Here is a 47,021-nt window from a genome sequence, read left to right on the forward strand (position 1 = left end):
CGCGCTTGGCACAGTTGTCGCCGGGCTGGTGGAAAATCCGGTCATTGCGGTTCCGACCTCGGTCGGTTATGGTGCAAGTTTTCATGGACTATCGGCATTGATCACGATGATTAATTCCTGTGCGAACGGCATTTCGGTTGTAAATATAGATAACGGCTACGGCGCAGCATACCTGGCGGCGCAGATCAACCGCCTGGCGGTGCGGGAGCCGAAGAAGACGGCAGAGTGATAGTGGTTTGTGATAATTGCATAAAAGCGAAAAACGGAAATGTATCAATAAAATGAGAAAAGTAGAGGGAGAAGTAAAAATGGATGAGAAAATCTTATATCTGGATTGTGCGTCTGGAATCAGTGGAGATATGACGGTTGGCGCATTGTTAGATCTTGGAGCAAGCCGGGAAAAACTGGTACAGGCACTGGAAAGTTTGGGCGTGTCCGGGTATCATCTGCATTTTGGGCGGACGAAGAAATGTGGAATCGATGCGTATGATTTCGATGTACATTTAGAGGAAGAAGAGCATCATCACGACCACGAACATCATCACGATCACGAACATGGTCATGAGCACGAACATAGCCATGATGAGCACGACCATGAGCATCATCACAATCATGAACACACTCACGACCATGAGCACAGCCGTGATCACGCTCACACCCACGATCATATGCATCCCCACGTCCACCGCAACATCCATGACATTTTCGAGATCATCGATCGTCTGGATGCATCTGACCGTGTTAAAAACCTGGCGCGCCGGATGTTTGAGATTGTGGCGGAGGCAGAGTCCAAGGCACACGGAATCCCGGTCAGCGAGGTTCATTTCCATGAAGTCGGTGCAATTGACTCGATTGTGGATGTTATCAGTGCGGCATTCTGCCTGGAGGATCTGGGAATCCACCGCGTGGTGATATCGCCGCTTTCCGAAGGTCATGGATTCGCACGCTGCCAGCACGGGTTAATGCCGGTTCCGGTTCCGGCGACGGCAAATATCGCAGCGGCACAGGGCTTGGAACTGACGCTTCGGGATGTCGAAGGAGAGATGGTAACGCCGACCGGCGCGGCGATCGCGGCGGCATTCCGGACAGAAGCGGCGCTTCCGAAGAAGTACCAGATCGAAAAGATCGGTATCGGCGCCGGAAATAAGGATTTCGCGCATGCGAATATCCTGCGGGCGATGCTTCTGACGGATAAAACGGTGGAAGTAGAAACCGGAAAAGACGGTCACGACGAGAGCTCCATGTGGGTCATGGAGGCAAACCTGGACGACTGCACCGGCGAGGCGCTGGGATATGCGATGGAGGTGCTTCTGGAAGCGGGCGCCAGAGATGTGTGGTACACACCGGCATATATGAAGAAAAACCGTCCGGCGTATGTGCTTCATGTACTGACAACGGCAGAAAAACGAGAAGAATTAGAACAGCTTGTATTCTCCTGTACGACCACGATTGGTGTGCGCCGTTATCCAGTAGAGAGGACGATACTGCCACGGGAAGTAAAGGAGATCCAGACCCGTTACGGGGCAGCAAAGGTAAAAATCTGCAAGCGCGGCGGCGTGGATACGTGCTATCCGGAGTATGAGAGCGTGCGCGCGATCTGCCGGGAGACAGGGAAGCGCTTCATGGAAGTATTCCACGGAGTAATGGAAGACGGAAGTATTAGTTTACAGTAGGCACTTTTGAGATTGAAAAACGGCACAGTGCATTCTCGTTAGATAATTAAGAGGAGAATCAAGAACCATGGAAAATAAACCAATGATATCAGAGACAGAAAAAAGAGAAGCTTTAAAACAGTTCATGGCAGAAAAAGCGAAAGCACCGGTCTGTGTCGCCTTTTCGGGCGGTGTGGACAGCAGCCTGATTCTCAAGCTGGCGTGTGATACGGCGAAGAAGACGGGAATGCCGGTTTATGCCGTGACATTTCACACCATGCTGCACCCAGCCTGTGATCTGGAGATCGCGGAGCGGGTGGCAAAGGAGCTGGGCGCGATCCATAAAATTATCCAGGTCAATGAGATGGAGCTGGAAGCCATCCGGACGAATCCGGTCAACCGCTGTTATATCTGCAAACACCACCTGTTCGCGACACTTCTGGATTTTGCAAAAGAAGAGGGGATTCCGTGCGTGATGGACGGAACCAATGAGAGCGACCTGCATGTGTACCGCCCAGGTATCCAGGCACTCCGTGAGCTGGGTGTCGTCAGTCCACTTGCACAGTGCGGACTGGAGAAAAAGGATGTCAAGGCATTTGCAGCTGACTTAGGAATTTCCGTTGCATCCCGTCCGTCCATGCCATGTATGGCGACCCGCCTTCCATATGGAACTTCCTTTGACATGGAAGTTTTGAAGCGGATTGAGAAAGGCGAAGATTATCTTCGAAGCGTGTTTGGCGGAAATGTGCGCCTGCGCCTGCATGGCGATATTGTCCGGATCGAGGTGGATGCGGATAAATTTGAAAAAGCGATTGCCGAGCGGGAGACGATCTGCAGGACATTAAAAGAAATGGGTTTTCTGTACATTACACTCGATCTGGAAGGTTTCCGGTCGGGAAGTATGGATATAGTGCAGAAACTCAACGCGCTGGCCGGGAAATGAATGTGAAGGAGATGGAAATCCCATGCAAGAAGAATGTATTGTCTGTAAAGCACCTCTTATTTATCTGGAACAGGATGAATGGATGGAGTGCGAATTATGTCATAAAAAAGAATTGAGCAAGACCAGATGCCAGAACGGGCATTATGTTTGTAATGATTGTCATACGAAGGGACTGGACACCATTCTTTCCCTGTGTATAGACGAAACATCCAGAAATCCGATCGAGATTGTCCGGAAGATGATGGATGCACCGTTTTGCCATATGCATGGACCGGAGCATCATGTCATGGTGGGAGCGGCGCTGCTTACTGCATATAAAAATGCGGGAGGTGCTATTAATCTGCGGGAATCTGTGATGGAAATGCTGAACCGTGGAAAAGCCGTTCCAGGAGGAACCTGCGGATTCTGGGGTGCCTGCGGAGCGGGAATCAGCGCAGGTATGTTTGTATCTATCTTGTCTGGGGCGACGCCACTGACGGAGGAATCCTGGGGACTTTCGAATCAGATGACATCAAAAGCACTGGAAGCGATTTCGCACACCGGCGGTCCGAGGTGTTGTAAAAGAGATTCTTATCTGGCGATTCTGGCGGCGGTTGATTTTGTAAAAACGCATTTTGGAATCGAAATGGAATGCACAGAAGTCCATTGTACGCATTATGCTCAGAACAATCAGTGTATTGGCAAGCGCTGTCCATTTTGGCGATTTGATGATAGTATTTGACTATAAATGGATAAACGGAGATAATAAAGTTGCGATATAATTAGATTGTGCGGGATGAGATTGCAGTTTACATAATGTGTGAACTGTGATGAGAGAGCAATTTCTCGTGTAATAGGAAATTCCCTGGAATTCCCTATTACACAAAAAGGCACATCCTTTTTTACGTGGAAAAATCGGAATTTACAGGAAGTGTGACAAGAAAGCCAAAACGGTATACTGGGAAAAAAGATTAAGAAAAGAATAAAGAGCTGGTTTTAATTGTAAAATTTATGGGGAACTAACATCAGCTTATTGACATGAATTTAAAAATAAGTATAATAATAGTTGAGTAATTGTTCAACTATTATTATTTGGAGGTGAATATATGTCAAAATCGTCTTATATTTGTAATTGCGATGTAATTCATGAGGATATTGTGAATGATGTGAAATCCAAGATGCAGCCAAAAGATGATTATATCCAGTTGGCTTCTTTGTTTAAGCTATTTGGAGATGGAACTAGAGTACAAATCTTACACGCTCTAGAACAGAGTGAGATGTGTGTATGTGATCTTGCAGTGCTACTGGGGGTAACAAAATCTGCAATTTCGCATCAGTTAAAGGCATTACGCCTAGCGAATCTGGTAAAATTCCGTAAAGAAGCACAGATAGTTTACTACTCGCTGGCAGATGATCATGTGAAAGAGATTATTGACAAGGGATTTGAGCATCTTTGGCAGAAATAATATTTTTTAACATTATAGTTGAGTAATTGAACAATTAAACAAATTATAAGGAGATTATCATGAAACGCATATTTCTATTAAAAGGGTTGGACTGTCCAAATTGTTCCGCAAAAATTGAAAAAGAAGTCGGAGAGTTGGATGGAGTGCAATCCTCAGTGGTAAATCTGATGAAGCAGACGCTGACAATCAATGTTGCTCCAGCTGCCGCAAATACAATAGCCAGTCAGATTGAAACGATTGTCCACAGCCATGAGCCAGATGTGGAGGTTCAGGAAGAAACAATTATCCCCGTTACAAAGAGTTATTTGTTAAAGGGCTTGGACTGTCCGAACTGCTCCGCAAAAATTGAAAAAGAAGTCGGAGAATTGGATGGAGTACAATCCTCAGTTGTAAATTTGATGAAGCAGACGCTGACAATCAATGTTGCTCCAACTGCCGCAAATACAATAGCCAGTCAGATTGAAACGATTGTCCACAGCCATGAGCCAGATGTGGAGGTTCAGGAAGAAACAATTATCCCCGTTACAAAGAGTTATTTGTTAAAGGGCTTGGACTGTCCGAACTGCTCCGCAAAAATTGAAAAAGAAGTCGGAGAATTGGATGGAGTACAATCCTCAGTTGTAAATTTGATGAAGCAGACGCTGACAATCAATGTTGCTCCAGTTGCCGCAAATACAATAGCCAGTCAGATTGAAACGATTGTCCACAGCCATGAGCCAGATGTAGAAGTTTCCGAAATTGCACAGGAATACTATATACCTGCAAAAAAACAGGATACCAATACATCCTATAACAATGAGGATAAGAAGTTGACAGTTCGTTTAGCGACTGGTGCAGCAATCTATGCCATTGGTATGGCATTGACTGTTTTTGCGAAAGTGCCACTGCCTATCGAATTAGCTTTTCTCATTGTTTCTTATGTTATTCTTGGTGGAGATGTTGTATGGCAGGCTGTGAGGAACATTTCAAAGGGGCGTGTATTTGATGAACATTTTTTGATGAGTGTTTCTACGATTGGGGCTTTTGTCATTGGTGAATATCCAGAAGCAGTTGCTGTTATGCTATTCTATCAGGTAGGTGAATTTTTTCAGTCATTGGCTGTTAAGCGTTCCAGAAAATCTATATCAGACTTAATGGATATACGTCCGGATTGTGCTACAGTCAGAAGGAACGGAGAATTGATTACCATATCTCCTGAAAGTGTTGCCATTGGTGAGATTATTATTGTAAAGCCTGGTGAAAAAATCCCATTAGACGGTGTGGTATTGGATGGAGATTCTATGCTGGATACGAGTGCTTTAACTGGAGAATCGGTTCCGAGAAGCGTTCATAAAGGAGACGAAGCACTTTCCGGTTGTATGAATCAGACGGGTGTTTTAACGATTAAGACAACGAAAGCATTTGGTGAATCTACTGCTTCAAAGATTATTGATCTTGTGGAGAATGCGTCCAGTAGAAAAGCACCAACAGAAAATTTCATTACTACATTTGCACGTTATTACACTCCTGTTGTTGTAATCTTAGCAGCTATTCTGGCAATTCTGCCACCAATCCTTCTTGGTGGAGGTTGGACAGAGTGGATTCGCAGAGGATTTGTTTTCCTTGTGGTATCTTGCCCATGTGCATTGGTCATTTCAATCCCGCTGACTTTCTTCGGAGGTATTGGTGCGGCATCTAAACGAGGTGTTCTTGTAAAAGGAAGTAATTATTTAGAGGCGCTTAATAATGTCAGCATTATTGTGTTCGATAAAACCGGAACACTTACAAAGGGTGTTTTCAATGTGACTGATATTCTGCCTGCAAATGGATTTTCAAAAGAACAGGTTCTGGAGTATGCGGTCCAGGCAGAGAGCTTTTCTAACCATCCTATTGCAAAATCCATTCTCTCTGCTTATGGAAAAGAAATTGACCAATCAGTTATCTCTGATTACAAGGAAATTTCCGGATATGGAATCAGTGCCATGGCAGGAAAGAAGAAAGTTTATGCTGGCAATACGAAACTTATGGATTCAGAGCATGTGGAGTACACAGCCTGTGAAAAAGTTGGTACAAAGGTTTATGTAGCAGTAGATGGTCAATATGCCGGATGTATTTTGATAACAGATGAAGTAAAGCCGGACAGCAAAAAAGCAATTTCTGATTTGAAACATATCGGTGTGGAAAAAACAGTCATGCTTACTGGTGATGATGAAAAAATTGGAAAGGCTGTTGCGGAAGAATTGCAGTTGGATGAATATTATGCACAACTGTTTCCTGATCAAAAAGTGGAAAAGGTTGAGCTTTTAGACAGTAAAAAGAGACAGGGAAGCAAATTAGCTTTTGTTGGTGATGGTATCAATGATGCTCCTGTCCTTGCTCGTGCGGATGTTGGTATCGCAATGGGTGGTCTTGGTTCAGATGCGGCCATTGAAGCTGCGGATGTGGTTCTGATGACAGATGAACCATCTAAGCTGGTGGATGCGATTGATGTGGCAAAAGCGACAAAGCAAATTGTCATGCAGAATATAGTGATTGCCCTTGGAATTAAGAGTGTGTTCCTGATCCTTGGTGCTCTGGGTATAGCTGGAATGTGGGAAGCTGTATTTGGTGATGTAGGCGTTACCATAATTGCCGTCTTGAACGCAATGAGGATTTTGAAAAAATAAGAAACGAGGTGGCAATGTGAAACGGAAATTGATTCTGTTAGCAGTTACAATTGTTTTTCTTGCAGGTTTCGGTGCACTTTTGCACTCACCGCCCTCTATGATTGATGCAGTCACAGGAGCAACACCGAAGTCAAAAAAGGCGGCTCAAGCCTCCGCACAGTTGGAAGGCTCTTATGTCCTCGGTATTAATATGATGTCAGATGGTCTCGACAACGAGAACACCCGGAATAAATTAAAAGAATTGGCACTGGACGATTCGGAAACAAATGAAACAGATCTCATGAAAACGGACATTAGTTTTCGGTTATATGTATCTGAGACGGATTATCCGCTTGTCAGTTATGCTAAGAAACTCTGTGACAGGTTGAAACAGGCCGGTTTCTCCGTAGATCTGAAAGAGTACAGTAACACAATGATGCTATCAAGAGTGGTAAGTGGAAAGTATGATGTATTCCTGGCATCGGATGATTTTATTGACGTTACAACGCTAACACAGATGGACTATATGATCATGGACAGCGAAGAAATGAGGTGAGCGGGAATTTATGAGAAAATGGAATACGATTTTGTCTGTTTTAATGCTTCTCATTTTTATGATTCATGGAATCATGGGCAGCTTTATGCTGAACGGAGTTGGAAGTAGCGCAGGGAAACTTCTTGCATGGATTGGTGTTGGTATTCTTGTTGTGCATACGGTGATTGGTGTCATCCTGACAGTTCAGAGTTTACAGACAGCGAAGCAATCCGAAAAAATGTATCTGAAACAGAACGCCATATTCTGGGCGAGACGAGCCAGTGGGCTGGCAATACTGATCCTGCTGTTCTTCCATATTGGCTTGTTTGGAAAGGTGCAGAATGGGACATATATTTTGTTCCCTTTTACAACGGTAAAGATGGTAACTCAGCTTTTGTTCGTGGCGGCAATCTTTGTTCATATTTTTATCAATATCCGCCCATTGCTCGTATCGCTGGGAATCATCAGTTATAAAGAACGAAGGGGTGATATTTATTTGATTCTTTCGGTGCTCCTTCTGTTTATAGCGGGCGCAGTTATTTTCTATTATATTGGGTGGCAATATCTATGAGTAAGACAATTATTATTATAGGTGCTGGACTGGCAGGACTTTCAGCGGCTTTGCAGGCAGCGGAAAATGGATGCAATGTAAAACTGGTTTCCTCCCTTCCGTCAGAGCGGGCACAGTCTGTTATGGCGGAGGGCGGTATCAACGCAGCTTTGAATACAAAAGATGAAAACGATAGTCCCGAAGAACATTTTACAGATACAATAAAGGCAGCATGTGGTCTGGCAGATCCAAATGCAGTTTGGGGAATGACACAGGCAGCACCGGAGCTGGTGCACTGGCTGTTAAAACTTGGAGTTCAATTTAACATGAGCGGCTATGATGATGTGGATCTGCGGAATTTTGGCGGGCAGAAAAAGAAAAGGACTGCTTTTGCGCAGAGCGATACCGGGAAGCAGATCATGACAGCTATGATAGACGCTGTTCGCAGGAAAGAAGCATCTGGTATGGTAGAACGGTTCAGCCATCATTCTTTCCTAACACTTCGTCTGTGTGACAATATTTGTTGTGGCTGCGTAATCAGGGATGAATACAGTCAGGAGACTGTGGAATTACCGGGGGATGCGGTTATTGTTGCCACCGGTGGTATGCACGGATTGTTTGGAAATACAACGGGTTCGCTGAGCAATACAGGAGAAGTCACCGCAGAATTGTTCCGGCTTGGTGTTCCTCTGGCAAATGGTGAGATGATCCAGTATCATCCGACAACTGTGAAATGTGGTGGAAAACGCATGCTCATCAGCGAGGCGGCCAGAGGGGAAGGTGGTAGGTTGTTTGCCATGAAAGATGGAAAACAATGGTATTTCATGGAGGAAAAATACCCGGAGCTTGGAAATCTGATGCCACGAGATATTACCGCCAGAGAGATATGGAAGGTCAGCCATGAATCAGAGGTATTTCTTGACATGACGGAAATATCGGACGAGATTATTTCAAATAAGCTATCTGGTCTGGCAGACGATTGTATGACCTATCTGCATAAAGATATACGAAAGGAACCGGTGTCTGTTTTACCGGGAATTCACTATTTTATGGGAGGCATTCTGGTGGATGAGCAGCACAGAACGCCGATTCAGAATCTTTACGCTGCCGGAGAATGCTGTGCCCAATATCATGGTGCCAACCGTCTTGGTGGAAATTCTCTGTTAGGAGCGTTATACGGAGGACGTGTTGCGGCAAAATCAGCATGCGAACAGGCAGATGTAGTAGATCTATCTTGTGCGACACAGATAGATTTTCCACCAGCGTCCCAAATTTCAGAAATAAAGCAATTAAACAAAGTGATGCAGGAGACTATGGGCGTTGTCAGAAATGAGAATACGTTGTTAAATGGGATTCAAACGGTACAAGCGCTGACAGGAAATCTTCCATTGCTTGGCATGGCAGTTCTAAAGAGTGCTCTTGCAAGAAAAAAAAGCCGTGGTGCACACTGGCGGGAGGATTATCCGAAGAGCAATGACGATGATTACCTTAAAACAACGGTAGCCAGATTTGATGGAAAGCAGATACAGATTTCCTTTGTACCTGTTCCAGAAAGGCGGTGATTCACTTGGTATATAAAATAAGAATCAGGCGGCAGGAGAGTCAGAAATCAGACAGTTATTGGCAGGAATTTGAGTATGACGGAAGCAAAAACAGCTCTGTTGCCACTGTTCTAAAGGAATTGAACAGTAGAACCCCTTTGAAAGATAACTCAGGAAATATAGTTACCCCCATCAGCTGGGAATGTAGCTGTATGGTGCGAAAATGTGGGGCTTGCGCCATGCTGATTAACGAACGTCCGAGGTTGGCATGCTCTACATTTCTACATACGTTAAAAGGTTCTACAATCATCTTGGAACCTTTAAGCAAATTTCCGCTTGTAAGAGATTTGATCGTTGACCGGTCAATTCTGTTTGAAAATTTGAAAAAACTGAACCTTTGGCTTGAAAGTGAAGCTTATATGAATCCGTGGACACATGAACCGAGATACCAGTCGGCACGCTGTCTGATGTGTGGCTGCTGCCTTGAAGTGTGTCCTAACTTCTCTGCAAATGGGACTTTCGCAGGCGCTGTTGCTGCAGTCAACGCATTTCGGATTCTGAATGAAGAACAGGAAAGCACTCATTTGAATGAGATTTCTGCTGAATATAAGAAGAAATATTTTGAGGGATGCGGGAAGTCGTTATCTTGTCATGATATTTGTCCGATTGGTCTGCCTGTGGAAGAACTACTTGTAAGGTCGAATGCAGCGGCTGTTTGGGGCAAATAAAATGGATGATAAAAGCTATAATGAATGTATGAAGAGAATCAAAAACTTGATTCTCTTTTTTAAAATACATACATTGACAAATATCTATGTATATATTATATTGAACATAGACAATGATCAATGTGAGGTGTCAATATGAATGCAATGGATGTGGCTTTGATATGTAAGGCTTTGGGCGATGCGAACCGGCTGGAAATTGTACAGATGCTGTCGGATGGAGAAAAGTGCGGGTGTAAACTTTTGGAAAGATTTGAAATTACCCAGCCAACTTTATCCCATCATATGAAGATATTGGTAGGATGCGGCCTTGTGAATGATCGTAAGGAAGGAAAATGGCATCACTATTCTTTGAATTGTGAGACATTGATGAATTACAAACACTTTATAGAATCCCTTACTTGCCTTGGATGCGGTGACGGGGATTGTTGTAAATAATTAAAGGAGAGCAGATATCATGAAAAAAGAATTAAATTCAGGAATTAGTTTTTTCCAGCGTTACCTGACTGTAACCTGCCAAACATCAATCTGGGGCAGTTGCAGATAATTCTCGCAGCAGCGGGCTTACTTTCTGTATTAGCAACGGTTAACTATATGTTGTTCCTGTCTGCAAAATGTAAAGACACATTGACAGTTTTGCTGATCTCTATCGTAGTTCTTCTCATGCCGCTTTTTGCTTATGTGGCGATGGGAGCAACATGGCTCTCTACCATACTTCCATCTGCCGGAATTGGTATGCAGAACAATTTCCTTTCTCAGCTTGCAAATTTCAATTATCTGAATATCGGTGGAATGAGTTTCTGGACACCGCATGTTATTTTGATTTCGGCAGGAATTGAATTATTTGTGTTTACATTCTTGGCGATTCATTCCTATTGCAGACATCAGGTAGCATAAAAGAAGTTCAAAATAGAATGAATTGATTATCTGCCGCATGACGGCAAAAGAAAAACCAGACAATTTAGAACGGCGACTTTGATTTTCAGAGCCGCCGTTTCTTTGCGTTTATACAAACCTATGATGAATTTTCCGGAAATATTATAGCTAATAGTTATTTAAACTGTTGTATTTGTTTAAAAATTAAAAAATATCTAATGAGTCTTCCGCATCTACCCACATCTGCAAATTTCCATCAAGATATAATCTTGCATATTCAAGAGGATCATCAATGGCGAGTGCGTTTAATGCACAGTCTGATCCTGATGTGGTTTTTAAGTCCTTTTCAGCTTCCCAACAGTCAATGCGGAGCATATAGCCAACAGAGGTATAAACATCAATACTGTTGCGCTTGGGATTGTATTCTGCAAATATTGTTCTCATCGTATCAAATCTCCTTATCGTTAAATCAATCATTTGTTGCAAAAATCAGAAGCATTTCAATCAGTTCACCATGTCACTTTTATTTTGTGTTATACTGTTTTATAGGATTTTTTTGCCCTTGTATTTGCCCTTATCAGAGTTCGTAAACACTGGTGGGACAATATAACACAAGGGAAACAATAAGGGAAAGTTCACCAGTGATAAATTCAGTGTTTTCAAGGGTTTGCGGAGAATGTAATAACAAAATATAACAGTTATTAAATCTCTTAAAACAGGTGAAATCTCAATCGGAATTTGTGGAGGTGTTGAATGAAAAGTGTATTAATGATTGGACAGTCCAACATGGCTGGACGTGGATTCATAAATGAAGTACCGATGATTTGTAATGAGAGAATCCAGATGTTAAGAAATGGAAAATGGCAAATGATGACAGAACCAATTAACTACGATCGTCCTATATCAGGAGTAAGTCTTGCGGGTTCATTTGCTGCAATGTGGTGCATGGAAAACAAAGAAGAACAAATCGGCTTGATTCCATGTGCGGAAGGTGGCAGTTCCATTGATGACTGGTCTATAGAGAAAATATTATTTAAAAATGCAATTATTCAGGCAAAATTTGCAATGCAAAATAGTAATTTGATTGCTATTCTGTGGCATCAAGGAGAAAATGATAGCTATAATGGTAACTACAAAACGTATTATGAAAAATTACATACAATTTTTGAGGCTTTAAAAAATGAACTTAATTTAGACGATGTACCGTTTATTATTGGAGGACTTGGTGACTATTTAGGAAAGATAGGCTTTGGTTTTAATTGTACAGAGTATGACTTGGTGAATAAAGAATTATTACGATATGCCAATGATCATAATCATGTATATTTTGTAACTGCCCAGGGGTTGTCAGCAAATCCAGATGGCATACATTTAAATGCTGTCTCTCAAAGAAAATTTGGGGTTCGTTATTACTATGCCTACAAAAACAAAAAGAATGTGATAACACCTTTGAAAAACGAAGAAAAATTATTAGAGTCATGTATTAATATTCCATATACTCAGAATGAAATGAAATATTTAGCCATGATGGATTTGACAATGGGAAAATGTAGTTATGAAGAGTTCATAACAAAAATGAAAAATCTCTAACTTTCAATCTGACTAATGGAAATAAAATAAAGAAAAGAATTAGAATTTTACAAAGAAGTGTAATTGTATGAATAAAGCGATTGTTGTAATGAGGATTGCTATTCTTACTTCTTTGGAAAAAGATAAGTAATTGACTGGCAAATTCCAATTTGACGGAGTAATATATATGAAAATCCGAGAAGTAAATGAGAATAAAAAGCAGTTTATATCATTATTGTTATTAGCTGATGAACAGGAGAGCATGGTTGATCGCTATCTTGAAAAAGGAACTATGTATGTGCTTGAAGACAATGATGTAAAAGCTGAATGTGTTGTCACCGATGAAGGTAACGAAATACTTGAAATCAAGAATATCGCAGTCGATCCGGAAAATCAGGGAAAGGGCTATGGCAAAGCACTAATTGATTTTCTTGCCAGTAAATATGCAGATGAATATTCTGTTTTGCAAGTTGGAACAGGTGACAGTCCATTGACGATATCATTTTATGAAAAATGTGGGTTTGTTCGTTCTCACAAGATTCCCAATTTCTTTACTGACAATTATGACCACCCAATTTATGAGGGCGGTGTACAACTAATAGATATGGTATATTTGCAAAGACATATATAACTTCAAGCTTTTCGAATGTATGTTTGTGCCTGAGGAATTGGAGAGTGGATAATGAAAAAACCACCTTTATACACTGCGAAGACCACCTTTGTACACTTTTTTAAAATGTGGATAACTTCTTAAAAACCACCTTTATACATTCTTGTAAAATTGGGAAAAAGCTCAAAAAACCACCTTTATACAGTTCTATGAAATGTGAATAATCACCAAAAATAACTTTTATTATTAAAAGACCACCTTTGTACAGTTTCTTAGATAAAAGATAAAGGAATCCAGAAAAACCACCTTTGTACAGTTAAAAACCACCTTTGTACACCTTTCGTACAAGATAGGTAATTGGCTTAAAAACCACCTTTATACACTAAAAAATTACCATCTTGCAAAATGCCTGATTTACCTAAAGAACTTGCTCGCACGGGATATGCACATATCGCATTTAGTGTAGGAAGTAAAGAAAAGGTTGATGCCTTGACCGTAGAGTTGAAAACTGCTGGTTATGAAGTAATCAGCGGTCCCCGGACAACAGGAGATGGCTATTACGAAAGCTGTATTGTTGCAATTGAAGGGAATCAAATTGAGGTTACAGTTTGAACCCGACAATTTCAAGTTCGAAAAATTGAGAAATCGTAAAATTGAAGAAAAAAGGAATGCACAGTTCTTAGCATATCGGGAACTGTGCATTTCTGTAAATAAATACTTTTAATTAGCCGATTACGGCATCTTCTGCTGTAAAATGTTCCAGAGAATTTTCTTTTACCTGAATGCAGATATAAGTAATTCCGGAAATATCGGATGCAAAAAACTGACGCTTTGCAGCAGGAGCGATTTTTAGCCAGTCTCCAGTTGAAAGGCTAATTTCTTCTCCATCAATTATGGCTTTGCCGTTACCTGAAAGAATTCCATAGATTTCTTCATTTTCTTTATGAGAATGAACAAATGGGACATTTGCTCCTGCAGGTAGTTCGTTTAAACTGATTTCTGCACCTGTTAAAGACAACTTTTCATGCAGCTCAATTCGGTTTTCCTTTCCAATAGTTGTTTTTGTGTAATTTGCCATAATAATACCTCCATAGTTAATTTGTAGTTTCTGGTTGATTGGTATTAGTATAGTGTGAGACACATACAAAAACAAGTACGCACCTTTTTGTAACTGTACACTCAAAATTGAATGTGTTACAATAGACTCGGAGGTGAGAATTATGCGAGCAAAAGAAGAATTACCGGAATGCCCAGTTGCAACAGCAGTATCTCTCATCGGAGGAAAATGGAAACTGCTGATTTTGCGTAACTTGAAAGAGCGTCCATGGAGATTCAATGAGCTACAACGAAGTATAGATGGTATTTCACAAAAGGTTTTGACAGATAGTTTAAGACAAATGATGAGTGATGGGCTGGCATATCGCCACGATTACCATGAGCAGCCACCGAGAGTTGAATACGGCTTAACTGAACTCGGAACAAAAATGCTTCCAATTGTTAATTCACTTGCTGACTTTGGTAACTACTATAAATCAATTATTGAACAGAATTAAGGACGTTAGTATTTGAAAAGATCGAACAATTCCAGTTTGTATAACAGGAATTTATCAGAAAATGAGGAATAGTTGAAATGGAGGCGCTATAATAACATGAAGATTGAAGGGAACCAGAAAGAACTGGATGCAATGGTAGAATTTCATAAGGGAAACCGTGTCGAGGGACTGAGACTGCAAGAAGAATTTGCAGCGGAATTTCGTAAGGAGTATAAAGACAAAGATCACTGTCCTTGCCTGAAAGCCTGTCGTTATCACGGAAACTGTAAGGAATGTGTAGCAATCCACAGAGCGCATCAGGAACATGTTCCTAATTGTATGCGACCATTGATTAATAAAAAATTGAAATTGATGTCAGAATTAACAGAGCATACCTTGGCAAATGAAATAGAAGCTCCACATGAGATTTTAAGAAAATAGGCAAGTCAAATTCCCGTTTATTGGGAAGTCGCAGAGAACGAAAAATCGGAAGTTTACAGCGAGGTGAAAGATGTTGAATTATGTAGAATATGGAAAAGAAAACAAATATGATGATGATATATTTTTTCAAAAATACAGTCAAATGAGTCGCTCACAGCAGGGACTAGCCGGTGCAGGAGAATGGGAAACATTGAGAAAGCTGCTACCGGATTTTAAAGATAAGCGTGTGCTTGATTTAGGATGCGGCTATGGATGGCACTGTATTTATGCGATGGAACACGGAGCGTCTTCTGTTGTAGGTGTTGATATTTCTCATAAAATGCTCGAGGTAGCCAAAGAAAAAACACATTTTCCACAGGTTGAATATAAATGCTGTGCTATAGAAGATGTGGAATTCCCAGAGGAGAGTTTTGATGTAATATTAAGTTCACTTGCGTTTCACTATGTAGCAGATTATGAGATTTTAGTAAAAAAGATATATAGAATACTGAAGTCTGGTGGTAAGCTAGTTTTTACGGTTGAACATCCTGTTTTTACTGCCTATGGAACACAAGACTGGTATTATAACGAAAAAGGAGAAATACTGCATTTTCCGGTGGATAATTATTATTATGAGGGCAAACGAACAGCTGTGTTTTTAGGAGAAAAGGTTACAAAATTTCATAGAACACTGACCACATATCTAAATACACTGCTTTCAAATGGTTTTATAATAAATCATATTGTGGAGCCGCAGCCGCCGGAATACATGATGGATATTCCGGGGATGCAGGATGAAATGCGCCGTCCCATGATGCTGATTGTATCGGCGAACAAAAAAGTGGATAGATAGAACTAAAACACCTATAAGGTATAAATGGAGGTAATTTATGTTTAAAGAAAAAATTATTATAGAGATGAAAGAAGTATTCAAAGAAATTCCTTTTGGCATAGAGCATACTCTCAAAGTTTTGAAAAATGCAGAAGATATAATGAAAGGAGAAAATATCGGAGAGGAAGAAAAAGAATTCATCAGTATTATTGCTATACTACATGATATTGGTGCGGTTGAAGCACAAAAAAAATACGGTTCTATTGATGGTGTCTATCAAGAAAAGGAAGGACCAGAAGTAGCGAAAGAAATATTAAAAAAGGTAGGCTATAACAAAAATATTGATAGAATATGCTTTATAATAGGCAACCATCATACTCCATCTAAAATTGATGGACTTGATTTTCAAATACAATGGGAAGCTGATTTGCTTGAAAATTTAACGATTATGGATAAAGAAAAAGAACAGGAAAAGATAAAAAAGTGTATAGATGAAAACTTTAAAACAAACACAGGAAAAAGGATAGCTTATAATCGCTTTATTTTAGATTAGTAGTAGATTATTACAGTTATGTATTTTATATCGCAAAGAAAAAATAGTAGTTAAGTTTAACCCTAGGGTTAAATGATGAATATGTTGAGGGCATTTTTGTTTCTGGTGAAATGCAATCGCAGGGTATAGGTAAAATTCTGCTGAATTATGCAAAGGACAAAAGGAGTAAGTTGTACTTGAACGTATACCAAAAGAATGCACGGGCAATATCTTTTTATAAGAGAAAAGGATTTGAGATTCAGCATAGTGGCTTAGATGAGGCTACCGGAGAAAAAGATTATGTAATGACATGGCAACACAAATAGAAATTCCAGTTTACCTCTATTCAAACATACAAGCTCTTGACAATAAAGCTCCTATATAGTATGATTTTATAAACTACTATATAGGAGCTTTTGCATGAAAACAAATGGCGGATTTCTTGTCACCAAAATAAAACAGCTTGGTGACCGGATTTTTGAGAAGATTCTCAGCGAAAAAAATATCGATGCGTTTAATGGAGCCCAGGGACGTATTCTTTATGTGCTGTGGCAGGAGGATGGAATCTCGATCAGGTCACTCTCGGTCAAATGCGGATTAGCGATAACATCTCTTACGACGATGCTGGAAAGAATGGAAAATCAAGGACTGATAAGCCGTGTTCAGTCTGAAACGGACAAAAGGAAAACACTCCTGTTTCTGACTGAGAAAGCACATGCCTTAAAGGGCGAGTACGATTCTGTATCTGATGAGATGGGCAGCATTTACTACAAGGGTTTTTCAGAGGAAGAAATTACCCGGTTTGAGGAATGCCTCGACCGCATCAGAAAGAATCTTGAGGAGTGGCAGAAGTCATGAGTATTTGTATCAAAGATCAGATTCAGAACATGAATCTCGTCATCGGCTGCACAGTGGGGTGTACATATTGCTATGCCCGCAACAACGTGAAACGCTGGCATATGATTGATGACTTCGCTGACTCTGAATTCTTTCCGAGTAAGCTCAAGATGATGGAAAAGAAACGTCCGCAGAACTTTCTTCTTACCGGAATGAGCGATCTCTCCGGATGGAAGCCGGAATGGAGAGACGAGGTATTTGCAAAGATCCGTGAAAATCCACAGCATCAGTTCCTGTTCCTTACCAAGCGACCTGATTTGCTGGATTTTGATACCGATCTGGAAAACGCATGGTTTGGCGTTACGGTGACGAGGAAAGCAGAACTGTGGCGTATCGACGCCCTTCGGAAAAACGTCAGAGCAAAACATTACCATGTTACCTTTGAGCCGTTATTCGACGATCCCGGCACAGTTGACCTTTCCGGAATCAATTGGATCGTTGTCGGCACCATGACCGGAGCTCAGAGCAGGAAGATTCATACGGAGCCGGAATGGGCATGGTCTCTGGCGGACCAGGCACATAAGCTCGGCATTCCGGTGTTTATGAAGGAAGACCTTGTCCCTATCATAGGGGATGAAAATATGATTCAGGAAATGCCGGAAGAATTTAATAAAGTGTTAGAGGTACAGAAATCATGGAAGAAGTAATAAATGGAATCCTCATTCGTGAGGTGGAAACAAAGAACATCATGACTAAGTCTAGTCTGCCGGTAGGCGGTTACTCGGTCAATCCCTATGTGGGCTGTACACATGCCTGCAAGTATTGCTATGCTTCTTTTATGAAGCGCTTTACCGGGCATAAGGAGGAATGGGGCACTTTCCTTGATGTGAAGCATTGGCTGGAAATTAAAAATCCGAAGAAATATGCCGGACAGCGGGTGGTCATCGGTTCTGTGACAGATGGCTACAATCCACAGGAGGAGCAATTCGGGAATACCAGAAAACTTCTGGAGCAGCTGATCGGCAGTGACGCAGATATTCTGATCTGCACAAAGTCGGATCTTGTGGTACGGGATATTGATCTGCTGAAGAAGCTTGGACGTGTAACCGTTTCATGGTCGATCAACACACTAGATGAAAATTTCAAGAACGATATGGACTCTGCTTCGAGCATTGAGCGCCGTATCTCTGCTATGAAGCAGGTATATGAAGCCGGTATCCGTACAGTCTGTTTCGTATCCCCGGTATTCCCCGGTATCACGGATTTTGAAGCAATCTTTGAGCGGGTAAAGGATCAGTGCGATCTGTTCTGGCTCGAAAATCTCAATCTTCGAGGCGGTTTCAAAAAGACAATTATGGATTATATCGCCGGAAAATATCCTGATCTTGTACCACTTTACGACGAGATCTATAACAAGCATAACCGCAGCTACTTTGAAGCACTTGAAGTAAAAGCTGAGAAAATGGCTAAGAAGTATGATTGTGCCTTTTTGGATAATGAAATGCCTTATGGCAGAGTCCCGCAGGGACATCCGGTGATCGTAGATTATTTCTATCATGAGGAAATCCGTGGGACAGAGAATACCGGAAAAAGAAATCGCTAACTTCCAGCTTGGTTATAAGATCGGATTTATCAATGATGCTGAGATATGGTTACTCATGTTAAAATAACGCAATACCTCTGTTATATATATAATGAGGATGAAATAGACGAGTTGATTCTGCTGATACGCGATAGCTTTATTCTGGCTTTTACGGTTCTTAAAGATACACTTGTGAAGAAGCTGGAGGAAGCAGAAAGCGATTGGATGTAAAAAAGCAGTCGATAACCTTGGGGGGAGTCCGCGGTGAAGGATAAAACAGTATATACATGTACATATAAATCAAAGTTAGGCGATATTCTGCTGGCGGCAGACGCGATCGGACTCACGGGTCTGTGGTTTGAGGGGCAGAAGTATTTTGCAAATACACTTCCAGACGGAGTTATTTCACAGGAAACCCTAATTTTAACAGAGGCAAAGAGATGGCTGGATATTTATTTTTCTGGCAAAGAACCGGACTTTATTCCGCCGCTGCATCCGACTGGCTCCGCATTTCGACAGGCGGTGTGGCAGATTTTATTGCAAATTCCGTATGGACAGACGACTACCTATGGGGAGATTGCAAAAAAGCTGGCGAAGATGCAGAATGCGTCCCATATGTCCGCGCAGGCGGTAGGCGGTGCAGTGGGGCATAACGAGATTTCCATTATCATCCCATGCCACCGTGTGGTGGGAACGAATGGAAGCCTGACCGGGTATGCGGGTGGAATTGATAAGAAAGTGGAACTGCTTACGCTGGAACATACCGATATGAGTCGTTTTTTTGCGCCGAAGAAAGGAACGGCGCTTTAGTCATTTAGGTGTAATTTTGACTGTGATATTAATTTTCATTTAATTATATCCGTGTAGTTTCTCATCTTTCGTAAGTTTGTAAAGTATCTCCTGCTTTTTCATATACGTAACAAATAGATTTATAAGTACTGTGTTCATAATATTACCCCCTGCATTATGTTTCCATGGAAACAAGTATACCATCGCCTTGTTTCCTTGTTAACAAATTTGATAATAACGATATAGGATATTTTCATCAGAATATTTTTCTTATTTCAAAGATTGCGAAGTTTCACAGGCAGGCGGGGATGTTATTTACAGAAATCCAGATGGAATACAAATGCCAGGACCGCTCCTGGAAGACGATGATTGTGCGTGCCTATTAGTTAAAAAACCATGGAAATCACTATTCGTACATTGTAACATATCGGTTTGATATCGCGGAGCGAGTAAAGATTGACAATTTCAAAATCCTGTCGTATACTTCTTTCAGTCCCAAATGGGATTGAATGGGGAAGGTTATGGAATATAAAATACAAAAACTTTACGATCAGGTCAACCAGGCGATCATCCGCTGCCGTGGTGTATACTCGATGTGGGCAAAGAATAACAATGTGAGCTATAACCGGATGCTGGTGCTTTACACCATCCGCGAATTCGGATTCTGTACGCAAAAGCAGATCTGTGATTCGTATCTGCTTCCGCGGCAGACGGTGAACCATGTGATTTCAGAGATGAAAAAGGACGGGATTCTTGTAACGGATCCGGAAAAGAGCACCGGGAAGGAAAAGGCGCTTGTTTTGACGCCGGAGGGCGAACGGTATTCGGAAAAATTATTATATTCGTTAAGCCGGATGGAAGAGCGGGCGGCGAAACGTTTGGGAGAGGACAAGATCCGCAGAATGACGGAACTGTTTATGGAGTATGACCAGATTCTGGAAGAGGCACTGGAGGAGACGGACGATGAAGAGTAAGGCGGGAACGGATACAGAATTTTTCCGGACGGAGAAAATTCCGAAGATATTGCTGCAAATCGCACCTCCGGTTATGCTGGCGCAGCTGATTCAGGCGATGTATAACATTGTGGACAGCTTTTTTGTGGGAAAATATTCCGAATCGGCGCTGACGGCGCTTTCGGTCATTTATCCGTTGCAGCTCATCATCATTGCGCTGGCGGTGGGAACCGGCGTGGGCGTGAATACCTACATGGCGCGCCTGTATGCACAGAAAATGCCGGGACAGGCGGAAGAAACAGCGGGAACAGGCACGCTTATGGCGCTTGGAACCTGGTTTATATTTGCCATTTTCTCGATCTTCTGTATGCGTCCGTATGTCCTGACAAGTGCGAATACCCCGGAAGCGATCGAGAGTGCTGTTATCTACGGACAGATCGTCTGTATCGGCAGCATCGGGGCATTTCTGGAAGGAAACTGGACGAAGGTCCATCAGTCGCGGGGCAATATGCACCGTCCGATGGTCGCCCAGACCGTGGGGGCGCTGACGAATATCGTGCTTGACCCGATCCTGATTTTCGGACTCGGTCCGGTGCCGGAGCTGGGAGTCGCGGGTGCTGCCTATGCGACTGTCTGCGGACAGGTGGCAGCTGCGGTCATCACATCGTTTGGCGGGGTTGGCAGATTGCCAGAGCGCACAAAAATGCCGCTCTATATCAAGCAGATCTACTGGTTTGGCTACGCGTCGATTATTATGCAGGCATTATTTACAGTTTATATCGTGATCTTAAATGCGATCCTTGCCGGATTTTCAGATTCGGCAGTGACGGTGCTGGGGCTTTATTATAAAATGCAGACGTTTTTCTTTATCCCGCTGATGGGCTTGCAGACGTGTATCGTTCCGGTGCTCAGCTTTAACTATGCAACCAAGAGCTATGCGAGATGCCGGGAAATTATGCGGGACAGCTATGGATTTTCCTGTGTGTTTATGCTGGTCGGTGTGATCTGCTTCGTTTTCTTTCCGGTGCAGCTGCTCCAGGTTTTTTCAAAGAGCAGTGAGGTCATCGCGATCGGAAAAAATGCATTCCCTATCATCGGGGCAAGTTTTATTCCGGCGGTATTTTCACTGATGACCCCGGTCTTCTTCCAGGCGATCGGAAATGGAAAGATCAGCCTCTTTTTGTCCGTGATGCGCCAGATCTGCTGCCTGATTCCGATTTTCTGGCTGCTGTCGCTGATTGACCTGCGCTTTACCTGGTTTGCATTTCCGATCTCGGAAGTGCTGGTCGGTGTCACGGGAATCGTGCTTTATTACAAGGAAATCAAAAGAGACTTTGATAAAGGAGCAGCATGAGAAAGCACGTAAAAACACAGAAAATAGTTTCGTAGAAAATTTTTAAACGCTTTTAATGAATTGAAAAGGAACCGCCTGGGTCAGTCTATCAGCTGGCATCAGGACGGTTCCTTTTTTGAAAGGAGAATGAATGTGACATAAAAAATTGAATGTATGCATTTCGTGTACGTATGAGGCATAATGCCTGTCAGACGAAATGGGTATTTCACCCTTATGCTACAAATGCGTACATCATCACATAATGGCACAGGCTTCCGCCCATGACAAACAGATGGAAAATCTCATGCGAACCGAAATTTTTATGCGTTGCATTGAAAATCGGCAGTTTTAATGCGTAGATAATGCCTCCAGCCGTATAGATGAGTCCGCCGGTCAGCAGCCAGAGAAATGCGCTTTTCGGAAGTGCCAGTACGATCTGACGGAACGCCAGCACGCAGATCCAGCCCATTGCGATGTAAACTAGCGAGGAGAACCACTTCGGGCAGTTGATCCAGAGCGCGTTGACGAGAATCCCGGCAATCGCGATACCCCAGACGAGCGCCAGAAGCCGGTAACCGGCGTTATTTCCAAGGACGATCAGGCAAACCGGTGTGTAAGTTCCGGCAATCAGGATGAAAATCATCATGTGGTCGATCTTACGCAGGATTTTATTAACGTGCTCGGAAATATTAAAGGTGTGGTAGGTCGTGCTGGCGGCATAGAGCAGAATCATGCTGACGATAAACACAGCCAACGCCGCAAGATGGCGCGAATCTGCTTCTCCGGCCGCTTTGTGAAGCAGCGGAACTGCCGCGATCACCGCGCCGATCATCGCGATAAAATGCGTCAGCGCGCTTCCGGGATCCTTTACGTGGAATTTATGATGCTTTGTTTCAACGAGTTCCGTTGTGTCAGATGTATGTTTTTGACTAGAAATCATAGGATAACCTCCTTTGTCGTAATCTCAATAAAGTAATTGTGAATATGATATGTAGTATTTAAAACTACATAGAATGTTTTTATATACTATACATCTTTTCTGAAAAATATGCAAGAGGGGAATGGGATATGTTATAATATAATGTATGAATAGTAACGAAAGGTTTTCACGTTTCATGTGAGTTGGCAATAAATATATGCAATGGTTTGCATATGAAAATTTTAAAGTTAGAAGAGAAAGAAAAAAGGCTCATAGATGATTTGAGAAGTTAAAATGCTCGGGAATTCATGGATGAAGTAGAGAGGAAATCGGTTATGTTAGATATATTATACGAAGATAAAGATATTTTAGTTGTGGTCAAACCAGCCGGAGTTGAGTCGCAGACATCGAAACGCCTGGAGCCGGATATGGTCAGCGAGATAAAAAATTATCTCCACCGGAAGGTGCAGGAGACGAAAAAGTTATCCACAGGATTATCCCCAAAAGCGTCCACAGCCCCGGTGGATCCGTATGTTGGAGTTATCCACCGACTGGACAAGCCGGTGCGCGGTGTGATGGTATATGCCAAGAACCTGAAAGCGGCAGCGCACTTAAGCCGTCAGGTACAGGAGGGAAAATTGGAGAAAATCTATCAGGCGCTCGTATGTGGAAAACCTGTGGATAATGTGGGTAAGTACGTGGATTATCTGTTGAAAGACGGGAAAACGAATACCAGCCGGATTGTGGATAAGTCGGTCGCCGGTGCGAAACGGGCAGAGCTGGAATATCAGATATTAGAAAAAAAAGAACAGGAAGACGGTACCGTGCGTTCACTGGTGGAAATTCATCTTCACACAGGACGCCACCATCAGATACGCGTACAGTTTGCCGCGCATGGGGCACCGCTCATGGGAGATACCAAGTATGGCGCACCAGCGGCTGCTTCCGTGGGACGTGCCCGCCGGGAACCGCTGGCGCTGTGCGCGGTCCGTTTATCGTTCCTTCACCCGGTGACGGGAAAAAGAATGGAGTTTTCCACCAAACCGCAATTTGTTCTGTGAGCGAACTTTTCTATAAGTCAAGAAAATAAAAGATCAAGGGTGAATAGAAGGTAAGACGTGTATATTTTTATCCAGCCTGCCCATACTAGAGTGTGTACAAAGGAAGTACGAATCATAAATGGGCAAAGTCCATGGGTAAGCCCCGGAGCGACTAAAGAGGGCTTACAAAAGAGACCGCAGGAGCCGGGAGAAGCGGGAGCTGACACCGGTTTCCTGTGGTTTTTCGTTGCCATACATCCGGAAAAAAGGGCGTGTAGGTTTAAGGAAAAGACGTTTGTTTGAATGGATGGCTGTAGAAATCATAGAACCATAACGGTGTATGGCATAAAGAAAAAATCGGGAAGGTGGAGCAGACAGATGGCACTCAGCAGAAAACAGAAAAAAGCATTTCTCACAGCAGCAGTCACGGCGGGCGTGTATTTGAGTTTCCGTTACCTGCTGCCGCTTATATTCCCATTTCTGGCAGCGTATCTGATGGCGCTGCTTCTCCAGCCATCGGCAGCATTTCTCGAAAAACGGCTGCGAATCTCCTTCCGCGGGCGCATGATCGGCGTTCCCATCGGTATGATCGGGGGCGTGGAGCTGATTTTGCTGAGCATTTTTCTGGTCGGTCTGCTGGCAGCAGGGGGACGGCGTTTCACGGAGGAGCTGGAACACTTTTTAGAAGAGCTTCCAGGACGGATGGAGGAATTGTCACTGCTCGGACAGCAATTTGAACAGTCGATCGAGCGAGTCCTTCATCTGCCTGCCGGTAAAATCGGGCAGCTCTTTCGCGGAACAGGCTTGCAGGGCGGTGGACAGGTCAAGGAGATCCTGCTGCCGCAGCTCCTTCAGAAATCAGTTCCTGCTGCGGCGGGGATTGTGCGCGCGGTTATTGTGGTTGTTTTATTTTTCATTGCCTCGATTTTGAGTTTACAGGAGATGGACGAACTGCGCCGGAGGCGGTTTGATTCGATGTTTCACCGCGAATTTTTCCTGCTCGGCAGGCGCCTTGCGGTGACAGGAAGCGCATGGCTGAAAACCCAGTCGGTCATTTTCCTGATGACTTCGGCATTTTCGATGGCGGGGCTTTTGCTGATTGGAAATCCATATTATATTCTGGGTGGAATCGGAATCGGGGTTCTGGATGCCCTGCCGATCTTCGGCGCAGGGACGGCGCTGGTGCCGTGGAGTCTTTTTCTCCTGTTTAAGCGGGAGTGGGGACACGCGCTGATTCTCTTCGGGCTGTATCTGCTCTGTTATTTTTTGCGTGAGTTCACGGAGGCGCACCTGATGGGGAAGAAAATGGGGCTGTCGCCGCTTGAAACGCTGGCGGCGATCTATGTGGGCTTGCAGCTGTTTAGTCTGTTTGGATTTCTGCTGGGTCCGATTGGGCTGTTGATTATTAAGGATTTTGTGGAGGAGTATGGGGAAGCGGACGAAGGAGCGGATGCTCATTAAGTAGGCGCTTTTAGAGGAAAAAAGAGGAAAAAAGTGGAGTATTGGTGGATGGGCGATCTGAAATTGCTTTTGAATGTGGAAATTTAAGGAGATGAAAGGATTTTTTAGAATTGCCGCGAGACAAAAGGATCATATATAATAGATAAGGAATTAAAAACGCATAAAAGTTCTGGAAAACAGCAGAGAAAGAGTTGCTGGAAGATAGCTGGATGTTAAGCTGAAATAAATATGCATATCATTTAATATGGAGGAACAAACGTGAATTTATATACAAAAGAGTCAGGCTCCGGACAGCCGATGGTGCTGCTTCACGGAAATGGAGAGGACAGCTCCTACTTTGTGAACCAGATATCCTTTTTTGAATCAAAATATCTCGTGATTGCGGTGGACACCCGTGGACATGGCAGATCTCCGCGTGGTTGTGGGACATTTACCTTGGAACGGTTTGCTGATGATTTGAAAGGATTTCTTGACCGCCGGGGACTTAGGCGGATCATTTTGCTGGGGTTCAGCGACGGCGGCAATATTGCGCTGATTTTTGCACTGAAATATCCGGGATATGTCGATCGGCTGATTTTAAATGGAGCGAACTTAAACCCGTTTGGCATGAAGCCGTCCGTGCTGGCGGATGTGGCGCGGGAGTATGTGGGAGTTGTGGGGAAGCTCTGGCTGCAGAAAAGCGGCATCGGGCAGATACGGGGAAAAATGCAGATGGCAGCAGGAAAAATGCGGACAGAAAAGCAATTTTCAAAAGAAAACGAAAAACAGAATGGACAGGAAGGACTGAATAAACAACAGAGAAGAAGCTGTCAGAAAGAAAAAATTCCTGAAAATAAGGAAAATGATCGGAAGGTAAATATACACAAAAAAGAGCTTCTATCCTTAATGTTGTATGAACCCTGGATCCGCCCTGAACTTCTCCACCGCCTGAAAATGCCCGTCCTTGTGGTAGCAGGGAGCGACGACATGATCCGCGAATGCCACACGCGCCAAATCGCACGTTCTCTGCCAAACGCAAGGATTCGGCTTTTAGAGGGCACCCATTTTATTGCAGCAGAGAACCCGGACGCATTTAACCAATGTGTTGCATCATTCTTGGAACAGACACAGGGCGGCGAGCTGGCGCAGATGAGCCGAGTCTGGGGCAGCCGGAGAGCCGGAAGGCTGGAGAAGGAGAAGATCCGTCGGGCGGCGGTGCTGGTACCTTTGATTCAGAAAGGCGGGGAGTACCACGTGGTGTTTGAGGTGCGCGCGGGAAGCTTAAAAACTCAGCCGGGCGAAATCTGTTTTCCGGGCGGTGCCGTTGAGCGGGACGAGACACCGAAGCAGGCGGCGATCCGTGAGGCGATGGAAGAACTCTTAATCAGTCGCCGCCAGATTCGCGTTATCGCGCCGTTGGATGTGCTGGAAGCACCCGGAGCGATGGAGATTTCTCCATTTTTAGGTGCGCTGCAGGGCTACCGCTGGTCATATTCCGAGGCGGAGGTCGATCATACCTTTTCTGTCCCGCTCCGCTGGTTCGCGGAACATGAACCGGAGCGATATGAAACAGAACTTGTGACCGTGCCGGAAGAGACATTCCCGTTTGAAGATGTTCCGGGCGGACGCGATTACCGCTGGCGGCGCGGACATTACGATGTTTACTTCTACCGCCGCGAGGAAGGAATCATCTGGGGGATGACAGCGAAGATTCTGCGGTCGCTGGCGGAGATGTACCGAGAGGATATTTTATTAAAATAGGATTCGTAAGATAGGGATAAAAACATTATTTTTTGTTCGGACGCAACCGAGTCAGTGACGACCGAGTAAAAAATGCGAGGCATCGTCAAGACCTGTACAAGGGCGAGTTCCAGCCTTGACAAACCCGACTGATTGGCGTAAAATCATAATACTGTCAGGATTTGCGCGGCTGAGTTTGTGGATGCCGTGGAAGAAATCCGGCGTTTGATTTTAGAACATCAAACAATAAGAAATAAAACAGGCGAAGAGAGGAATCAGTAAACTTTGACACACGTCCAGAGAGAAAGCCGTATGGTGCGAGGCTTTTGTGTCCCTGAAAGTTGAACCGGCCCTGGAGCTGTGCATGAAAATGCAACGTATTTCCGGCGTTAACGGAAGTTAAGTGAGCCAGAATCGGAACGAAATTCTGGTTAAGCAGGGTGGTACCGCCGAAGTTAAGCCATTCGGTCCCTTTGATCGCAGCGATCAGCAGGGATCGGATGGCTTTTTTATTTCTATGAAATACAAAACAACAATAAAATGTTTTTAACAAGGAGAAATGACATGGCAAAGGAAAAGAAAATGGTAGAAGCCATCACATCGATGGATGAAGATTTCGCCCAGTGGTATACGGACATCGTAAAGAAAGCAGAGCTTTCTGATTACTCTAGTGTAAAGGGCTGCATGATTATCAAACCGGCCGGATATGCGATCTGGGAGAATATCCGCAATGAACTGGACAAGCGCTTTAAGGCAACCGGCGTAGAGAACGTATATCTGCCTATGTTTATTCCGGAAAGTCTTCTGGAAAAAGAGAAAGATCACGTAGAAGGTTTCGCACCGGAAGTAGCGTGGGTGACACAGGGCGGTTTAGAGCCGTTACAGGAGAGAATGTGTGTACGTCCGACTTCCGAGACTCTGTTCTGCGATTTTTATGCACATGACGTACATTCTTACCGCGATCTGCCGAGAAACTACAACCAGTGGGCTTCGGTTGTACGTTGGGAAAAGACCACCCGTCCGTTCCTGCGTTCCAGAGAGTTCTTATGGCAGGAAGGTCATACCGCTCATGCAACCGCTGAGGAAGCACAGGAGCGTACCGAGATGATGTTAAATGTATACGCGGATCTGTGCGAGGACTTCCTGGCAATTCCGGTTATCCGCGGACGCAAGACCGACAAGGAGAAATTTGCCGGTGCAGAGGCAACCTACACGATCGAGTCCCTGATGCACGATGGCAAGGCACTGCAGTCCGGCACCAGCCACAACTTCGGCGATGGATTTGCAAAGGCATTTAACATCCAGTATCTGGATAAGGATAATAAATTAAAATACGTTCATCAGACTTCCTGGGGTATGACAACCCGTATGGTAGGCGCGATCATCATGGTTCATGGTGACAATAATGGTCTGGTTCTGCCGCCGAAGGTAGCTCCGACCCAGGTTATGATCGTTCCGATTCAGCAGGCAAAAGAGGGTGTTCTGGACAAGGCATTTGAGGTAAAAGAGGTTCTGTCCAACTTCCGTGTCAAAGTGGATGATTCCGACAAATCTCCGGGATGGAAGTTCAGCGAGTCCGAGATGCGCGGTATTCCGGTACGTGTCGAGATCGGACCGAGAGATATTGCTGAAAATCAGGCAGTTCTGGTTCGCCGTGATACGCATGAGAAGATTACGGTATCTCTGGATGAGATCGCAGCAAAGGTTGGCGAGCTTCTGGAGACGATTCACCACGATATGTTTGAGCGTGCAAAAGCACACAGAGATTCCCATACTTATGTAGCGACAACACTGGATGAGATGAAGGAGATCGCAGAAAATAAGCCAGGCTTCATCAAGGCAATGTGGTGCGGCAATCAGGAGTGCGAGGATAAACTGAAAGAAGTAGTCGGCGTAACCTCCCGCTGCATCCCGTTCAATCAGGAACATCTGGCTGACACCTGCGTATGCTGCGGCAAGCCGGCAACGAAGATGGTTTATTGGGGTAAGGCATATTAATATGATTCCAAAACGGATAGAAATGCCGGTCCAGGTCGAGGAAATCCTGGGAAAGCTGCGAGAACATGGTTACGAGGCATTTGCAGTCGGCGGCTGTGTCCGCGATGCGATCCTGGGGCGGATTCCCGGTGACTGGGATATCACGACCTCGGCGCACCCGGAGGAGGTGAAGCAGGTGTTCGGTCACACGATCGACACCGGGCTTCAGCACGGTACGGTCACGGTCATGCGTGATCATATCGGATATGAAATAACCACCTACCGGATTGACGGTGAATATGAGGATGGACGCCACCCGAAGGAAGTCGTATTTACTGCCGAACTGCGTGAGGACTTGAGACGGCGTGATTTCACGATCAATGCGATGGCATACAGCCACGAAACGGGAATTGTCGATATTTTCGGCGGGGCGGAGGATCTGGCAGCGCGCCGGATCCGTTGCGTCGGGGATGCGGGAGAACGGTTTACGGAAGATGCGCTCCGGATCCTGCGTGCCGTCCGCTTTTCGGCCCAGCTGGGATTTTCGATAGAGAAAAAGACCTGGCAGGCGCTCTGTGAGCTGGCGCCCTCCCTTGTCCATGTGAGCAAGGAACGGGTGCAGGTGGAGTTGACAAAAACACTCCTGTCCGACCGCCCGGAATTTATCTGGAAAACGGAGGCGGCAGGACTGGCACCGTACATTTCAAAGACATTTCCGGAGGTATTTGCGGCGTGGAAAAAGCAGAAAAGCTGTGCAAAGCAGAGGTTGGAAGAGAAGGTATATTCGAAGGATGTGCCAGCTGCTGACAAGGATGCGATCAAAACGGAAACGGTAGCGCAGCAGGGGCACATGTTCGTGAAACATGAATGTGAGACAGACATGGCGGGGGAAATTTCTGCTGCTGCGGCACATCTGCCAGCAGAAAAAGCCTTGCGCTGGTCGTATTTTCTTGCCCCGGCGGGCGAGGGAACTTGTGTCCGGGTTCTGAGAGAACTCAAGATGGACAACGACACGATCGATAAGGCGAAGATTCTGAGCCGTTTTGCATTCATGCAGATGGAACCGGAGGAAAGCGCTGTCCGCCACGCGATGAGTGCGATGGAAGATACGGTCTTTGACTGGCTGCTTCTCCTTCAGGAAGTTCTGATGCCGGAGCGCATGGATGCAGTGGAAATGGTTCGCTCACTTGCAAGTCAGATCCGGGAGCGCGGTGACTGTATCCGTCTTAAAACTCTGGCGGTAACCGGAAAAGACTTGATTCAGGCAGGCATCCAGCCGGGACCGGCGCTTGGAAAAACGCTGCATCTTCTCTTTGAAAAGGTGCTGGAGAATCCGGCTTGGAACGAGAAAGAGCGGCTTCTGGCTGAGGTGGAAGTGTTGAAACAATCGCAGAATGCGGGAACCAGTAAAGCATAAGAAGATTAATAAATAAAAAGAGAAAAGAGGCAAAATCGTTTGGAACCGGCAGGACAAGCCGGACAAACGATTTTGTCTCTTTTTCTTTTGCTTTTTTAACAACAATATTTTCAATCAGAGGATGATTAAAAGAGTTATCCCAATTTCTTATACTCCCTGAAAAACAGCGCTGCCGTCGTCGCCACCGCAATCGTATCTGCCACCGGTTCTGCCACGAACACGCCGAATACCGGATTTGAAACGAAATGAGGCAGGATAAAGATCAGCGGAATCAAAAGCAGCACTTTCCGGAGCAATGCCAGAAAGACGGATGTTTTCGCATTTCCAAGGGCAATAAAAGTCTGCTGGCAGGCGAGCTGGACGGCAAAGAGCAGGGAAGCTGCCATATAGATCCGGAGCGCCCAGATGGTATAGCTGGCAAGGTCTGCGTCGCTGGTAAAGATGGAAATAAAAATCTGTGGAACCAGCATACATAAGAGCCAGAGCAAGGTGGAATAGCAGGCTGCCGAGCGCAGAAGCAGGTGAAACGCTTTTTTCACACGGTCGATATTTTTTGCTCCATAGTTAAAGCTGATGATCGGCTGCGCGCCCTGTGAGAGCCCCTGCAGTGGCAGCATGGAAAACTGCATGACGCTGGAAAGAATCGTCATCGCGCCGACCGCGGTATCGCCGCCATATTTCAACAGGCTGGTGTTAAAGCTGATGGACAGTGCACTTTCTGTAAACTGCATGATAAACGGCGCCAGTCCGAGCGCCAGGCATGGCAGGATAAATTTCTTCTGCGGGCGCAGGTTGCGGAGCCGTATCCGCAGGGTACTATGCGTTCCGGTCAGAAAACGCAGAATCCAGATACAGGAAATACCCTGTGAAAGGATGGTTGCAAGTGCCGCACCTCGCACATCCAGATGCAGTCCGAAGATAAAGATCGGATCGAGGATGATGTTGCAGAGAGCGCCGATGGCAACGGTAATCATGCCGGTTTTGGCATAACCCTGTGCGTTGATAAAGGCATTGAGTCCGAGCGCCATCTGGACGAAGAAAGTGCCGCAGACGTAGATTTTCATGTAGTTCCAGGCGTAGAGAATCGTCTTCTCACTGGCGCCGAACATCAGGAGGATCGGGCGCCCAAAGCCAAGAAACAGGGCGGTCAGGACGAGCGAAATGACGGTCAGCATGAAGGTACAGTTGCCGAGTACCTTTTCTGCGGAATCCTTGTCGCCTTTTCCCATCAGGATCGACGCCTGCGGGGCACCGCCCATGGCGGCGAGCGCGGCAAAAGCGGAAATGCACATGATAATTGGCATTGTGACGCCGACGCCGGTCAGGGCGCTGGGACCGATGTCCGGAATATGGCCGATGTACATGCGGTCAACCATGTTATAGAGAACGTTGATGATCTGTGCGGCAATTGCTGGGAGCGCCAGTTTAAAAAGAAGTGCCCCGATCGGCGCACTGCCGAGATCAGCTTCACGGGATGATGCTGCGCCTGAATGCGGGCGCGTATTTTCATCGTTGGAACGATGAGCGGATTGTATGGACAAAGAGAGCCCTCCTTTTCATTTACAGTAAAATATATTATTTGATTTTTTGCCTGATTGTTGGGACAAATAGCCAGAACGCTTTTTTATCCCAACGTGAATCATTGTAACATACCGTCAAAATGATGGCAATGAACAGAATTTCGTAATCACTCCACATTGGCGATTTTGTGTGATAGTTTGTGCACTGTGTTTCAAATCTGCGATATTTATGCATAAGCATATTTGTAAGCCCCCTCTCATAGGTTAGGAGTAGCAGGCTGGGTGTCTGATGTGCATATTTGCATAATCGTGTGAATGTTGCAATTAACATAGCTGTCAGCAGCTGTGGCCCGGCGTGAAAATGTGCTGTCCACATTCTTTTGGGAAATGGAAAGGCGGGCAGCCGGATAGAGGCAGGAGGGGGAAGTTGTGAACGAGAGAACAACCGAGGTGCTGGAACAGTATGAACTGGAAGTGCAGTCGAAGCGCCGTGGAAGAGGCGCGTGGATCTGCGAGACGAGTCAGGGGTTAAAACTCCTCCGGGAATATAAGGGGACCGTCAAACGTCTTGAATTTGAAGAACAAATCATGAATGTTCTGCAAAATCAGAAAACATGCCGGACCGATCAGTATATGCGGAACCGGGAGGGCGAGCTTTTGTCGGTGGCGGAGGATGGAACGCGGTGTGTTGTGAAGGAATGGTTTTCCGGGCGCGAGTGCAGTGTGCAGAGCGAGGCGGAGGTAGTCCGGGCGGTCGGGCAGATCGCGAAACTGCACCGGACATTGCGCGGCATTGCGATCGATGAGTCGTGGAATCTGGGGTCAATTCTCACGCGTCCGGCGGTGGCGGAGATGGAGCGCCACAACCGGGAACTTGTCCGTACGCGGAATTATATCCGGAAAAAACGGCGTAAATCGGATTTTGAGAGGGCAGTCAGCGGAAGCTTTGCCATCTTTTATGAGCAGGCGCAGGAAGCAGCAGGCGGGCTGAAAGCGCAGATCGAGCGGAACGGCGAGCCGGAAAACTACCTGTGTCACGGGGATCTGAACCAGCACCATATTTTATTGGCAGAAGAAAATGAGATGGCGGTAATTGAATTTAACCGGATGCACCGGGGCGTCCAGGTCGAAGACCTGTATCATTTTACGCGCAAAATATTGGAAAAGCATGGCTGGGATTTGCGTCTGGGGATGCGGCTGCTGGAGACGTATGATCGTATTCTGCCGTTGAATGCACAGGAGCGGACATACCTCTATTACCTGTTTTTATATCCGGAAAAATACTGGAAACAGTTAAATTTTTATTATAATGCAGGCAAGGCGTGGATTCCAGTCCGCAGCATCGAAAAACTGCAGAAGCTGGAAGAACAGCAGACGGCGCGGAACCTCTTTCTTGAGGCAATCCGATAAGAAATGTTGATTTACATATGCATATAAATTCTTTGGTTAAGCGTATTCGATATATCATGGAGAAACTTTGAAAAACGAAAAAATAAAGACAAAGAATAGTAACCGAAATTCTCTTTATTTTTCAGAATAATTATACTATAATGGAGAAAAAGAAAGTCATCCTAGAAGAAAGCAGGGGGTAAGTGAATCATGAAGGATTACATGACGATTTACAAAGAATGGCTGGAAAATCCATACTTTGACGAGGCAACGAAAGAGGAATTGCGCGCCATTGAGGGCGATGAAAATGAGATTAAAGAGCGTTTCTATATGGATTTGGAGTTTGGTACGGCAGGACTGCGCGGCATCATCGGTGCAGGTATTAACCGGATGAATATCTACACCGTCCGCCGTGCGACCCAGGGACTGGCAAATTACATCATCAAGCAGGGCGGCGCGGCAAAAGGCGTGGCGATCGCATTTGACTCCCGTCATATGTCCCCGGAATTTGCCGAGGAAGCAGCGCTGACACTGGCGGCAAATGGCATCAAGGCGTACCGGTTCGAGACGCTGCGCCCGACGCCGGAGCTTTCCTTTGCCGTCCGCGAGCTTGGCTGCATCGCCGGCATCAACATCACTGCCAGCCACAACCCGCCGGAGTACAACGGCTACAAGGTTTACTGGGAGGACGGCGCACAGTTTACACCGCCGCATGACAAGGGTGTGACTGAGGAAGTTATGGCGATCACCGATCTTTCCACCGTTAAGACGATGGGAGTACAAGAGGCAAAGGCAAAAGGACTCTACGAGATCATCGGTGCAGCGATCGACGACAAATATATTGCACAGGTCAAGGCACAGGTAGTCAATCAGGGCGCGATTGACCGCATGCAGGATCAGATCACGATCGTGTATACACCGCTTCACGGCACGGGCAATATCCCGGCACGCCGTGTGATGAAAGAGCTTGGATTTACCCATGTATATGTGGTTCCGCAGCAGGAGCTTCCAGACGGCGATTTCCCGACCGTCAGCTATCCGAACCCGGAGGCAAAGGAAGCATTTGAATTGGGACTGGCTCTGGCAAAAGAGAAAAATGCAGACCTCGTTCTGGCAACCGATCCGGATGCCGATCGTCTGGGCGTGTATGTCAAAGATACCAAGTCCGGCGAATACATTCCGCTGACCGGCAATATGTCCGGCTCCCTGCTCTGCGAGTATGTGCTCAGCCAGAAACAGGCGAGCGGCAAGATTCCGGCAGATGGACAGGTTGTTAAATCCATCGTTACGACGAATCTGGTAGATGCAGTTGCGAAGAATTACGGCGCAGAGCTCATCGAGGTTCTGACCGGATTTAAGTGGATCGGCAAACAGGTTCTCAAAAATGAGCAGGAAGGCAAAGGAACCTATCTGTTTGGCATGGAAGAGAGCTATGGCTGCCTGATCGGTACATACGCACGCGATAAAGATGCCATTTCCGCAACCGCAGCACTCTGCGAGGCGGCTGCTTATTACAAGGAAAAAGGCATGACGCTGTGGGATGCGATGGTCGAGATGTACGAGAAATACGGCTATTATAAAGATGAAGTGAAGTCCATCGGCTTAAAGGGCATCGAGGGACTGGCAAAAATTCAGGAGATCATGGAATATTTCCGCGCCCACACACCGTCCGATTTTGCCGGACATAAAGTGCTGGCTGTCCGCGATTACAAGGCAGATACCGTCAAGGATCTGGCAACCGGCGAGGTAAAACCGACCGGACTTCCATCCTCCAATGTTCTCTACTACGAACTGGAAGACAACGCATGGCTCTGCGTCCGCCCGTCTGGAACCGAGCCGAAGATCAAGTTCTACTACGGCGTGAAAGGTACCTCCCTGGAAGACGCGGCAGCGAAATCAGAGAAGGTAGGCGAGTCTGTGATGACGATTGTCAATGGACTGCTGTAGAAAAATAAAAAGAAGATATGAAATAAGTTCCTAAAAGAAATAGGACCATTCGTTCATGCGAAAGGTCCTATTTTTGTGCTATTTTGTTCTTTTAATTCTTTCAACGCCGCTGCAAATTTCGACGAAACCGCAGTAGGATTTCCTCTCAGCAGCCCGCGGCGGTAGAAGGCATGGAGCTTTTTAGCCGGGCGCAGGGACTGGCGGCGGTGTTTGAGTTCTTCTAACCGGGTGCTCAGGCGGGTGAGGCGGTTGTCGAAGGCGATGCGGGCATCGACTTCGGTGCGGACTTCGGCAATGCGCTCGTTGACGCGCTGTTTGGCAGCTTCGATGCGTTCTGCGTTTTCTGCTTTGGCAGCTTCGATGCGGGAGGTGGTTTCTTCTCGAACATCGGACAGGCGTTTTTCGGCGAGTGCCTTGGTCTCAGCCAGGCGCTCTTTGTGTTCGGTGGCAGCCGCCTGCAGCTGTCTGGCAGTCTCGGCGCGTGCGGTTGCCAGGCGTTCTTCGGCGTCACTGCGGACGGCGGCAAGTCTGCGGGCGGCTTCTGCCTGGGCGGCTGCCAGTTTTTCGGCTGTTTCTTCACGGGTCAGGGCGCCGCGCTCAATGGCTTCCTCACGCAGCAGCTCGATCTTGGACTGGAGCTCTTCGATATCGGCTTTGAGCTTCGTCATAGCTTCCAGCGTATGACCCAGAGCCAGGGCTGCCTTGATGGATTCGTAAGCATCGGCGGTGAAAAGAACGCTGATGACGAAATCGCAGATGAGCAGGATAACCGGAGGAACCGCAAGCACAGTGCGGGCGATCGGATCATGGATGACATCGGTCATAAAGATGGTTAAAAATCCCCACGCGATCGAGGAACTCAGGCAGATATAGCCGTGCAGCTGGAACGGCTGGCTGCTGTAATCCCAGTAGCGGACCTTGAATAGGCGTTCCATGACGGCGCCGGTGACATATTCAAGCGCCGTGGCGGCGATAAAACCGGAAATATAGACGAGCGGCAGGCTGTCCCGCACCGGCAGGGACACCCAGAGCATCATCACCGCGCCGGAACCGTAGAGCGGCAGCATCGGAAGCCGCAGAAATCCGCGGTTGACGAGCCGTTTCTGTTTCAGGGAAACATAAGTCGATTCGAAAATCCACCCTAAAAAGCAGTATACATAGAAAAAAGCTAGCCATTGGTACCAGGTATAGGTATACATAAAACCTCCTTTAGAAAATCAAGTCATTTTCTCATTGGTTGAAAAACGTATCTAAAATGAAGTTGTTTCTTATCTTACTATATAAATCTAGAAAAGTTCAAGGCATCTGGGTAAAAAAAGATAATTCCAAAATCTCCGCTTGCCACAAAAGCACGCTTCGTGTACAATAAATCGAAGTCGGCTTTGCCACAGACAGCAGGCAGACGTACAGAAAGCAAATCTTATATGAAGTGGAGTTGTTTTCCAGGATAAAATTTGCAGAAAAACAAAGAACAATTCAACAAATACAAACAATTTACAATAAAAAGAAAAATAGGAGAGGTACACACGTGAGTATACTGAATGTAGAACATTTAAGCCACGGTTTTGGTGACCGGGCGATTTTTCAGGATGTTTCGTTCCGCCTGTTAAAGGGTGAGCACATCGGTCTGATCGGTGCGAACGGCGAGGGTAAATCGACGTTTATGAATATTATTACCGGGCATATGCAGCCGGACGAGGGAAAAGTAGAGTGGTCAAAGCGGGTGCGCGTCGGCTATCTGGATCAGCACACGGTGCTGGAAAAAGGCATGACGATCCGCGAGGTTTTGAAGAGCGCATTTTCCTTCCTGTTTGAGCTGGAAGTGCAGATGAATGAAATCTGCGACCATCTGGGCGAGGCATCGGAGGATGAGATGAACGTGATGATGGAAGAGCTGGGAACGATCCAGGATCTTCTGATGAACCACGATTTTTATTCCATCGATGCGAAGGTGGAGGAAGTCGGACGTGCGCTGGGGCTGACCGACATCGGTCTGGACCGCGATGTAACGGATTTGAGCGGCGGACAGAGAACGAAGGTACTGCTCGGGAAATTGCTTCTGGAAAAGCCAGATATCTTGTTGTTGGACGAGCCGACGAACTATCTGGATGTGCAGCACATCGAGTGGCTGAAACGGTATTTGCAGGAATATGAAAATGCGTTCATCCTGATTTCACACGATGTTCCGTTCTTAAATAGCGTAGTAAATATCATTTATCATATGGAAAATCAGCGGCTTGACCGCTATGTGGGCGATTACGACAAGTTTCTCGAGGTGCACGAGGCGAAGAAAGCGCAGCTCGAGGCAGCGTATAAGCGTCAGCAGCAGGAGATCGCGCAGCTGCAGGATTTTGTGGCACGCAATAAAGCGCGTGTTTCCACGCGAAATATGGCGATGTCCCGCCAGAAAAAGCTGGATAAAATGGATGTGATCGAACTGGCGAAGGAAAAACCGAAGCCAGAGTTCAACTTCCTGGAGGCGAGAGCCTCCGGAAAATGTATTTTTGAGACGGAGGATCTGGTGATCGGTTACGACGAGCCCCTGTCCCGTCCGCTGAACCTCTATATGGAGCGCGGCGAGAAGATTGCGATGGTCGGTGCCAACGGAATTGGAAAGACGACGCTTTTAAAGAGTATTTTAGGTTTGATTCCAGCAGTGTCCGGCAAGGTGACGCTGGGCGATTATCTCTCCATCGGCTATTTCGAACAGGAGATGGCGCCGGGCAATACGACGACCTGCATCGATGAGATCTGGAAAGAATTTCCGTCCTACACCCAGTACCAGGTGCGTTCCGCACTGGCAAAATGCGGTCTGACGACCCAGCACATCGAGAGCCAGGTGCGCGTGCTCAGCGGTGGCGAGCAGGCAAAAGTGCGCCTGTGTAAGCTGATCAACCGCGAGACGAACCTTCTGCTTCTCGACGAGCCGACGAACCATCTGGACGTTGAGGCGAAGGAGGAGTTAAAGCGTGCGCTGGCGGCGTACAAAGGAAATATCCTTCTGATCTGCCATGAACCGGATTTCTATGAGGGATTCGCAACGAAGGTCTGGGACTGCAGTGAGTGGAGTCTGAAAATATAAGAAAAAATGTTTTTGAGCGTACCCCAACATTCAGTATAGAGCCCTTTTTTTAGGTGTCTGGCGCTGACAAAAAACAGGAACGCCATCGGCTGAGAGTCCGACGGCGTTCCTGTTTTTCTTAAATTGGGAATGGTAGGTATATATAAAAAAGAAATTGGCTTAGGGGGGCCGGACGATTTGTATCGTCCGGTATGAGTATGAAAAAGCTTTTTTATTTCAAGTAACACTTGAAACAAAGGCCTGTTACCCTTTCGGATAACATACTTGTATTATAGGAGAAACTTGTGACTAAAATATGTCCCTTTCATAAAAAAAATATAAAGTCCATAAAAAAATAAAAACCTCTTTCAAAAGAATCGAAAGTTGTATATAATAGTAAGTGGTATAGTCCGCTCTAAAACAATGCGCGGGCTGGATGCAGCGAAAAAAGCTGAAATAAAGAAGATAAAATACAATGAAACTCATAGATTTATGTACTCAAGAGTGCATATTCAGAGCAGGAGGAAAACAACTATGTTGATGTCCAATGATATTGGTATCGATCTGGGTACAGCCAGCATCCTTGTATATATCAAGGGAAAAGGCGTCGTACTGAAAGAGCCGTCCGTAGTGGCGATCGATCGGGATACGAATAAGATCATGGCGATCGGCGAGGAAGCCCGCCTGATGATCGGCAGAACCCCTGGCAATATCGTAGCGGTCCGTCCGTTGCGCCAGGGGGTTATTTCAGATTATACAGTGACAGAGAAGATGATGAAATATTTCATCAACAAGGCAGTCGGCAAGAAGACACTCCGCAAGCCGCGTATCAGCGTCTGCATCCCGAGCGGTGCGACCGAGGTAGAGCGCAAGGCGGTTGAGGATGCGACTTACCAGGCTGGCGCACGCGAGGTTTCGATCATCGAGGAGCCGGTAGCAGCTGCGATCGGCGCTGGTATCGATATTTCCAAGGCGTGCGGCAACATGATCGTAGATATTGGTGGTGGTACGGCAGATATCGCCGTTATTTCTCTGGGCGGTACCGTAGTCAGCACTTCTATTAAAGTGGCTGGTGATGACTTCGACGAGGCACTGGTCCGTTACATGAGAAAGAAACACAATCTTTTGATCGGTGAGAGAACCGCTGAGGAGATCAAGATAAATATCGGTGCGGCATACCGCCGTCCGGAGGTAATCACGATGGAAGTGCGCGGACGAAATCTGGTTACCGGACTTCCGAAGACGATCGTTGTCACATCCGACGAGACGCTGGAAGCGCTGCGCGAGCCGGCACTCCAGATCGTAGATGCCGTTCACAACGTACTCGAGCGGACGCCGCCGGAATTGGCAGCCGACATTTTTGACCGTGGTATCGTACTGACAGGCGGCGGCGCACTGTTAAGCGGTCTGGATGCCCTGATCGAGGAGAAAACTGGCATTTCCACGATGATCGCAGAGGATCCGCTGACCGCAGTTGCGATCGGAACTGGTAAGTTTATCGAGTTCGCACACGGTGAGAAGAAAAACTACGATTAAAGAGAACCGCCGGAAGGCGGATAGCATAAAAATATGGCAGCAGTTAAAGGATATATTGAAAAAATAAAATACCGCAATGAGGACAATGGCTATACGGTTCTCTCTATCAGCGGCTTGGACGACGGGGAGGAATATGTGCTGGTTGGCACTTTTTCCTACATCGCAGAGGGCGAGATGATCGAGGCGAGCGGGCGTATGACCGAGCATCCGATTTACGGGGAACAGATGGCGGTGGAAAGCTATGAGCTGAAAGCGCCTGAGGATACTGTTTCCATGGAACGATATTTAGGCTCCGGCACCATCAAAGGCGTCGGGGCTGCTTTAGCTTCCAGGATTGTTAAAAAATTTAAGGCGGATACATTCCGCATCATGGAAGAAGAGCCGGAACGCCTCGCGGAGGTCAAGGGAATCAGTGAAAAAATGGCGATGTCCATCGGTGAACAGGTCGAGGAAAAGCGCGATATGCGCCAGGCGATGATGTTTCTGCAAAATTATGGCATTTCCATCAATCTGGCGGTTAAAATCTACCAGGAATACGGTCCGGCAATGTACACGATTCTCCAGAACAATCCGTATAAGCTGGCGGACGATATTCCGGGCGTCGGTTTTAAGATGGCAGACGAGATCGCGGCGAAGATAGGAATCGTGGCAGATTCGGATTTCCGCATCAAGAGCGGCATCCTGTATACACTCTATCAGGCGACGGCGAACGGGCACACATACCTGCCGGAGGACGAGCTGGCGGATCGGGCGGCAAAGCTTCTACAGGTTGAGATTTCCGAGATTGACAAGCATCTGATGGATATGCAGATGGATAAACGGCTGGTGATCCGGGAGAGGAAAAAGCAGAAAACAGCAGAAATGGATGTTTTTGTTCAGGCGGAATCGGCAGTGTCGGGGCAGATGCAGCCGCAGCCAGATGTTTTGGGTGAACCGAATGCATCAAATGTATCAAATATAGCAAACGCCCCGGAACGCGCCGTTTATGCATCACACTACTATTATACCGAGCTAAACACCGCCCGCATGCTGCACGACTTAAACATCACTGGTTCCGAATCGGAAGAACAGATTCGGAAAAGTCTGGCAGTCATCCAGAAAGAGGAACAGATCGAGCTGGATGAACTGCAGATCCGCGCGGTGATTGAGGCGGTCAACTGCGGACTTTTGGTAATCACGGGCGGTCCGGGTACCGGAAAAACGACGACGATCAACACGATCATCCGGTATTTTGAAAAGGGAGACATGGATATCCTTCTGGCAGCCCCGACCGGACGCGCAGCAAAAAGGATGACCGAGGCGACAGGCTATGAGGCGAAGACGATTCACCGCCTGTTAGAGCTGACGGGAATGCCAGAGGAGGATGAGAAGAGCCGGACGACTTCGATGCATTTTGAGCGGAACGAGGACAATCCGCTGGAAGCTGATGTCATCATTATCGATGAAATGTCGATGGTGGATATCAATCTGATGCATTCGCTGCTCCGGGCGGTCAATGTCGGCACACGTCTGATTCTGGTAGGTGATGTGGATCAGCTTCCGAGCGTCGGACCGGGCAATGTCCTGCGTGATATCATCGAGTCAGAGTGTTTCCATGTGGTAAAGCTAACCCGGATTTTCCGGCAGGCGGCGCAGAGCGATATTATCGTCAACGCCCACCGCATCAACGCCGGAGAGCGCATTCCGATCGGAAAGTCAAGCAGAGATTTCCTCTTTATAAAGCGTGATGATCCGAATGCGATCATCAATGCAATGATCACGCTGGTACGTGAAAAACTGCCGAATTACGTCCATGCCGATTTGTTTGAGGTACAGGTCATGACGCCGATGCGGAAGGGAGTGCTGGGATCGATACGGTTAAATTCCATTTTGCAGGAATTTTTAAATCCGCCATCGGCAGAAAAGGCGGAAAAAGAGTATGGCGAGACGACGTTTCGTGTGGGCGACAAGGTCATGCAGATCAAGAACAATTACCAGATTGAGTGGACTTCCTACAACCGCAGCGGCATCCCGGTGGACAAGGGAGCCGGCGTGTTCAACGGGGATCTTGGGCGCATCCGCGAGATCAATACCTTTGCGGAGCTGGTAACCGTGGAGTATGATGAGGGAAAACGTGTCGAGTACAGCTTCAAGCAGCTGGAGGAGCTGGAACTGGCATATGCGATCACGATCCACAAGTCGCAGGGAAGCGAGTATCCGGCGGTCGTGATTCCGGTTTGGAGCGGACCGCAGATGCTGATGACGCGGAATCTGATTTACACGGCGGTTACAAGGGCAAGAGCCTGTGTCTGCCTGGTCGGTGTCCCGTATGTGTTTCAGCAGATGGTGGACAATGCGATGGAACAGAAGCGCTATTCGGGACTGCGCGACCGCATTGAAGAAATTATGGAGACATTGTGATAAAAAATATAAAATGGAATCAATTCCCCCGCGCCGCTCTGGATGCGCTATATCCAAGGCGCTGCCCGGTCTGCGGGGAGATCGTGACGCCGAAGGGCAGGCTTATCTGTCCTTCGTGTCTTTTGAGGCTTTCGCCTGTCAAATCGCCGGTTTGTCAGAAATGTGGAAAAGAAGTTTGGAGTGAAGAAATCGAATATTGTCCAGACTGTGTGAAACATCGCCGGTCATTTGCGCGTGGGATGGCACTCTTTAACTATACGGAGGAAGCTGCGCGCTCGATGGCAGCGGTTAAATATAAAAATAAGAGGGAATATCTCGATTTTTATGCCGAAGCTGCAGCGGAAAAGCTGAGGCAGTATGAAAATCGGGAGGAGTGGCAGTTTGACGGTCTGGTTCCCGTTCCGGTCCACCCGGCGCGGAAACGGAAACGCGGTTTCAATCAGGCGGAGGTTCTGGCAAAGCGGATGGGCGAGCGGCTGGAAATGCCGGTGTGCCCGGAATTTTTATATCGGATACGAAATACAGAACCCCTGAAAGAGCTGAATCCAGATGAACGGCTCCGGAATTTACAACAGGCGTTTCAGGCAGATGCGGAGGCAATCCGGGCAAGTGGTGTGCAAAACGTGCTTCTCGTGGATGATATTTATACGACCGGAAGCACGGCGGAAGCGTGTACCCGGGCGCTTCTGTCTGCGGGGATCGAAAAAGTCTGTTTTTTTGCCGTTTGTATTGGACAAGGACGCTAAAGTGGGATATGATAGAGAAGATAGGCAGAGGGAAGCCTTATAAGTGGAAATACTCCGGCATTTCTGGATGAAAAGAATAGTAGAAAGCATTTGAATCTAAAAGTTTGCGGGAGAGGCAAAAAGAGGTTCAGGAGACGGAAGGAATGCGGGGGAGATTTCAAGTAAGAAAGAAAAGGAGTAAAAAGAATGCAGGAATTTGAATATCGCCTGGAAAAGGAAGATTATAAAAACTGGATTCACTGGAACGTGCTTAAGCATGAGTCCAAGAAAATGAAGATGGTGTCGGCACTCTTATATGTCGCATTTTTAGCTCTCTTTCTGGGAAAAAATGTGATGCAGGCAAAGGGCAATCTGGTTCTTCTTGTACCGTCCATCGTGATAGCAGTGCTGGTCGGCATCGGCATGTTTTACATGATTTCAAACCAGAACCAGGAGCGGATGATCTGGAAACGGAGCGGACTTAAAAATTTGGAAAAGACGGGCAATTTCCCAGTCGTACATCTGACGCTGGATGAGAAGACACTGACCATGACGGTTGCGGCACAGGAGATGACCAAGACTTACAGCTACAGCGACATTGAGCAGATGGTTGAGATTGAGCGGATGTATCTGCTTGAGACGAACGAGAAAACCTGGCAGTTTATCGCCAAGTCGGCATTTTCCAGCGAGGAAGAGCAAAAGCGGTTTGAGACATTCATGAATGAAAAGCTTGCGGATGCCAAGGAAAACCCGGAAGAATATCCATCCGTGACAAAAAATCCGGAAAATGCGGAGAACCAGGAGGGCGGCGCCCTGCATCAGAACGCCGCGCTTGAGGATGATGTTGTGGAAGCTGATGAGCCGGAGATCACCCGCGTGGATACAAGCCATATGGGTAAGATTGGAAAAATGGCGCATTTTATCGGAAGCCAGGCGGCGGATGAGGAAGAAACCGATGAGTAAACGTTTCTGATTGTTTTATAGCATCATTGTAAGTCCTGATAATGTGAAATACGAGGCGCGGGCAGAATCTGGTTCCAGCCTGCACTAAGTGAAAACGATATCTATAATATAAAAGAGGCGGCGAATGTCGGCAAGTTATTGCTTGACGCGCCGCTTCTTTTATGATATAGTAGACGGGCGAATGGAAGAACATAGGTCTTTTTTTTATGCTCAAAAACCAGATTTCCGGTTGGAGAGTGGAAAGATCGCATACTAAGAAAAATGGAGGTGGAAGTTGTGCGTACAAGAATTACACTGGCATGCACAGAATGCAAGCAGCGCAATTACAACATGACCAAGGATAAGAAAACTCATCCGGACAGAATGGAAACCAAAAAGTACTGCAGATTCTGTAAGACACACACGTTACACAAAGAGACGAAGTAAGAGTAACTGGTTGGTTCTGCGCGATCGGGCATCTGCCTGAGCGCTTTGGAGGACAAAAATGGGTGATACAGAAAATACCAAAAAAGCTCCTAAAAAGAGTTTCTGGAAAGGTCTAAAAGCTGAGTACAAAAGGATCATCTGGCCTGACAAAGAGACAGTTACGAAGCAGACTGGAGCGGTCATCGCCGTTTCCGTTGCGCTGGGACTTATCATTGCGGCTCTTGACACGGCAATCGTGTTTGGACTGCACTTCGTTATGTAAAGGCAAAGGTGAGAAATATGGCAGAAGCAAATTGGTATGTAGTGCATACTTATTCCGGCTATGAAAACAAAGTAAAGGTTGACATCGAAAAGACGATCGAGAACCGGAACCTTCAGGATCAGATCTTAGAGGTTTCCGTGCCGATGCAGGAAGTTATCGAAGTCAAGAATGGAGCCAATAAACAGGTTGCCAAGAAGATGTTTCCCGGATACGTACTGATCAACATGGTTATGAATGATGATACCTGGTACGTAGTACGCAACACCCGCGGAGTGACCGGGTTTGTTGGTCCGGGCTCCAAACCGGTTCCTTTGACGGAAGAGGAGATGGCCGGTCTCGGATTTAAGGAAACCGGCGTTGTCGTTGACTTTGAGGTCGGCGACACGGTTGTTGTAACGACAGGGGCATGGAAAGATACCGTTGGTGTTATCGAGTCCATCAACGAGGAAAGACAGACCCTGACGATTCGTGTAGAACTGTTTGGCCGTGAGACACCGGTTGAACTGAACTTCACAGAGATCAAGAAGATGATGTAAAGAGGTTCATTTATGAGCCTGTGGGAGGGAAATCCCCGCAATTACCACAATTTATAGGAGGTGCCAACAATGGCAAAGAAAGTTACAGGATATATTAAATTACAGATTCCTGCTGGAAAGGCTACACCAGCTCCGCCAGTAGGTCCGGCTCTTGGACAGCACGGTGTAAACATCGTACAGTTCACGAAAGAGTTCAACGCTAAGACAGCAGACCAGGGCGATATGATCATCCCGGTTGTTATTACTGTATATGCTGACAGAAGCTTCAGCTTCATCACAAAGACTCCGCCGGCTGCCGTTTTGTTAAAGAAAGCTTGCAAGATTAAATCCGGTTCCGCTACACCGAACAAGACTAAGGTAGCTAGCATCTCGAAAGAGGATCTGCAGAAGATCGCAGAATTAAAGATGCCTGACTTAAATGCAGCAAGCCTTGAAGCTGCTATGAGCATGATCGCTGGTACAGCAAGAAGTATGGGTATCACAGTTGCCGAGTAATTTTCGGGATGTTTATCAGTAACGTGGGAGGGAATTCCCCGACAATACCACTAGGAGGTTTTTTATAATGAAAAGAGGAAAAAGATACGTAGAGGCTGCTAAATTAGTAGATCGCGCAAGCCTTTATGAAGCTGCAGATGCCATCTCCATCGTGAAGAAGGCTGCAGGTGCTAAATTCGATGAAACCGTAGAACTTCATATCAGAACTGGTTGTGACGGCCGTCATGCTGATCAGCAGATCCGTGGTGCAGTTGTACTGCCGCACGGAACTGGTAAGACCGTTCGTATCCTTGTATTTGCTAAGGGACCGAAGGCAGAAGAGGCTCAGGCTGCAGGCGCAGATTTCGTAGGCGCTGAGGAGCTGATCCCGAAGATCCAGAACGAGGGATGGTTAGACTTCGACGTAGTAGTAGCTACTCCGGACATGATGGGCGTTGTAGGACGTCTTGGTCGTGTACTTGGACCGAAGGGCTTAATGCCGAACCCGAAGGCTGGTACTGTTACTATGGATGTAACCAAAGCTATCAATGATATCAAAGCCGGTAAGATCGAGTACAGACTTGATAAGACTAACATTATCCACGTGCCAGTAGGTAAAGCTTCCTTCACAGAGGAGCAGTTAGCGGACAACTTCCAGACGCTTATTGACGCTATCCTGAAGGCAAAACCAGCTACCTTAAAGGGCGCTTACTTAAAGAGTGTAACCATGACTTCTACCATGGGCCCGGGCGTTAAGCTGAACGTAGGTAAGCTGATTGGCTAATCAGAAGACGTTATAGAATCAAGAGGATGAGGGACTTTTGGGTCTTTCGTCCTCTTTTTTTCGATTGTCGAAAAAATATAAATAAAGTCAAAAAAACAGTTGACTTTATACTTTAGTAGTGATAAAATATGTTCTGTTGCCGCTGAGAAAGCGGAAACGAAAATTAAAGAGTCAAGACGCACAGGTGATTGTGAAAACTTTCAAAAAGAAAGTGAAAAAGTCCTTGACAAAAATGAATATCCATTATATAATGGTTAAGCACATTTTTGGAGAGATATCGAAGCGGTCATAACGAGGCGGTCTTGAAAACCGTTTGTCCGAAAGGGCGCGTGGGTTCGAATCCCACTCTCTCCGTTTCAAGAACGGTTATTAATTTCATAAGATATAAAAATCAACCTGCAGAAGTACCCAAGAGGTTGAAGGGGCTCCCCTGGAAAGGGAGTAGGTCGTTAGTAGCGGCGCGAGGGTTCAAATCCCTCCTTCTGCGTTCGATGCGAAAGCATCAGGAACCTTGAAAACTGAACAGTATGTAAAACCCTGAAAATTCTAAGAACAAAGGCTTTTGGTTAAGCCTTGAAGTTCAAG

46 protein-coding genes, 2 tRNA genes, 2 pseudogenes and 1 other annotated feature (1 of these 51 only partly in view) are annotated in these 47,021 nt (G+C 46.0%); of the genes and pseudogenes, 45 read left to right on the top strand and 5 right to left on the bottom strand.

Annotation, left to right across the window (positions count from 1 at the left end; genetic code table 11):
• From larB to DWX68_RS11870, 12 genes are all read left to right on the top strand, one after another.
• Nucleotides 1–229, top strand: partial view of a nickel pincer cofactor biosynthesis protein LarB gene (gene larB / locus DWX68_RS11815; RefSeq protein ID WP_117796697.1) — the end only. It extends 545 nt beyond the left edge of the window; the window shows 229 of its 774 coding nt (coding positions 546–774); its start codon lies beyond the left edge, outside the window; the stop codon is at nt 227–229.
• Nucleotides 230–281: 52 nt separating this feature from the next.
• The gene (gene larC, locus DWX68_RS11820) at nt 282–1,673 is read left to right on the top strand and encodes a nickel pincer cofactor biosynthesis protein LarC (RefSeq protein ID WP_243027746.1); all 1,392 of its coding nucleotides are present in this window, start codon (nt 282–284) and stop codon (nt 1,671–1,673) included.
• Between the two features lie 67 nt (nt 1,674–1,740).
• Nucleotides 1,741–2,595 (top strand): ATP-dependent sacrificial sulfur transferase LarE, encoded by an 855-nt coding sequence (larE, locus tag DWX68_RS11825; RefSeq protein WP_207663589.1) that lies wholly within the window; start codon nt 1,741–1,743, stop codon nt 2,593–2,595.
• Nucleotides 2,596–2,617: 22 nt separating this feature from the next.
• Nucleotides 2,618–3,316: a DUF5714 domain-containing protein gene (locus tag DWX68_RS11830; RefSeq protein WP_107001868.1), complete on the top strand. Its 699-nt coding sequence runs from the start codon at nt 2,618–2,620 to the stop codon at nt 3,314–3,316.
• Nucleotides 3,317–3,680: 364 nt separating this feature from the next.
• Nucleotides 3,681–4,040 carry a metalloregulator ArsR/SmtB family transcription factor gene (locus tag DWX68_RS11835; protein ID WP_107001869.1) on the top strand — a complete coding sequence of 120 codons (360 nt, stop codon included), beginning with the start codon at nt 3,681–3,683 and terminating at the stop codon, nt 4,038–4,040.
• 59 nt (nt 4,041–4,099) lie between these two features.
• Nucleotides 4,100–6,685: a heavy metal translocating P-type ATPase gene (locus DWX68_RS11840; protein WP_107001870.1), complete on the top strand. Its 2,586-nt coding sequence runs from the start codon at nt 4,100–4,102 to the stop codon at nt 6,683–6,685.
• Nucleotides 6,686–6,701: 16 nt separating this feature from the next.
• Complete coding sequence (locus tag DWX68_RS11845) at nt 6,702–7,220, top strand: hypothetical protein (RefSeq protein WP_107001871.1); 519 nt, start codon at nt 6,702–6,704, stop codon at nt 7,218–7,220.
• A gap of 10 nt (nt 7,221–7,230) precedes the next feature.
• Complete coding sequence (locus DWX68_RS11850; protein WP_118629612.1) at nt 7,231–7,770, top strand: pilus assembly protein PilX; 540 nt, start codon at nt 7,231–7,233, stop codon at nt 7,768–7,770.
• Nucleotides 7,767–9,311 (top strand): FAD-binding protein, encoded by a 1,545-nt coding sequence (locus DWX68_RS11855; protein WP_118629614.1) that lies wholly within the window; start codon nt 7,767–7,769, stop codon nt 9,309–9,311. The genes DWX68_RS11850 and DWX68_RS11855 overlap by 4 nt, the downstream gene beginning before the upstream one ends.
• Nucleotides 9,312–9,316: 5 nt before the next feature.
• Nucleotides 9,317–10,018, top strand: coding sequence for a 2Fe-2S iron-sulfur cluster-binding protein (locus DWX68_RS11860; protein WP_118629616.1), 702 nt, complete (start codon nt 9,317–9,319; stop codon nt 10,016–10,018).
• Between the two features lie 135 nt (nt 10,019–10,153).
• On the top strand, nt 10,154–10,453 hold the full coding sequence (locus tag DWX68_RS11865) for a metalloregulator ArsR/SmtB family transcription factor (protein ID WP_005330972.1): 300 nt from the start codon (nt 10,154–10,156) through the stop codon (nt 10,451–10,453).
• A gap of 189 nt (nt 10,454–10,642) precedes the next feature.
• Complete coding sequence (locus DWX68_RS11870) at nt 10,643–10,912, top strand: hypothetical protein (protein WP_243000498.1); 270 nt, start codon at nt 10,643–10,645, stop codon at nt 10,910–10,912.
• 183 nt (nt 10,913–11,095) lie between these two features.
• On the opposite strand, the gene DWX68_RS11875 is transcribed toward DWX68_RS11870, so the two are convergent.
• Nucleotides 11,096–11,335 carry a DUF6061 family protein gene (locus DWX68_RS11875; protein WP_107001876.1) on the bottom strand — a complete coding sequence of 80 codons (240 nt, stop codon included), beginning with the start codon at nt 11,333–11,335 and terminating at the stop codon, nt 11,096–11,098.
• A gap of 309 nt (nt 11,336–11,644) precedes the next feature.
• On the opposite strand from DWX68_RS11875, the gene DWX68_RS11880 reads away from it, so the two are divergent.
• From DWX68_RS11880 to DWX68_RS11890, 3 genes and pseudogenes are all read left to right on the top strand, one after another.
• On the top strand, nt 11,645–12,481 hold the full coding sequence (locus DWX68_RS11880; protein ID WP_087155189.1) for a sialate O-acetylesterase: 837 nt from the start codon (nt 11,645–11,647) through the stop codon (nt 12,479–12,481).
• 166 nt (nt 12,482–12,647) lie between these two features.
• Nucleotides 12,648–13,091, top strand: coding sequence for a GNAT family N-acetyltransferase (locus DWX68_RS11885; protein ID WP_107001877.1), 444 nt, complete (start codon nt 12,648–12,650; stop codon nt 13,089–13,091).
• Between the two features lie 384 nt (nt 13,092–13,475).
• Nucleotides 13,476–13,682: pseudogene (locus DWX68_RS11890) on the top strand (VOC family protein); the annotation flags it as partial.
• A gap of 112 nt (nt 13,683–13,794) precedes the next feature.
• On the opposite strand, the gene DWX68_RS11895 reads toward DWX68_RS11890, so the two are convergent.
• Nucleotides 13,795–14,148, bottom strand: coding sequence for a cupin domain-containing protein (locus tag DWX68_RS11895; protein ID WP_004614173.1), 354 nt, complete (start codon nt 14,146–14,148; stop codon nt 13,795–13,797).
• A 142-nt stretch (nt 14,149–14,290) separates the two neighbouring features.
• On the opposite strand from DWX68_RS11895, the gene DWX68_RS11900 reads away from it, so the two are divergent.
• The 11 genes and pseudogenes from DWX68_RS11900 to DWX68_RS11960 all read left to right on the top strand — a co-directional run bounded on the left by DWX68_RS11900 (nt 14,291) and on the right by DWX68_RS11960 (nt 21,901).
• On the top strand, nt 14,291–14,623 hold the full coding sequence (locus DWX68_RS11900) for a helix-turn-helix domain-containing protein (RefSeq protein ID WP_008373705.1): 333 nt from the start codon (nt 14,291–14,293) through the stop codon (nt 14,621–14,623).
• A gap of 96 nt (nt 14,624–14,719) precedes the next feature.
• Nucleotides 14,720–15,043: a hypothetical protein gene (locus DWX68_RS11905; protein WP_004613237.1), complete on the top strand. Its 324-nt coding sequence runs from the start codon at nt 14,720–14,722 to the stop codon at nt 15,041–15,043.
• 70 nt (nt 15,044–15,113) lie between these two features.
• A complete protein-coding gene (locus DWX68_RS11910; protein WP_164979758.1) occupies nt 15,114–15,875 on the top strand; it encodes a class I SAM-dependent methyltransferase in 762 nt (253 codons plus the stop codon).
• Between the two features lie 37 nt (nt 15,876–15,912).
• Nucleotides 15,913–16,407: an HD domain-containing protein gene (locus DWX68_RS11915; RefSeq protein WP_118472551.1), complete on the top strand. Its 495-nt coding sequence runs from the start codon at nt 15,913–15,915 to the stop codon at nt 16,405–16,407.
• A 62-nt stretch (nt 16,408–16,469) separates the two neighbouring features.
• Nucleotides 16,470–16,712 (top strand): annotated as a pseudogene (locus DWX68_RS11920) (GNAT family N-acetyltransferase); the annotation flags it as partial.
• Between the two features lie 94 nt (nt 16,713–16,806).
• A complete protein-coding gene (locus tag DWX68_RS11925; protein ID WP_009535039.1) occupies nt 16,807–17,244 on the top strand; it encodes a radical SAM mobile pair system MarR family transcriptional regulator in 438 nt (145 codons plus the stop codon).
• On the top strand, nt 17,241–17,930 hold the full coding sequence (locus tag DWX68_RS11930; RefSeq protein ID WP_118570126.1) for a radical SAM mobile pair protein A: 690 nt from the start codon (nt 17,241–17,243) through the stop codon (nt 17,928–17,930). The genes DWX68_RS11925 and DWX68_RS11930 overlap by 4 nt, the downstream gene beginning before the upstream one ends.
• Nucleotides 17,918–18,826: a radical SAM mobile pair protein B gene (locus tag DWX68_RS11935; RefSeq protein WP_118629622.1), complete on the top strand. Its 909-nt coding sequence runs from the start codon at nt 17,918–17,920 to the stop codon at nt 18,824–18,826. The genes DWX68_RS11930 and DWX68_RS11935 overlap by 13 nt, the downstream gene beginning before the upstream one ends.
• 243 nt (nt 18,827–19,069) lie before the next feature.
• On the top strand, nt 19,070–19,615 hold the full coding sequence (locus DWX68_RS11945; RefSeq protein ID WP_118524142.1) for a methylated-DNA--[protein]-cysteine S-methyltransferase: 546 nt from the start codon (nt 19,070–19,072) through the stop codon (nt 19,613–19,615).
• Nucleotides 19,616–20,115: 500 nt separating this feature from the next.
• Complete coding sequence (locus DWX68_RS11955; RefSeq protein ID WP_022358569.1) at nt 20,116–20,568, top strand: MarR family winged helix-turn-helix transcriptional regulator; 453 nt, start codon at nt 20,116–20,118, stop codon at nt 20,566–20,568.
• On the top strand, nt 20,558–21,901 hold the full coding sequence (locus tag DWX68_RS11960) for an MATE family efflux transporter (protein WP_118629624.1): 1,344 nt from the start codon (nt 20,558–20,560) through the stop codon (nt 21,899–21,901). The genes DWX68_RS11955 and DWX68_RS11960 overlap by 11 nt, the downstream gene beginning before the upstream one ends.
• A 211-nt stretch (nt 21,902–22,112) precedes the next feature.
• On the opposite strand, the gene DWX68_RS11965 is transcribed toward DWX68_RS11960, so the two are convergent.
• Nucleotides 22,113–22,820 (bottom strand): hemolysin III family protein, encoded by a 708-nt coding sequence (locus DWX68_RS11965; RefSeq protein ID WP_118523063.1) that lies wholly within the window; start codon nt 22,818–22,820, stop codon nt 22,113–22,115.
• Nucleotides 22,821–23,134: 314 nt separating this feature from the next.
• On the opposite strand from DWX68_RS11965, the gene DWX68_RS11970 reads away from it, so the two are divergent.
• The 5 genes from DWX68_RS11970 (at nt 23,135) to DWX68_RS11995 (ending at nt 30,413) form a co-directional block, all read left to right on the top strand.
• Nucleotides 23,135–23,860, top strand: coding sequence for an RluA family pseudouridine synthase (locus DWX68_RS11970; protein WP_118629626.1), 726 nt, complete (start codon nt 23,135–23,137; stop codon nt 23,858–23,860).
• A gap of 357 nt (nt 23,861–24,217) precedes the next feature.
• Nucleotides 24,218–25,300, top strand: coding sequence for an AI-2E family transporter (locus DWX68_RS11980; RefSeq protein ID WP_118472556.1), 1,083 nt, complete (start codon nt 24,218–24,220; stop codon nt 25,298–25,300).
• 258 nt (nt 25,301–25,558) lie between these two features.
• Nucleotides 25,559–27,040 (top strand): alpha/beta fold hydrolase, encoded by a 1,482-nt coding sequence (locus DWX68_RS11985; RefSeq protein WP_118629628.1) that lies wholly within the window; start codon nt 25,559–25,561, stop codon nt 27,038–27,040.
• A 235-nt stretch (nt 27,041–27,275) separates the two neighbouring features.
• Nucleotides 27,276–27,495, top strand: a binding site (T-box leader).
• 88 nt (nt 27,496–27,583) lie between these two features.
• Nucleotides 27,584–29,017: a proline--tRNA ligase gene (gene proS, locus DWX68_RS11990; RefSeq protein WP_022359111.1), complete on the top strand. Its 1,434-nt coding sequence runs from the start codon at nt 27,584–27,586 to the stop codon at nt 29,015–29,017.
• A gap of 1 nt (nt 29,018) precedes the next feature.
• Nucleotides 29,019–30,413, top strand: a complete 1,395-nt coding sequence (locus DWX68_RS11995) for a polynucleotide adenylyltransferase (protein WP_118629630.1) — start codon at nt 29,019–29,021, stop codon at nt 30,411–30,413.
• A 134-nt stretch (nt 30,414–30,547) separates the two neighbouring features.
• Here DWX68_RS11995 and DWX68_RS12000 read toward each other — a convergent pair whose 3' ends face one another.
• Nucleotides 30,548–31,858: an MATE family efflux transporter gene (locus DWX68_RS12000; RefSeq protein ID WP_333549126.1), complete on the bottom strand. Its 1,311-nt coding sequence runs from the start codon at nt 31,856–31,858 to the stop codon at nt 30,548–30,550.
• Nucleotides 31,859–32,362: 504 nt separating this feature from the next.
• Here DWX68_RS12000 and DWX68_RS12010 point away from each other — a divergent pair.
• On the top strand, nt 32,363–33,343 hold the full coding sequence (locus DWX68_RS12010; protein ID WP_118472558.1) for a phosphotransferase: 981 nt from the start codon (nt 32,363–32,365) through the stop codon (nt 33,341–33,343).
• A 189-nt stretch (nt 33,344–33,532) separates the two neighbouring features.
• Complete coding sequence (locus DWX68_RS12015) at nt 33,533–35,269, top strand: phospho-sugar mutase (RefSeq protein WP_118524151.1); 1,737 nt, start codon at nt 33,533–33,535, stop codon at nt 35,267–35,269.
• A 53-nt stretch (nt 35,270–35,322) separates the two neighbouring features.
• Here the strand turns inward: DWX68_RS12015 and DWX68_RS12020 are convergent, their stop codons facing one another.
• Nucleotides 35,323–36,468: a putative ABC transporter permease gene (locus DWX68_RS12020; protein WP_118472560.1), complete on the bottom strand. Its 1,146-nt coding sequence runs from the start codon at nt 36,466–36,468 to the stop codon at nt 35,323–35,325.
• 329 nt (nt 36,469–36,797) lie between these two features.
• Here DWX68_RS12020 and DWX68_RS12025 point away from each other — a divergent pair, with 329 nt between their 5' ends.
• The 12 genes from DWX68_RS12025 (at nt 36,798) to DWX68_RS12080 (ending at nt 46,923) form a co-directional block, all read left to right on the top strand.
• Complete coding sequence (locus tag DWX68_RS12025; protein ID WP_022359105.1) at nt 36,798–38,351, top strand: ABC-F family ATP-binding cassette domain-containing protein; 1,554 nt, start codon at nt 36,798–36,800, stop codon at nt 38,349–38,351.
• 513 nt (nt 38,352–38,864) lie between these two features.
• A complete protein-coding gene (locus DWX68_RS12030) occupies nt 38,865–39,866 on the top strand; it encodes a rod shape-determining protein (protein WP_022359104.1) in 1,002 nt (333 codons plus the stop codon).
• A 33-nt stretch (nt 39,867–39,899) separates the two neighbouring features.
• Complete coding sequence (locus DWX68_RS12035) at nt 39,900–42,266, top strand: ATP-dependent RecD-like DNA helicase (protein WP_118629634.1); 2,367 nt, start codon at nt 39,900–39,902, stop codon at nt 42,264–42,266.
• On the top strand, nt 42,263–43,012 hold the full coding sequence (locus DWX68_RS12040) for a ComF family protein (protein WP_022359102.1): 750 nt from the start codon (nt 42,263–42,265) through the stop codon (nt 43,010–43,012). Before DWX68_RS12035 ends, DWX68_RS12040 begins: the two co-directional genes overlap by 4 nt.
• A gap of 186 nt (nt 43,013–43,198) precedes the next feature.
• Nucleotides 43,199–43,954 carry a YcxB family protein gene (locus tag DWX68_RS12045; RefSeq protein ID WP_118629636.1) on the top strand — a complete coding sequence of 252 codons (756 nt, stop codon included), beginning with the start codon at nt 43,199–43,201 and terminating at the stop codon, nt 43,952–43,954.
• 261 nt (nt 43,955–44,215) lie between these two features.
• Complete coding sequence (gene rpmG, locus DWX68_RS12050; protein ID WP_207722866.1) at nt 44,216–44,380, top strand: 50S ribosomal protein L33; 165 nt, start codon at nt 44,216–44,218, stop codon at nt 44,378–44,380.
• A 58-nt stretch (nt 44,381–44,438) separates the two neighbouring features.
• Entirely contained in the window at nt 44,439–44,642 is a 204-nt protein-coding gene (gene secE / locus DWX68_RS12055) for a preprotein translocase subunit SecE (protein ID WP_022359100.1), read from the top strand.
• A gap of 17 nt (nt 44,643–44,659) precedes the next feature.
• Complete coding sequence (gene nusG, locus DWX68_RS12060) at nt 44,660–45,178, top strand: transcription termination/antitermination protein NusG (protein WP_022359099.1); 519 nt, start codon at nt 44,660–44,662, stop codon at nt 45,176–45,178.
• Between the two features lie 69 nt (nt 45,179–45,247).
• A complete protein-coding gene (rplK, locus tag DWX68_RS12065) occupies nt 45,248–45,673 on the top strand; it encodes a 50S ribosomal protein L11 (RefSeq protein ID WP_022359098.1) in 426 nt (141 codons plus the stop codon).
• Between the two features lie 67 nt (nt 45,674–45,740).
• Nucleotides 45,741–46,436 carry a 50S ribosomal protein L1 gene (gene rplA, locus DWX68_RS12070; protein ID WP_022359097.1) on the top strand — a complete coding sequence of 232 codons (696 nt, stop codon included), beginning with the start codon at nt 45,741–45,743 and terminating at the stop codon, nt 46,434–46,436.
• Nucleotides 46,437–46,704: 268 nt separating this feature from the next.
• Nucleotides 46,705–46,790: transfer RNA gene (locus tag DWX68_RS12075), tRNA-Ser, on the top strand.
• Nucleotides 46,791–46,834: 44 nt separating this feature from the next.
• Nucleotides 46,835–46,923 (top strand) — tRNA-Ser (locus DWX68_RS12080).
• The last annotated feature ends 98 nt before the right edge of the window (nt 46,924–47,021 follow it).

This window comes from Clostridium sp. AF20-7 (assembly GCF_003479275.1).
Classification (GTDB): domain Bacteria; phylum Bacillota; class Clostridia; order Lachnospirales; family Lachnospiraceae; genus Otoolea; species Otoolea fessa.

Coding starts and splice junctions, on each gene's coding strand:
- larC (WP_243027746.1), top strand. CDS start 282: ATGAGAAAAGTAGAGGGAGAAGTAAAAATGGATGAGAAAATCTTATAT.
- larE (WP_207663589.1), top strand. CDS start 1,741: ATGGAAAATAAACCAATGATATCAGAGACAGAAAAAAGAGAAGCTTTA.
- DWX68_RS11830 (WP_107001868.1), top strand. CDS start 2,618: ATGCAAGAAGAATGTATTGTCTGTAAAGCACCTCTTATTTATCTGGAA.
- DWX68_RS11835 (WP_107001869.1), top strand. CDS start 3,681: ATGTCAAAATCGTCTTATATTTGTAATTGCGATGTAATTCATGAGGAT.
- DWX68_RS11840 (WP_107001870.1), top strand. CDS start 4,100: ATGAAACGCATATTTCTATTAAAAGGGTTGGACTGTCCAAATTGTTCC.
- DWX68_RS11850 (WP_118629612.1), top strand. CDS start 7,231: ATGAGAAAATGGAATACGATTTTGTCTGTTTTAATGCTTCTCATTTTT.
- DWX68_RS11855 (WP_118629614.1), top strand. CDS start 7,767: ATGAGTAAGACAATTATTATTATAGGTGCTGGACTGGCAGGACTTTCA.
- DWX68_RS11865 (WP_005330972.1), top strand. CDS start 10,154: ATGAATGCAATGGATGTGGCTTTGATATGTAAGGCTTTGGGCGATGCG.
- DWX68_RS11875 (WP_107001876.1), bottom strand. CDS start 11,335: ATGAGAACAATATTTGCAGAATACAATCCCAAGCGCAACAGTATTGAT.
- DWX68_RS11880 (WP_087155189.1), top strand. CDS start 11,645: ATGAAAAGTGTATTAATGATTGGACAGTCCAACATGGCTGGACGTGGA.
- DWX68_RS11885 (WP_107001877.1), top strand. CDS start 12,648: ATGAAAATCCGAGAAGTAAATGAGAATAAAAAGCAGTTTATATCATTA.
- DWX68_RS11895 (WP_004614173.1), bottom strand. CDS start 14,148: ATGGCAAATTACACAAAAACAACTATTGGAAAGGAAAACCGAATTGAG.
- DWX68_RS11900 (WP_008373705.1), top strand. CDS start 14,291: ATGCGAGCAAAAGAAGAATTACCGGAATGCCCAGTTGCAACAGCAGTA.
- DWX68_RS11905 (WP_004613237.1), top strand. CDS start 14,720: ATGAAGATTGAAGGGAACCAGAAAGAACTGGATGCAATGGTAGAATTT.
- DWX68_RS11910 (WP_164979758.1), top strand. CDS start 15,114: ATGTTGAATTATGTAGAATATGGAAAAGAAAACAAATATGATGATGAT.
- DWX68_RS11915 (WP_118472551.1), top strand. CDS start 15,913: ATGTTTAAAGAAAAAATTATTATAGAGATGAAAGAAGTATTCAAAGAA.
- DWX68_RS11925 (WP_009535039.1), top strand. CDS start 16,807: ATGAAAACAAATGGCGGATTTCTTGTCACCAAAATAAAACAGCTTGGT.
- DWX68_RS11930 (WP_118570126.1), top strand. CDS start 17,241: ATGAGTATTTGTATCAAAGATCAGATTCAGAACATGAATCTCGTCATC.
- DWX68_RS11935 (WP_118629622.1), top strand. CDS start 17,918: ATGGAAGAAGTAATAAATGGAATCCTCATTCGTGAGGTGGAAACAAAG.
- DWX68_RS11955 (WP_022358569.1), top strand. CDS start 20,116: ATGGAATATAAAATACAAAAACTTTACGATCAGGTCAACCAGGCGATC.
- DWX68_RS11960 (WP_118629624.1), top strand. CDS start 20,558: ATGAAGAGTAAGGCGGGAACGGATACAGAATTTTTCCGGACGGAGAAA.
- DWX68_RS11965 (WP_118523063.1), bottom strand. CDS start 22,820: ATGATTTCTAGTCAAAAACATACATCTGACACAACGGAACTCGTTGAA.
- DWX68_RS11970 (WP_118629626.1), top strand. CDS start 23,135: ATGTTAGATATATTATACGAAGATAAAGATATTTTAGTTGTGGTCAAA.
- DWX68_RS11980 (WP_118472556.1), top strand. CDS start 24,218: ATGGCACTCAGCAGAAAACAGAAAAAAGCATTTCTCACAGCAGCAGTC.
- proS (WP_022359111.1), top strand. CDS start 27,584: ATGGCAAAGGAAAAGAAAATGGTAGAAGCCATCACATCGATGGATGAA.
- DWX68_RS11995 (WP_118629630.1), top strand. CDS start 29,019: ATGATTCCAAAACGGATAGAAATGCCGGTCCAGGTCGAGGAAATCCTG.
- DWX68_RS12015 (WP_118524151.1), top strand. CDS start 33,533: ATGAAGGATTACATGACGATTTACAAAGAATGGCTGGAAAATCCATAC.
- DWX68_RS12020 (WP_118472560.1), bottom strand. CDS start 36,468: ATGTATACCTATACCTGGTACCAATGGCTAGCTTTTTTCTATGTATAC.
- DWX68_RS12030 (WP_022359104.1), top strand. CDS start 38,865: ATGTTGATGTCCAATGATATTGGTATCGATCTGGGTACAGCCAGCATC.
- DWX68_RS12035 (WP_118629634.1), top strand. CDS start 39,900: ATGGCAGCAGTTAAAGGATATATTGAAAAAATAAAATACCGCAATGAG.
- DWX68_RS12045 (WP_118629636.1), top strand. CDS start 43,199: ATGCAGGAATTTGAATATCGCCTGGAAAAGGAAGATTATAAAAACTGG.
- rpmG (WP_207722866.1), top strand. CDS start 44,216: ATGGAGGTGGAAGTTGTGCGTACAAGAATTACACTGGCATGCACAGAA.
- secE (WP_022359100.1), top strand. CDS start 44,439: ATGGGTGATACAGAAAATACCAAAAAAGCTCCTAAAAAGAGTTTCTGG.
- nusG (WP_022359099.1), top strand. CDS start 44,660: ATGGCAGAAGCAAATTGGTATGTAGTGCATACTTATTCCGGCTATGAA.
- rplK (WP_022359098.1), top strand. CDS start 45,248: ATGGCAAAGAAAGTTACAGGATATATTAAATTACAGATTCCTGCTGGA.
- rplA (WP_022359097.1), top strand. CDS start 45,741: ATGAAAAGAGGAAAAAGATACGTAGAGGCTGCTAAATTAGTAGATCGC.